The sequence below is a fragment of the Photobacterium angustum genome, assembly GCF_003026365.1.
GTDB classification, from domain to species: Bacteria; Pseudomonadota; Gammaproteobacteria; order Enterobacterales; family Vibrionaceae; genus Photobacterium; species Photobacterium angustum.
Window position 1 is genome coordinate 57,672 of record NZ_PYOM01000013.1, and the last position, 57,671, is coordinate 115,342.

The following is a 57,671-nucleotide window of genomic DNA, read 5'->3' on the forward strand; positions in this document are numbered from 1 at the left end:
ATAAAGCATATAAAAAATCTGCCCGTGTGGTAGGTGATGTTATCGGTAAATATCACCCACATGGTGATAGTGCTGTGTACGATACAATTGTACGTATGGCTCAACCATTCTCGTTGCGTTACATGCTCGTAGATGGTCAGGGTAACTTTGGTTCAATCGACGGCGATTCAGCCGCTGCGATGCGTTATACCGAAGTTCGTATGTCTAAAATCGCACATGAACTACTTGCTGATCTAGATAAAGAAACTGTGGATTATGTACCAAACTACGATGGTACAGAGCAAATTCCTGCAGTATTACCAACAAAGATTCCTAACCTATTGGTGAATGGTTCTTCTGGTATCGCTGTAGGTATGGCAACAAATATTCCGCCGCATAATCTAGGTGAAGTGATCAATGGCTGTTTGGCTTACATCAACGATGAAGACATCACCATTGATCAGCTAATGGAATACATTCCAGGCCCAGATTTCCCGACAGCTGCATTGATCAGTGGTCGTAAAGGGATTGTTGACGCTTACAAAACTGGCCGCGGTAAAGTTTACATGCGCGCTAAAGCGGAGATTGAAGTTGAGAAGAATGGTAAAGAAACCATTGTTGTTCACGAAATCCCATACCAAGTTAACAAAGCTCGCTTAATCGAAAAGATTGCAGAGCTAGTTAAAGATAAGAAAGTTGAAGGCATTAGTGCACTACGCGATGAATCTGATAAAGATGGTATGCGTATTGTTATTGAATGTAAGCGTGATGCTGTAGGTGAAGTTGTTCTTAACAACCTTTATGCACAAACTCAGCTACAAACAACATTCGGCATCAACATGGTTGCACTGGATAACGGTCAGCCAAAAATCTTTAACTTAAAAGAAATGCTGAAGTGCTTCGTGAATCACCGCCGTGAGGTGGTAACACGTCGTACTATTTACGAATTGCGTAAAGCGCGTGATCGTGCACACATCCTTGAAGGCCTTGCTCTTGCTTTGGCTAACATTGATGAAATTATTGAGCTTATCCGTCGTGCTCCAACGCCAGCAGAAGCAAAAGCTGGGTTAATAGCTCGTGGCTGGGATCTTGGTAATGTAGCAGCAATGCTTGAGCGTGCTGGTACAGATGCTGCACGTCCAGAGTGGCTTGAAGAGCAGTTTGGTATACGTGATAACCAGTACTACCTAACAGAGCAACAAGCACAAGCGATTCTTGATCTACGCCTGCACAAGCTAACAGGGCTTGAGCACGAGAAGATTTTAGAAGAGTACAAAGCACTACTGGATGAAATCGCAGAACTAATGCACATCCTTTCAAGCTCTGAGCGCTTGATGGAAGTGATTCGCGAAGAACTAGAGTTAGTGAAAGAGCAGTTCAGCGACGTACGTCGTACTGAGATCACTGCTGCTAGCCACGACATCGATATGGAAGATCTGATCACCCAAGAAGATGTTGTTGTGACACTATCTCACGAAGGTTACGTTAAGTATCAAGTGTTAAGCGACTATGAAGCACAGCGTCGTGGTGGTAAAGGTAAAGCTGCAACGCGTATGAAGGAAGAAGACTTCATTGAGCGTCTGCTAGTTGCTAATACCCACGATACGATTTTATGTTTCTCTAGCCGTGGTCGTATGTACTGGCTGAAGGTATATCAATTACCATTAGCAAGCCGTACTGCACGCGGTAAGCCAATTGTGAACATTCTACCTCTTGAAGAAAATGAGCGTATCACCGCTATTCTTCCAGTACGTGAATACACAGAAGACAAGTTCGTCTTTATGGCAACCGCTGACGGTACAGTGAAGAAAACACCATTAACTGACTTCAGTCGTCCTCGTAGTGCCGGTATTATTGCCGTGAATCTACGTGAAGGTGATTCATTGATCGGTGTTGATGTTACTGACGGCGATTGCGACATCATGCTGTTCTCTGCATTTGGTAAAGTTGTTCGCTTCTACGAAAGCCCTGTAATTGATGCTGAAGGCAACGCGAAAGGCGGTGTTCGAGGTATGGGCCGTACTGCCGCAGGTGTTCGTGGTATCAAGCTTGCTGAAGGCGATAAAGTGATTTCACTTATCGTTCCTCATAACGATGGCGATGTACTAACAGTAACTGAAAACGGTTACGGTAAGCGTACAGAACTGGCAGAATATCCAGCGAAGAGCCGTGCAACGCAAGGTGTTGTATCGATTAAGGTTTCTGAGCGTAATGGTCGCGTTGTTGGTGCTGTTCAAGCAGAAGACGGCGATGAATTCATGATGATCACTAACGCTGGTACGCTTGTTCGTACTCGTGTTTCTGAAGTAAGTCGTGTTGGCCGTAACACCCAAGGTGTAACGCTTATCCGTACAACTGAAGGCGAAAAAGTTGTTGGTCTTCAACGTATTGATGAACCAGAAGAAGAATTAATTGAAGATGCGGAATTAGTCGAAGGTGAAGCTGTAGAAAATACAGATCAACCAGCAACTGATACCAGCTCTGATGATTCAACTGAACAAGAATAAGTTATCTTAACTTGTTGGTGATATGAAATGGCGATTACTCCTAGAGTAGTCGCCATTTTTTTAACTCGGTATTTTGATTTTATTCAGAATGCATCAATATAGTTATTAAAACGCTCAATACGTGAGTTTTTGAATAAATCTACGTTGTCGTATTTGAAATATTTCACGAACATTCAATAATTCCAAATATTCCTCTGTTCGCTATTTTTTTGTGAGTAGACTTTTTGTACTTTGTTTATTCATCAAGCTAGCAATTTATAATAAAAACTTTTAAGTTGCTTAATAAAGGTGTAAAAACAAAGCATTGACATTTGCTGTAGTGGCAATGTTTTCTCTTATGTTGTTTTATAATGCTAAAAACGTTATGTGTTTGGTGTTATTAGCTTTATGAAGCAATAGGTATTTATTTTATTTCCCCAAGCAGGAGCAAAGTCAAAATTATGGATAAGGTTTATAACTTTTGCGCAGGACCCGCAATGATCCCAGCAGATGTTCTCGCCAAAGCTCAACAAGAATTGATTAACTGGAATGGTTTAGGTACTTCTGTGATGGAAGTAAGCCACCGTAGTAAAGAGTTTCTTGCTGTTGCTGCACAATCAGAACAAGATCTACGTGATCTTTTGAATATTCCTGCTAATTACCACGTGCTGTTTTGTCATGGTGGCGCACGTGGCCAGTTTGCTGCTGTACCGTTAAATTTACTGGGTGATGCAGAAACCGCTGACTATATGGATGGTGGCTTCTGGGCGCACAGTGCGATTGAAGAAGCAAAGAAATATTGCCAACCAAATGCGATTGATATTACCTGTGAAAAAGACGGTAAAAAGGCAGTACTACCGGCTTCACAATGGTCACTTTCTGACGATGCGGCTTTTGTGCATTTTTGTCCAAATGAAACGATTGATGGCATTGAAATCCGTGATTTGCCTCAGACGGATAAGCCAATTGTGGCTGATATGTCATCAACAATCTTATCGCGTAAGATTGATGTATCAAAATACGGTGTGATTTACGCCGGTGCACAAAAGAACATTGGCCCTGCTGGTTTAACGATTGTTATTGTACGTGATGATTTGCTTGGTAAAGCTAAATCTATTCTTCCAAGTATTCTTGATTACACGGTTCTGGTAGAAAAAGAATCGATGTTTAATACACCACCAACATTTGCATGGTATTTAGCTGCTGAAGTATTTAAATGGCTAAAAGCTGTTGGTGGGGTAGAAGCGATGGAAGAGCGTAATCTCGCTAAAGCTAAATTACTGTATGACTTTGTTGATCACTCTGACTTTTATATCAACGAAGTACACAGTGATAACCGTTCAATTATGAATGTGCCGTTTCAATTAAAAAATGCTGAGTTGGATAACTTGTTTTTAGAGCAAGCAGACTTGGCTGGCTTAAAAGCATTAAAAGGACATCGTGCAGTAGGTGGTATGCGAGCGTCAATCTACAATGCGATGCCATTAGAAGGTGTTCAAGCATTAGTTGATTTTATGGCTAAGTTCGAAAAAGAAAACGCGTAAAATCGAATAAAAATTAAAGCCATAATAGTCGATATTATGGCTTTTTTTAATTTTTAAACATTATAACAATTGCAGTTTAACGATATAAACAAAGACGCTAATTCTGTTACTTCTGCTAACAGTTTTATTATTGATGAAAAGCTTTTCATATATATAATCGCGAGCTCATACCCTAGCATGGCTTTTATCGTTATATGTGGAAAATGGCGTCAATTAAGTCATATTACAACAACTATATTAAAGATATATCAATTGTCTTTTTATTGTTATTGCCATTAACGATTTGTAACGCAATAACCATTTTTGTTGGTCACTCCTTAAATATCGCAGGCTTAACACAAGCGGCGAGTACGTTTTTCTATTTCTCTGATTTACTAATAGGTATTTATCCTATTACGTTGTGTATTATCACAAGCTATTACATTTCAACGAAACATGGTGTGAATGCCATGGTTGTTGTGCCGTATTCATTGCTTATGTACATTGCGATTTCGGTACCTAATGATCTAGTTGCGGCAAATACAGGACTACCTAATAATCCGCTTATTGCGCTGTTGACGGCAATTATTTCCGCAATGTGTTGTGTGTCGTTTCGTTTATTTCCACTTGATCCGTCTCGTTTAGATTTTGTGAAAACACTTTATAAACAAGTGGCTCATTTTTTTGCTTTTCTATTGATGACACTCGCACTTGCAAAGCTAATGGAAAGTTTCCTTGCTTTTAGTACGGGGGCGAGCAAGTTCATAACATTAAACCCATTAACGTTTTTAGGTGGTCTTGCATACCAATTTATCTTGGGTTTATTGGGCGCTGTAGGTATCAATGGACATAACTTTTTATTCCGCGCGAAACAGCAACTTTTTGAAAATACACAACTAAACATCGCAGCATGGCAAGCTGGAGACGCACCGTTAAATGTCTTAGGGCAAGGTTTTTATGATGCATTTTTATCAATGGGTGGCTCTGGAAATACGATCAGCCTTTTGCTATGTATTTTATTGTTTTCAAAAGATCGTCGTCATATCACGTTAGCAATATCAGCGATACCATTAGTGATCTTTAATATTAATGAGCTATTACTGTTTGGTTTGCCTATTATCTTTAATCCAATATTAATTGTGCCTTTTGTGTGTGTACCGTTAGTTAGTTTTGTTGTGGTTTATAGCGCTATATCATTAGGTTTAGTAAATCATGTTGGGACGATTGTTGATTGGATGACACCGCCATTATTAAGTGGCTATATTGCGACCCAAAATAGCATTGGTGGGGTTGTTCTACAGTTTGTGGTAATAACACTTGGTGTAATGATTTATCGTCCGTTTTATTTGAATTATGTTGGGCGAAGTCGTCAAAATAATATGATGATGAGCCGACAATCAGAATTAGAAAGCTCAACACTGAAAACCTTCTTAGGTGATATAAACCAAATGATGGGTAGTTACGTAAGTAAGCATGATATAAGCCGTCGGGTTAATCATATGCTTAATAACGGTGAGTTTGTAATGCATTATCAGCCACAGGTAAACGTAACTAACTCGGCGCAATTATCCTTTGAGGCATTAGTTCGTTATAAAGATAAAACGGGTAAGCTAACTCCGCCAATCTTTATTAATGATTTTTATCAGCTTGGTGCAATCAAACAATTGGATCAGATGGTTATCGATCTCGTTTTAAATGATATGCAAAATATGCCTTTAGATAATGGCTGTAAAGTGTCGGTGAATATTTCGGCAGAAAGTATTGCTGATCCTGTAATCATTCATCTGATCATGGAACGCTTACGCTTTTATAATATTGACCCAGAAAATTTAGAAGTTGAGATCACAGAAGAAGCTATTATCACTGAAGATAAGCAGATTTCTAAAAATATAGATGCACTACAAGCATTAGGGATCACTGTTGCTATCGATGACTTTGGCTCGGGTTATGCGTCATTTCCGCATTTACTTAAATTTAACTTCGATAAGGTAAAGCTTGATAGATCGTTGTTATTGAATACGCAAAATGAGCGAGAAAAGAACCTTTACCAATTGTTAGCTAAGATCAGTGAAGTAACGGGCTGTGTCTTGGTTGCAGAAGGTATTGAGACGGAACAAGAAAAACAGTTTGTTGAACAGTGTGGTATCGATATTTGCCAAGGCTATTATTTTGCGAAACCTATGCCATTAGATGAGGCACAGGTTTGGGCTAACAATAAGATCCGGATTTAATAAAAAGCCATACATTGGCTGTGGTTTTTTGTTTATTGTTTTGGATATATCAGTTTATCTGTATCGAAACCTGCTTTTTTAGCAATGTTGATATAACGTTCTAATTGCTTTGGACTTATTTGTTTTTGACGAGATAGCAACCAAAAGTAATCGTAGTTGTAACTGCTGATCAGCGCGGTTGAATAGTCAGGCTCTAAATAGAAAATAATATAGCTACCATAAAAAGGGCCAAAGAAAGAGACTTTAAGGTAGCCAACATTATCATTTTCTACAAATTTGGCTTTACCAATGGCTTCTTTCCATTCTTTTGACTGAGTATTAAATCCACGATTAACGACTTTTACGCTGCCATCTTCATTCATACTGTAAGTTGCAGTGACATAGTCTAAATCACGCTCAAAGCTATGATCCATTCTTGCTATTTCATGCCAAGTCCCCAGGTATTTATTAAGCACAAAAGGTGTAACCGCTTCAATATTGTTGGGTTTACCTGTTGTACATCCAAACATGGTTGCTAATAACACGATAAAGCTTAGTGGTTTAATATATTTTGCCATTAATTGTTCCTTAATTATTTGGCGGTAAAAATATGACACTAACGGTAAAGCTAATGTTGTCGTTAGTTATATTATAAGGCCAATTCATCTTTTCACAGATCCGCTGAACAATGACTAAACCACATCCATAGCCTTGATTATAGATCTCATTACCATCATGGCGGTTAGTAATTATTAGCGTATTTTTGCTTAACTTAATAATAATGTCACCAACACTATAACTAAATGCATTTTTTATTAGGTTGTTAATAATAATGGTGATGAAACTGAGTGGTGCGCTGATCGGAGTGTTACATGAAAGCGTCAGCTGATAACTGGTATCCTGTTTAGCAAATAAAGGTTTCATAACCGTGAGCTGCTTACTTAATTCGGCTTCTATATCGCAAATGACAAAGTGTTGCGGCTCTATATGCTGTTTTCCTAATAACAAAAAAGTTTCTGTGAGAATTTTCATATCCTCACTGGCTTGGTGCAAACGGTTTATCGCCTTTTTTGCAATCTTGGGTTGGTTAGGCACCTTATCAAGCAGCTCCGTAGAGCCCTGAATAACCATAATCGGCGTACGTAATTCATGCGATGCAAACCGGCTGAATTCTTGTTCTCGCTGAAAATAGTGTGAGATCGCACGTTTACTATCTAATAGTGCTTGTTCAATTGCTCGTGTTTCATTGTATTGGGTATCAATAGTAAACTCAGTTTGATCTGGCTGCATTTGACCGATCTTCTGCTTAATTTGCTCAAATGGATGCGATAACGAACGAATAAAATAGAAACTATATCCGCCCATTAATAGAGATAACAATACGCCAAAAATAAAGGTGAAGTAATGTAAGCTACTTTCATACTCATCTAAGTAATCATCAGCATCATCTTGATACACAACATACATTAAGCCTTTTCCTGAAGGATGTTTAAATACAATAAAGTGTTTATCTTCAGTGCCGCGAAGGTGTTCATAAAATCCGGGTTTACGGTATGGCTTAAGCCAATCTGGTAACGAATTTTGGCTCCAATAACTTTTAAATTCACTATTATTGGGAAGTGGGGCTTTTTCACCCATTTTCTTATAATCAATTTGGTACTGAGAAGATTCCTTATCTAACCAGTGATGAAGGCTAATTACTTCTAATTGATTTTCTGCAATATAAATGACTATCCAAAAAAGAACGAACATACTGAATGCCATAACACTAACGCTAAGTCCAACTTTTTGGTAAAGACTTGGATATTTATGCAGCTTTGATACGGTAGCCTTGTCCATGAATTGTCTCTAATCGTGAGTCGGAAAAACCTTTGTCAATGGCGTTGCGTAAACCATAAATATGACTTCGTAATGCATCACTGCAGGGCGATTCTTCTCCCCAAATGGTTTCGATTATTTGCTGTCTAGTGACAACATTAGGTGCATGTTGAACCAATAATTTTAATATTTTTAGTTGAGTACGATTTAACTTTATTATGTGGTTTTCTCGACGTACTTCATCTGTTTGGTTGTTTATTTGAATATCTGCATAGCTTAGCAATCCAATATCTTTACGCTGACCACGATTAGCGAGTGCCTTTATTCGAAGAGACAGCTCTTCCATCGCAAATGGCTTTAGAAGGTAATCATCGCCACCGGCTTTAAAGGCTGCGATTTTATCGTCGAGTGTATCTTTCGCCGTAAGGAAAAGAATTGGCGCGCCGCAAAAAAGCTCATTCCGAATTTTAGCAACGGTCGAAATACCATCCAATTTAGGCATCATGATATCCATGATAATCACGTCATAATAATTATCTTTAATTAATTTAAGCGCACTTTCACCGTGGTAAGCACAGTCAACAATATTGCCTTCAAGCTCAAGATAATCAGAGATTGTTTCAACGATTTGGTCATTATCATCAGCAATGAGTATTTTCACGTTTAGCCTTATGTTTTTCACGAATATTTCACGGAGGCAATATTAATATACTTTTCAATAAAACAATATTCATAATTATAAAGGTTAGTTGATGAAAAAATTGCTCTTAGCGGTAGTGGTTGGTGTTGCTCTTTCTGGTTGTGGCGGCGGTGGTAGTGATAGTGATGAGAGTAAACCGACTCCACCTCCTGTTGTTGATATTAAACCTACAGCAGCACAAGGTACTATTAAGAGTGTGAACTATGATAACAACACTATTGATGTGAATGGTCATAGTTACAAGGTAGAGCAAGTTAAGTATGGCTCTCAAGAGTTATCTATCACTAGCCTTAAACCTAATATGATGGTTGAAGTTTCAATGTTAACCAGAAGCGGTGCTGTTGTTTCTGTTGAGCCGACAATGGTGGGTATAGTCACAACAATCAGTGCAGATCGTAAAACGTTTGTGGTGAATGGTGTGACGTTATCTTTTGCACTAGATCGGCACATTGAATTACATGATTGGGTGATGGTGTCTTCACTGCCACAAGCCACTGCTGATGGTCTTGGATATAAAGTATTGTCGGTTATAAAAATCGAACAAGAAGATGTTGCTGGTCAATATGAAATTGAAGGTCGTTTGAGCGGTTTAGATCTAAATAAGAATACTTTCACTTTAGGTGCTAGTACAAAGGTTTTCTTTAACCCTCACGAAATTGAAGATAATGCCGTATTGATGAATGGCCAGTGGGTCGAAGTTAAAGGCCAAATGATTAATGATGAGTTTCATGCAACTGAAGTGGAAGTAGAAACGTATGACGACTTTGATAACGATCATGAAATTGAAGGTATTGTCACTTGGGTAAATAGTGATAAATCTCAATTTGAATTAAATGCGCGTGGGCGCTTTACTGTTAATGCACAAACGCGCTTTGAAGACGGAACTAAAGCGAATTTAGTTGCGGGTGAACTCGTTGAAGTTACAACGTTTAATGGTATTGCGAAAGAGATCGAATTTGAAGGTGACTTTGGCGGTGAAATAGGCGACTGGCGTGAATTTGATCGTGAAGGTTATGTAACCTCAGTAGGAGATGATCACTTTATGATTGCTGGTGAAACATTCTATGTGGATGCTTATACCGAGTTTGAAGACTTGTTAACATTAGATACGTTACATGGGCAATACGTTGATGTTGAAGGTGTCCTCATTAATGGTAAAAAAGTTGCACGTGAAATTGAGCGTGAAGATGATTAATTAGCCATTTTAATAACTAAAGCACCTAAGGGTGCTTTTAGTTTATTCACTGACACAAAATCGATTTTCTAAATAGCAGCGAATAGCTTGTTCGCTAGCATCAAATTGTGGTGATGGGACATGATGAGGATCAACCCATAACCAATGCTCACATTTATCAGGTTCTGTTAACTGCAATTCGCCTGTAAATGATGTCGCTAACAAAGTAACACTAATATAATGCTTTCCACATTCATCATAGGTTTCTAAGTTGTTAGTTACAGCTATAACCTCGGGATTATAAATAGTTAAATTTGTTTCTTCTTTAACTTCACGAATCGCGCATTGACGAAATGTTTCGCCAACCTCCATATGACCGCCTGGAATGGAATAGTAGGGAGCGTGACTGTTTTTTCGTTTTCCTATCAAAATCTGGTTTTGCTCATTCACAATGATGATACCGATCCCGACCATAGGAGTTGTCGTCATTATTGCTGTCCTTAATTCACTGTTGCATCCTATTGATTTTACCAAATAATAAATCAAATATCGTTATTGTTATAGCTAGCAATGAACGGGTACTAGCTAACTGATGCAATATTCGTTAATCTGCTTAAAGGTTAAAGAATTAGGATTGGATGAATAATCAAATGGAAAGTATAACGTTACAGCCGATAGCTAAGATCAATGGTGAAGTAAATTTACCGGGCTCAAAGAGTGTTTCGAATCGCGCCCTATTATTGGCAGCGTTAGCAACAGGTACCACACGCCTCACTAACTTATTAGATAGTGATGATATTCGCCATATGCTTAACGGATTAAAGCAGTTAGGTGTAAATTACCAATTATCTGAAGATAAAACGGTTTGTGAGGTTGAAGGGTTGGGCCGCGCATTTTCACCTAATGAGCCCCTTGAATTATATTTAGGCAATGCGGGGACAGCGATGCGTCCGCTTGCAGCTGCATTGTGTTTAGGCGGGGGTGAATTTGTTCTAACGGGTGAGCCGCGAATGAAAGAGCGTCCTATTGGTCATCTTGTTGACGCGTTGCGTAGTGCTGGCGCGGACATTACTTATCTCGAAAATGAAAACTATCCACCACTAAAGATTATGGGTACTGGTTTAAAAGGTGGTGAGGTTGAAATTGATGGATCTATTTCAAGCCAGTTTTTAACTGCCTTCTTAATGGCTGCACCTTTAGCACAATCAGATACCGTTATTCGCATTAAGGGTGATTTGGTATCAAAACCTTACATCGATATTACGCTACACATTATGGCGCAGTTTGGTGTTGAAGTTGAAAACCGTAATTATCAAGAGTTCGTTGTTCGAGGTAATCAAACCTATGTTTCACCGGGTGAATTACTTGTTGAAGGCGATGCGTCTTCAGCGTCGTATTTCTTAGCCGCTGCTGCGATTAAAGGCGGTGAAGTAAAAGTCACCGGTATTGGTAAAAAGAGTATTCAGGGTGATATTCAATTTGCTGATGCGCTTGCTGCGATGGGGGCGGATATCGAGTGGGGTGATGATTATGTGATTGCTCGTTGTGGAGATCTCAGCGCAGTAGATATGGATTTTAACCATATTCCTGATGCAGCAATGACTATTGCAACAACCGCATTGTTTGCCAAAGGTACAACATCGATTCGTAATGTTTATAACTGGCGTGTAAAAGAAACCGATCGTTTAGCTGCAATGGCTACAGAGCTTCGTAAAGTTGGCGCAGAAGTCGAAGAGGGTGAGGATTATATCACTATCGTACCACCAACCACATTACAGCATGCGGCTATTGATACCTATGATGACCATAGAATGGCGATGTGTTTCTCGCTGGTGGCATTGAGTGATACGCCAGTAACGATTAATGATCCAAAGTGCACATCAAAAACATTCCCTGACTACTTTGATAAATTAAAGGGATTAAGTTGTTAAGACTGTAATAAATTTGTCTGATAACTGAGATTACATTTTTAAAAGCCTGATCTTCTTGCATCAGGCTTTTTTATTGGCGTAAAAAGGAACATAAGGTTAGGACATTACACTATAAATTGTGATTTTTTTTCCGTATAATGTGCCACCGTTTGAAGGTACAGATAAACCTTTGGTTCTGTCTTTCATCTGTTACGGAAACTACATCGGAGAAAACCTATGTCTACTCATGCTCCAGTCATCACTGTTGATGGTCCAAGCGGCGCCGGAAAGGGGACGCTATGTATGCTATTAGCAGAAAAACTGGGCTGGAATTTATTAGATTCTGGTGCAATTTACCGTGTTTTAGCGTTAGCGGCTATTCATCATGGTGTTGATATCGAATCAGAAGACGCTTTAGTTCCTCTTGCTGCGCACTTAGATGTTCAGTTTATTGCAGAAGGTGAGTTGGTTAAGGTTATTCTTGAAGGTGAAGATGTTTCTGGCACGCTTCGCACTGAAGAAGTAGGTAATACAGCATCAAGAGTGGCTGCTTTACCTCGCGTTCGAGAAGCATTACTACGTCGTCAACGCGCCTTTAGTGAGCAACCAGGCCTTGTGGCTGATGGTCGTGATATGGGAACCGTTGTTTTTCAAGGCGCAGAAGTAAAAATCTTCCTTGACGCAAGTGCAGAAGAACGCGCAACTCGACGTATGAATCAGTTGCAAAAAAAAGGCTTAGATGTTAACTTTGGCAGCCTTTTAAGCGAAATCCAGGAGCGAGACTACCGCGATCGCAATCGTGCTGTAGCGCCTTTACGTCCTGCTGATGACGCATTAGTACTGGATTCAACCGAATTATCGATTGAACAAGTACTTGAGAAAGTCTTAGCATATGTTGATGCTAAGCTAAAATAACGAATCCATATTTAGTTGTGTAAACAGCTAAATAACGTCAGTGTCATGGATGATAACTGACTTTATTATCAACCCCATGCGGTAGGATACCCATGGTTGTTTATCATATTGAAGATTAATTAAATGACTGAATCTTTTGCTCAACTCTTTGAAGAGTCGCTAAACCAAGTTGAAACTCGCCCAGGTGCAATCGTTAAAGGTACTGTAGTAGCTATCGAAAACGGTTACGTACTAGTTGACGCTGGTCTAAAATCTGAGTCATCTATTCCTGCTGAAGAATTCAAGAACGCTGCTGGCGAACTAGAAATCGAAGTTGGTGCTCAGGTAGACGTTGCTCTTGACGCGATCGAAGACGGTTTCGGTGAAACTAAACTTTCTCGTGAGAAAGCTAAGCGCCACGAAGCTTGGATCCAGCTTGAAAAAGCTTACGAAGATGCTGAAACAGTTGTTGGTATCATCAACGGTAAAGTTAAGGGCGGCTTCACAGTTGAACTTAACGGCATCCGTGCGTTCCTACCAGGTTCACTAGTAGACGTACGTCCAGTTCGTGACACTGCTCACCTAGAAAACAAAGAACTTGAGTTCAAAGTAATCAAGCTAGACCAGAAGCGTAACAACGTTGTTGTTTCTCGTCGCGCAGTTATCGAATCTGAGAACAGCGTTGAGCGTGATGAACTACTTGCTTCTCTTCAAGAAGGCATGGAAGTTAAAGGTATCGTTAAGAACCTTACTGACTACGGCGCATTCGTTGATCTTGGCGGTGTTGACGGTCTTCTACACATCACTGACATGGCTTGGAAGCGTGTTAAGCACCCTTCTGAAATCGTTAATGTTGGCGATGAAATCAACGTTAAAGTTCTTAAGTTTGACCGTGAGCGTACTCGCGTATCACTAGGTCTTAAGCAACTTGGCGAAGATCCATGGGTTGCAATCGCTAAGCGTTACCCAGAAAGCACTAAGCTTACTGGTCGCGTAACTAACCTAACTGACTACGGCTGCTTCGTTGAAATCGAAGAAGGCGTTGAAGGTCTAGTACACGTTTCTGAAATGGATTGGACTAACAAAAACATCCACCCATCTAAAGTTGTTAACGTGGGCGACGAAGTTGAAGTTATGGTTCTTGATATCGACGAAGAGCGTCGTCGTATCTCTCTAGGTCTTAAGCAGTGTAAAGCTAACCCATGGCAGTCATTTGCAGAAATGCAAGCTAAGGGCGACAAAGTTACTGGTAAGATCAAGTCTATCACTGACTTCGGTATCTTCATCGGTCTTGAAGGCGGCATCGACGGTCTAGTTCACCTATCTGACATTTCTTGGAATGTTTCTGGTGAAGACGCAGTTCGTGACTTCAAGAAAGGCGACGAAATCTCTGCAGTAGTTCTAGCAGTAGACGCTGAGCGTGAGCGTATCTCTCTAGGTGTTAAGCAAATCGAAGAAGACCCATTCAACTCTTTCGTTGCTGATACTAAGAAAGGTGCTCTAGTAACTGGTAAAGTTACTGCGGTTGACGCTAAAGGCGCAACTGTTGAGCTAGGCGAAGGCATCGAAGGTTACCTACGCGCTTCTGAAGCATCTGTAGACCGTGTTGAAGACGCAACTCTAGTTCTTTCTGTTGGCGATTCTGTTGAAGCTAAATTCACAGGCGTTGATCGTAAGAACCGCGTAATCAACCTATCTGTTCGTGCTAAAGACGTTGCTGAAGAGCAAGAAGCAATGGCTACTCTGAACAAGCAAGATGATGCTGCGTTCGGTAATGCTATGGCTGACGCTTTCAAAGCTGCTAAAGGCGAATAATTGAGCATAGAGGGAATAGGCTTAGCTTTTTCCCTCTAAACGGCTATACTATTGAGAAACTTACTAAAACGGAGTGTTTATGACAAAGTCTGAGTTAATTGAAAGACTATGTAGTCAACAAACACATCTTTCTGCTAAACAAGTAGAAGATGCAATCAAGGACATCCTTGAAAATATGGCGAACACGCTTGCTGAAGGCGATCGCATTGAGATCCGTGGCTTTGGTAGCTTCTCATTGCATTACCGTGCTCCTCGCGTAGGCCGTAACCCTAAAACTGGTGATAAAGTTGAGTTGGACGGTAAATACGTTCCTCACTTCAAGCCAGGAAAAGAATTACGTGACCGTGTTAATGCATCAATTGCTGCTTAACCGCGAATAGAACAAAAAAACGGCATACTCTCAGTATGCCGTTTTTTTATGTCTTTTGATCATGGTCTGATGAGTAAAATTACTGCATAATCAATCTATCATATTGTTGATTTAGTGAGAGGATTCACGATGAAAATTTTGGGTATTATTGTTTTAGTTGCTGCATTCTTAATAACACTGGCTCTCGGTGCGCAAAACCAAATTTTAGTAAACTTTGACTATTTAGTTGCTCAAGGCGAATTCCAATTATCAACGCTATTAGGTATTGCATTTGGTTCTGGCTTTATCATTGGCTGGTTAATCTGTGGCACGCTATATCTAAAAGCACGTTTTGCTAAAAACCGTTTAGCGAAGAAAGTGACAAAACAGCAACAAGAACTAGATTCTCTACGCGCACAGCCTGTAAAGGAATAAGTATTAATGCTTGAACTGTTGTTCCTACTATTACCTATTGCGGCAGCTTATGGCTGGTATATGGGTAACAGGAGCGCAAGTAACAATCGACAAGAGCAGTCTCATCGCTTATCTCGTCAATATGTAACAGGTCTTAATTTGCTGTTATCTGATCAATCAGATAAAGCCGTCGATCTGTTTATTGAGCTGCTTCAAGTTGATAGCGAAACTATCGATACTCACCTTGCTTTGGGTAACTTATTCCGAAGCCGAGGGGAGGTCGATCGTGCTATTCGTATTCACCAAAATTTGATTGCTCGTCCTAACTTGACGATAGAGCAACGTAATTTGGCGCTTCAGCAGTTAGCAAAAGACTATATGGTTGCGGGTTTTTTAGATCGTGCCGAACGTATCTTTGAACAATTGCTGGATGAACCAGAATACAAAAAACCTGCGCTACAACAGTTATTGTCTATCTATCAGCAAACACGAGAGTGGGAAAATGCGATAGATATGGCTTCTCAACTTGTTAAATTAGGCAAAACAAAATTAAAGCATGATATTGCACACTATTGGTGTGAACTTGCCATGCTTGAAATGAGTGCACAGAATCAAGATAAAGCGATTCAGTGTTTGAAAAAGGCACTCTCAGCAGATAAGCAGTGTGTCCGCGCTTCGATCACAATGGCTAAGATTCAGATCAAAGGTAAAGAATTCAAGCAGGCAGCCAAAACGCTTGAACGTATTCTAGAGCAAGATGCTGAATTTATTGGTGAGGCTTTACCCTTATTATTAGAATGTTATGAAGCACTACATAATGAATCGGCGTGGCTGAAATATCTTCAGCAATGTGTTGAAGCTAAAGCGGGCGCCTCAGCAGAACTCATGTTAGCTGACGAAATTGCGAAAAATGAAGGGGCAGTGTCTGCTCAAGCATTTATGACTCGTCAGCTACAAAAGAACCCGACCATGAAAGGCTTTTATCAGTTAATGGATTACCACTTAGATGAAGCCGAAGAAGGTCGAGCAAAAGAAAGTTTAACCAGCTTACGACATCTCGTTGGTGAACAATTAAAAATTAAACCGCGTTATCGTTGTCGCCAATGTGGCTTTGCTACGCACTCATTGTATTGGCAATGTCCATCTTGTAAGAACTGGGGACAAGTTAAGCCAATTCGTGGCTTAGATGGCGAATAATGTATTAAAAAATAAAGAAACCAGACATTGTGATCTGGTTTTTTTATGTCTAATAAATCGTGAATTTTGTTCGTAAACGTTTGCGTTTGATGTAGAATCTGCGCGCGGCTGGATTGCTGCAGTAGGAAACAATTAGATATCACAGGAGACTCAATGCTAGACGCTAAAGTAATAGACCCTAAAGTAATCGTAGCCCTTGATTATGATAATCAGAATGAGGCACTCGCTTTCGTCGATCGTATTGAGCCGGGAAGTTGCCGATTAAAAGTTGGTAAAGAGATGTTTACTTTTTTTGGCCCTGATTTCGTGCGTCAACTGCATGATCGGGGTCATTCTGTATTTTTAGACCTTAAATTTCACGATATTCCCAATACCTGTTCAAAGGCGGTAAAAGCTGCGGCAGATCTTGGTGTATGGATGGTTAACGTTCATGCGAGTGGTGGTGAGCGTATGATGACAGCTTCACGTGAAATTTTAGAACCGTATGGTAAAGACCGCCCACTATTGATTGGTGTAACGGTGCTAACCAGCATGGAAGCATCAGACTTAGCGGGTATTGGTATTAACTGTGAGCCACATCAGCAAGTACTTAACCTTGCATCACTGGCAAAAAATAGTGGTTTAGATGGTGTGGTTTGTTCTGCCCATGAAGCTAATACGCTAAAGCAAAGCTTAGGTCAGGGTTTTAAGCTAGTAACACCAGGTATTCGCCCAGCAGGTAGTGATGCAGGCGATCAGCGTCGAATCATGACACCCGTAGAGGCAATTTCTGCTGGTTCTGATTATCTTGTGATAGGTCGCCCAATTACACAAGCTGCAGATCCTGCAAGTGTCTTGGCACAGATAAACAAATCGCTTGTGTAGCATCTGCGATATAAATGAAGAAGCCCGCTCTTATGCGGGCTTTTTCATTTTTATATTTTGCGTTATGTGCTGATTTTGGGTGTTGAGTTATTAATTCGTGTGCTTTTATCTTTCTTTGGCGAGCTAAAGTGACTATCTAATAATTTTTGCGTTAATGGATGTTTTGGATTGTTAAATACATTCGCGGTACGGCCTTTCTCTACCACTTCACCATCTTGCATCACCATCACTTTATCACTGAAGTGTTTTATCACACCCATGTGCTGTGACACATAGATATAGGACAATCCCATTTCTTCTTGCAGTTCTAATAACAGGTTTATCATCTGAGAACGCATGGACATATCAAGCCCGTTTAGTGCTTCATCAGCAACGATAATACAGGGCTGAAGAATGAGAGCGCGAGCTAATGAAACACGCTGTTTTTGACCTGTAGCTAGCATTTGTGGATAGAAATAGGCATGTTCAGGAAGTAAGCCAACTCGTTTTAAAGTATCCATAATACGTTTTTCACGCGCTTGCGGCGTCATATTGGTATTACGTTTTAATGGGCCTTCCAGAATACGACCAATTTGAATACGAGGATTAAGCGACGTATTCGGATCTTGGAAAATCATTCGGATCAGTTTACAGCGCGTTTGGTAATCACCGCTTGATAAGGTGTCACCATTTACGCGAATAATGCCACTGGTTGGTTCGACAACACCAGAAAGCATTTTTGCCAAGGTTGATTTACCTGAACCATTTTCACCCAGTAGCGCAATTGTTTCACCTGCTTCAAGGTGAAAAGAGACAGGTTTTACAGCTTCGATTGTGCGTCTACGGAAAAAACTTGAACGATAATGGTAATCTTTCTTTAGATTTTCTACTTCCAATAGCGAACTCATTTACTGTCTTCCTCCATGTTTAGCGGGAAGTGACAGCTAAACTTATGGTTTTTAATTTTTCTACGTTTAGGCACTTCAACACATTTACGTTGAGCATGAGGACAACGAGGACCTAATCGACAACCAATCGGTAAGTGCTGAAGTGGAGGAATAGATCCCGGTAACGTTTCTAGTTTCGTCTTATGGCTTATATTGTCTAAGCTAAAATCAGGCATAGCACGCATTAACGCTGCGGTATAAGGGTGGTGTGGTGACTCTAACAACTGCTTAGAAGTTCCAGATTCAACCGATTGTCCACAATACATGACCGTAATTCTATCAGCCCACTGGGTAACTGTCGTAAGATCATGGCTGACTAATAAAATAGTGGTGTTGCCTAACTGATTCATCCGGCTTAATAAGCGAAAGATTTGAGCTTGGGTAATTGGGTCTAAGTCGTTTGTGGGCTCATCGGCAATCAATAATCGTGGACGGTTTGCAATCGCCATTGCAATCATGACTTTCTGACATTCGCCATCGGTTAATTCATAAGGGTAGCTACGCATTACACGTTTGTGCTCTTTGATACCGACTTTATGCAAAAGTGCGATAGCTTGTTTTTGGCGCCAGTGAAAGCGTTGCCAAAAATGCCCAGTAAACGATGAAGAGGGAATGGCTTCTTCCAACTGCTCCCCAATTGTCTCAGAGGGATCAAGACAGGTTGATGGCTCTTGGAAGATCATTGCCATTTCACGGCCAACAATTTTTCGGCGCTCACGATGAGATAGAGTGAGTAAGTCAATATCACCTAAGCGCATGCGATCGGCACTGACGCGCCAATTATCTTTACACACCCCCGCAATTGCTTTCGCGACAAGGCTTTTACCTGAACCAGATTCACCTACTAAACCACGAATTTCGCTTTCGTTAATGGTTATGCTCATTCTATCAACCGCTTTTACCATGCCTTGTGGCGTGTCGATTTCGATAGTGAGGTTGCGTATATCGAGTAATGGCATATTAATCAATCCCTGCATTAAGTGCTTGGCGAAGACCATCACCGACTAAATTAATGACTAGAACGCTAAACATAATGGCAAGACCCGGTAATGTGACTGTCCATGGTGCAAGGTAAATTAGCTCAACAGAATCACCTAACATAGCCCCCCATTCTGGTAGTGGTGTTTGCGCGCCTAACCCTAGGAAACCCAGTGCTGCAATATCTAAAATAGCAATCGAGATTGCACGCGTCATCTCAGTAATAATGGTTGATAAAATATTGGGTAGGATTGAGTTCCATAAGAGATAAAAATTATTAGCGCCATCTAATCGTGCAGCAATAACGTAATCTTTAGCGACCTCAGTATGGACGGCTGTGTAAACCGCTCGAATAAAACGAGGGATCAAAGCTAGCCAAATAGCGAGTAAGATATGCGTTTCCCCTGGCCCCATATAGGCGACCACAATGATGGCTAATAAAAGCGAAGGGATAGATAACACGGTATCTAATATATGATTTAAAAAGCTCGCTTTTAAGCCTTTGCTCATTCCTGCAAGAATACCGATCAGTAAACCAATAATGCTGGATGCAAAGGCAACTAACAAGGCATAGCCAAAGGTTAACTGTGAACCTATGATCAAGCGAGATAAAATATCACGACCTAAATCATCAGTACCAAAGAAAAAGTTCACATGACCAGAATTATCCCATGAAGGTTGCATGAGAAGCTCACCAACCTGTTTTATCGGAGAATAGGGTGCTAACCATTGTGCTGTTAGGGTGACAATGAGCAAAAACAGTAAACACCATAGTCCAAACATAGCCAGTGAGTTCGCCCTAAAATTTTGCCAAGCGCGTTCCCATTGGGTTGGGATTGTTTCTTCTTGGTAAACACTATTTGATGGCATACCATTCCTTCCTTACTAATGGGTTCACCATAGCACCAGCCAAATCAGATAAAATGTTAGCTAATAAGATGAAGCTACCTACTGTGATTACACCTGCTTGAATGGCAACATAATTTTGATCTGCAATCGCATTAAGTAACCAACGACCAATACCCGGCCAATTAAAAATAGATTCCGTAAGCATGGCAAAGGTCATCATTGCCGCAAACTGCATCCCTAATTTAGGAATGATTGGTGGAAGGGCATTTTTCATCGCATGGCGGCGAACGATTTCAAAGGTAGATAAGCCTTTCGTTTGGGCGACTTTGATATAGTTTTTTGTCATTACGTCCGAAATTGAGGCTCGGGTTAAACGTATCACTTCTGTTGTAGGCGCCATCGCTAATACAATTGTTGGCAATACTAAATGCTGTAGTGCATTAAGAAATGCTTCCATACGGTATGGTTTATCTGACAGCAAAATATCAATCAGAGCAAAGCCTGTGACATGATCAAATTGATACAACAAACTGTAACGACCAGAAACAGGCAGCCAGCCTAAATTCAGTGAAAACAACAGAATTAATAACATCGCTAACCAAAATAGTGGGATGGAATAGCCCAGTAAGGTTATTGAGGAAATGATGGTATCAAGGGGCTGTCCTCGGTGTACGCCTGCGATAGTACCAAGTGGAATACCAACAATTAACGATAGTATAAAAGCAAAAAAGCATAGTTCTAACGTTGCCGGAAATACGGTTAAGATTTCGCTGCTAATAGGTATGCCATTGGGAGTGATACCGAGATTACCTGAAAGTAAGTTCTCTAAATATAAAATCCAACCACTAAAAAAGCTCTGATGCGCCCATTGTAATTGGGTATCTAAACGCAAAATACTAAAACTAATTAAAGTTAGTATTAATAGAGTAATTACAAACAAATTTAGGCGACGTATCGTATAAATAAACATACTTTACTCAATTCGATAAACACTGGAAAAAGATCGCGAACCAAATGGGTCCATCTGTAACCCTCCCAACGATTTATTGTGGGCTTGGAAATGGACACCATGAGCTAATGGGATCACAGGTATTTGTTGATCCAAAATATTTTGCGCTTGCTGGTAATATGCTTGGCGTTGTTGTTGCTTATTTGTGCGTAGTGCAATTTCAAGTAAGTTATCAAAACCAAGATCACACCAGTTAGCGACATTGAGCCCTGCTTTTTTAGCATTACATGATAATAATGGTCTTAAGAAATTATCAGGGTCACCGTTATCTGCGATCCAGCCAGCAAGAACCATATCGTATTGAGTGGTATCAGTTAAGCCAACACGACCAATCGTTTCTTGATGATGTAAAGACACATTGATACCAACTGCTTTCAAATTAGCTTGGATTAATTCCGCAGTTTTACGAGGACTCGGGTTATACGGTCGAGGCTCAAGCGGTACCCACATTGTCAGGACTTGGTTGTAATCATAGCCAGCGGCATCAAGCAGTTGTTTGGCTAATTTAGGATTATAAGAAAGCGCTTTGCTGTCGTGGTTATAAGCCCAAGACATTGGGGGTAATAAGCTTTTTGCTTCTGTTGCAGTACCGTAATAAACAGAATTGAGCAGTGTTTTACGGTTTATCGCATAATTAATAGCTTCACGGATTTCTAATTTATTTAATGGTGGTCGTTCTGTATTTAATGCCAGAAAAGATACATTCATCCCCGTTTGGGCCAATAGTTTATAGTTATCGTTATTTGAAATAACAGGTAACTGGCTCGCAACCGGAGATGAGAGAACATCACATTCAGAGCTTAGCAACTTAGCAAGATTACCCATGCCACGGGCAGAGATATCAAATACCACTTGCTCCATTGGCGCGGCACCTTGCCAATAATCCTTATTACGTTTTAAGCGAATAAGATCATTGGGTATAAATTGATCAACGTAAAAAGGACCAGTTCCAATAGGTTTGGTATCAATAAGGCCGATACGTCCTGATTTTAATAGTTGTTGGCCATATTGCTCAGAATAAATTACCGCATAGCTAGTTGCTAAGTTAGATAAAAAAGAATTATCAGGGCGATTTAAGGTAAATTGAACCGTAAGAGGATCTTTAGCTTTGATAGTATCAATTAAATTAGCGAACCCAAGGCTTTCAAACCATGGGTAACGACCACCAGAAATATTATGAAAAGGGTGGTGTGGATTAATGATTCGCTCAAAGCTAAAAATAACGTCGTCAGCATTCAGTGGACGTGTTGGAGTAAACCAATCAGTATGTTGGAATTTAACGTTATCTCGCAGCTTAAAGGTATATACCAAGCCATCGTCACTGACAGTCCAGCTTTTTGCTAGATCAGGAAGAGGTTTGTGGCTGATAGGATCGAGTAACAGCAGGCGATCGAAAATTTGAGCCGAAAGTGTTTCTGCTGTTAACCCGCCATCCGTTAGCTGTGGATTTAATGTTGTCGGAGTATCTTGACCGCAATAAACAAAGCCATTGCTTTGCTTAGCGGTATTATGTGACGGCTCTTTACAACCTAAAAGGCCAAGTAAAGTGAAGCCGGCAATCAAAAGACGACTGTAAGCGCTCATATTTAATAGGCGTTAAATGAAATTAAGTCGTTAAATTTAACATTTTTCTTTTAACGTCACCAAGCTATCCTGCTTTATTTATAAGGAATTAGTCTAAAACCGTTACATATCTTTAATTATCGCGCGAATTTGGTTGATTAATCACCGTTAACGCTAATGTCATATTTTCGAATTAATCCCCTTAACTGGTGATAACTTAAGCTTAAAAGTTCGGCGGCTTTTGTTTGATTAAAGCGAGCTTGTTTAAGTGCATTATTAATCAACATGATTTCTTGATCTTTCAAGTATTGGCGAAGATCAACAGGAAGTTGAATGCTTGAGCTTTCTTGTTTGGCGGCAGGGGTATCAACAATGGATAAAGACTGCGGTGGTGTTGATTCACAAGATTGCCAAGCAGTAGCGAAAGGGTCGGTATAAATTTCGGTAATAGCCTCATCTTCATTGCTATGACGAAATACAGACCGCTCGACAACGTTTTTTAACTCTCGAATATTACCTGGCCATTGATAGTCGAGTAGTTGTTGTTTTGCCTGTTGAGTAAAACCTGCAAAATAGCTATATCCTAGTTCTCGACACATACGCACAGCATAGTGTTCTGCTAATGGTAAAATATCGTCTTGTCGTTCACGTAAGGGTGGAAGGTGGATGATTTCAAACGCTAGTCTATCAAGTAAATCAGCTCTAAATTTTCCTTCAGCAACTAATTTGGGTAAATTTTCATTAGTTGCACAAACTAAGCGCACATTCGCTTGGCAAGGCTTATTACCGCCCACGCGTTCGTACTCACCGTATTCAATTACGCGTAATAATTTTTCTTGAACCCCCATCGGGGCGGTCGCTAATTCATCTAAAAAAAGTGTGCCATTTTCTGCACGTTCAAAGCGTCCTTGGTGACGACCTTTCGCCCCAGTAAAGGAACCCGCTTCATGACCAAATAGTTCAGAATCAATGACGCCTTCGCTTAGTGCGGCACAGTTTAGTGTTACTAAAGGTTGATCCCAACGCTTTGATAAGTAGTGAACGCGTTGGGCGATTAACTCTTTACCAGTGCCTCGCTCACCAAGAATAAGAATGGGACGATTGAGCGAAGCGAGGCGTGATGCTTGGTCTAGAACACTTAGAAAAGCATCAGATTCACCGATTAAGTTTTCCTTCTTACGCATTGGTTAATCTCACTATTAATTGGTTAAATTAACTATATCATAGCTTTTTTAAAAGTTAATGGTAATTTAAGCTATTGATATTTAATGGTTTAAAAGTTGGCACAGTACTTGATATATCTAAGTGGTAACACAATAACATTAAGTTAGTATCACTATATAAACCTGTAAGCGTGATTACTGTGAAATGGGTTTAATCAAGGAGTTTAATGATGGGTATTTTTTCTCGTTTTGCTGATATCGTAAATGCTAACGTGAATTCGTTACTGGATAAGGCTGAGGATCCACAAAAACTGATCCGTCTTATCATCCAAGAGATGGAAGATACATTAGTTGAGGTACGTACATCTTCAGCTCGTGCATTAGCTGATAAAAAAGAGTTACACCGTCGTATTCAAGCGATTGAATCACAAATTACAGATTGGCAGGAAAAGGCGAGCCTTGCACTACAAAAAGGTCGTGAAGATTTAGCTCGTGCAGCACTGATCGAAAAGCAAAAATTGGCCGATGTCGCATTAACGCTAAATGAAGAATACAAACTCGTAGAAGAGACAATTGAAAAATTGTCATTAGAAGTCGCTGAGCTTGAGCGTAAATTGCAAGAAACACGCGCTCGTCAACAAGCGTTAGTGACGCGTCATAAAGCAGCAGGCACTCGTCGTGATGTTCGTCGTCAGTTAGATACAAGTAAAGTTGATGAGGCGATGTCGAAGTTTGAGCAATATGAACGTCGCATCGATGAAATGGAAGCAGAAGCAGATAGTTATAGCTTTGGCCGTGGTAAAAGCTTAGAGTCAGAATTTGCTGATTTACAAGCACAAGACGAAATTGAAAAAGAACTTGAGCGCTTAAAAGCGAACATCAAGGATAAAGAGTAAGTACAACTAAGTTATCGTCGTTGTTTCATTGATTCTGCGCGAAAGGAGAACAAATAATGTCAATGGGTTTTATTAGCGTTCCATTAGTGGTGTTCATGATTATTGTCGCACCGCTATGGTTAATCCTTCACTATCGCAGTAAACGTCAAGCCGGTGAAGGGCTGTCAGGTGAAGATCAGAAAAAGTTAGAGACCTTGGTGGCACGCGCAGAAGATATGCAAGAACGTATTGTGACGTTAGAGCGTATTCTTGATGCAGAAGTGCCAAGGTGGAGGCAAAAATAATGAGTAAGACCTTATACCGTGATCCTAAAAAAGGAAAACTGGGTGGTGTGTGTGCTGGCTTAGCTGAATATTTCGGCGTTGAAATTTGGTTAGTACGTATTCTTGCTGTTTCGGCCTTCTTACTTGGTTTAGGTTTTTTTGCCACAATTGCTTATATCGCCGCATGGTTAATTTTAGATAAAATGCCACCACAGCGAAAAGAGCAACAAGATACTTATACCGAGCACAACGTAAAACAGAAACCATGGCAGGCTGGTCGCTCTGCGCATCAAATTTTACAAAAAGTTGAATCAGAATTTGATACCGCAGAAAAGAAGGTACAACAGATGGAAGCGTATGTTACATCTTCTGCATTTAAAGTCGATCGCGAGTTCAATAAGCTTTAATTATCCATAAAGCTTTGCCTAATGAAGCAGGTGCTGAACAATGTCAGACCTGCTTTTTTTCGTTATAAAGGCGTAATATAGTTAAATCACTTTATTGATAATTATTAGAATAAAGTTGTTAAACCTAAAACAAAAATGAAAACAACTAGGGTTAATCATGAATCGAATCAGTAATGAGTTGAATAAGCTCGTTAATCGCAGTTTAGACCGACACGTTCGACTTGCCGTCACAGGATTGTCTCGAGCAGGTAAAACGGCCTTTATTACTTCTCTTATTAATCAATTACTGCATGTAAGCACGAATGCTCGCCTACCTATGTTTAGTGCGATGCGTGACGGCCATTTATTAGGTGCAAAGCGTGTTCCTCAGTTAGATCTGCATGTGCCTAAATTTGGCTATGATGAAGGAATGCAATCAATTATGTCGACGCCTCCTGAATGGCCTGAGCCAACAAGGGATGTGAGTCAAACACGTTTAGCACTTCGCTATAAGCCTCAGAAAGGGGCATTGAAACTATTTCAAGATACCGCCACTTTGTATTTGGATATTATTGATTATCCCGGTGAGTGGTTATTAGATTTACCGTTACTTGATTTAGATTTTACTCAGTGGTCGGCACAACAAAGCCAAGTATTAAAAGGTAAACGCCTTGAGTTAGCACAGAATTGGCTTGCTAAAACCGAGATGTTTGATCCTTTTGCACCCGCAGATGAAAAGCAGATTGAAGAAATATCGAAGGCGTTCACCGAGTATTTGCATCAATGTAAAGCTGAAGGGGGATTACATTGGGTTCAACCCGGACGTTTTGTTCTGCCTGGTGAATTAGCTGGTGCACCTGTTTTACAATTTTTCCCACTATTGTGGAATAAAAAGTACACAGAAAAACAGCTGATGGATGCGGATGAAAGTACCAATGTTGGGATGCTTAGAAATCGCTATAAGTATTATCAACAGCATGTGGTTAAAGCGTTCTATAACGATCACTTCTCTAAGTTTGATCGCCAAATCATATTAGTTGATTGCTTACAGCCTCTTAATGCGGGACCAGAATCGTTTAATGATATGCGCCAAGCATTAGATCAGTTGATGCAAAGTTTTAAATACGGACGTAGCTCGTTACTGCGCCGACTATTTTCACCGCGTATTGATAAAGTACTCTTCGCTGCAACCAAAGCCGATCATATTACGCCCGAGCAGCACCCGAATTTAGTCGGATTATTACAGCAGTTAGTAAATGAAGCATGGCAAACCGCCTCCTTTGAAGGGATTAAAATGGATTGTGTTAGCTTGGCATCGATTCAAGCGACTGAGCCTGGTTTTGTTAATCACAAAGGTCAGCAAGTCCCTGCATTAAGGGGGATCGATTTGTTAGGTAATGCACAAACTCTTTTTCCTGGAGAAGTGCCAAAACGGTTACCAAACGTTGATTTTTGGCAACAGCAGAGCTTTGATTTTATTAATTTCCGTCCGTTGCAACAGCAAAGTGACGAGCCTTTGCCGCATATCCGAATGGATAAAGCGCTTGAGTATTTGTTGGGAGATAAACTGCAATGAGTGAACCGTTAAAAAGTAAAATTGTTTTTGATGATCCAACCGTTAACCAAGAACAACTCAATATTGCTTCTAAATTGGAGTTTGCTCAACAAGCCGACTTTTTACCTGAAGCAATAGAGCAACAAGAAACTGAAATTGAAAAAGATCTCAAGCAAGTATTAGCAGCGAAACCTAAGCGTCGTTATGGCTTTTTGAAAGGATTAGTGGTTGCAGGCGCAGCAATGGTGGGGTGGCAGACGGTCAACCATGTTGTGACAGCTTATCAAACAGCTGATTGGTTATCGCTTGGCTGGAGTGCATTGGTTGCAGGTATTGCCGTGGCTGGTATTAGTGCATTAGGTCGAGAGCTTTTGAAATTACGGCGGTTAAAATCACGTCAAACAGAGCGTGATGAAGCTCAACTCTTACTTGATGGTGATGGCATAGGTAACGGCAAAGCCTTCTGTACAAAACTGGCACTGCATAGTCAGATTAGTAGTGATAACTATGGCTATGATCGCTGGATGAATTCGTTAGATGCTACGCACAATGATCGCGAAGTACTTGAGCTCTATGATCGCTTAGTGGTCAGCCAGCAAGATAAATTAGCCCGAAAACTAGTGGCAAAATACTCGACCGATGCCGCAGTGATGGTTGCATTAAGCCCATTAGCAGTGGCTGATATGTTGCTGGTGGCATGGCGTAATTTACGCTTAATTGAACAAGTTTCACGAGTTTATGGTGTTGAATTAGGTTACTGGTCTCGGATTAAGCTACTTAAGCTGGTATTGGCTAATATGGCATTTGCAGGTGCATCTGAAGTGATCACTGATTTGGGGATGGATATGCTATCAATGGACTTAGCAGGACGTATGTCTACCCGAGTTGCGCAAGGGGTGAGTATTGGTTTATTGACGGGAAGACTTGGCTTAAAAGCGATCAGTTTAGTACGTCCATTACCATGGTTACCAGGAGAGCAACCTAAATTGGCTGAAATACGAAGCGATCTATTTAAACAGCTTGGCACCAAAGAAAAAGATTAAGTAGATGCGCCTTTATTAAGCACAAATTGAAGCGATAAAGTGGTCAGAGAGAATGCTAATCTTTGACCACTTTTTTTATCGTTATTTAACGATCGCGAGATCTTCATCTCCGGGCGCATAGCCAAATTTAATGTCTTTAATACTGCTATTAAGTTGAATATTACGAATTATAACAGGCATTGAAGTGCCGAGTGCGGTAGACACGCCCGCCCATCCGTTTTCTTGTGCTGATAGCACAATATAAAGTGTCTCTTTCTTTTGCTTAAAATAAAGCACTTTAGCTGCATCTTGGTAGGGGAGGGTTGCAAGAGCTGCTTGTTCTGCAATGTCTTTTAAGTCTATTTTACCGTTACGAGGTTTTTTACAAGTATCAGTAAAGGCTGTTTTATCAAAAGGATCTGTACCACCTGCTTGAATAAAATCTGCCATTTTTTGTTTGTACTGATCCATGTCTTTTGGCAGTGATAAAACAAATTCACCTTTACCACATAGACTTTCTGCTGTCGTCTCGACTTGCTTGGCTGAGCTTTGTGCATAGCAACCAAATAGAGTGATGACTAAGGGAAGTAATATGCTCAGTTTTTTCATGATTTACTCTATTGTTAAAAGAATCAGCTTAACCATAAATAAGAGTTGGGGTGTTAGAAGATTGAAAATTAAATACTTATTTTCTTGTTATGTCGTCAAGATAGCATCTTTACAACACTTTACATTCTCTGAAGCTTATTTACGTTAGAGTCGTTATCGTACCCTTGGGTTAATGATAAGGACAACAAGGTGAATTATTATCCAACGGCAGCCATCATCACTGAGCAACGATTTGGCTTTGGCCCCAAACTGAATGATCAGCATGTATTATCGCTGTCAGAGCAGATCTCAACTAAACCATATATTGATACCGCTCTACAGTCTTTACCTTCGACGAATAATATTTTGGTTCAGATTGGTCTATTTAATCAACAGCGTAAAAAATTAAAAAAATCCCCAAATGAAAAGCGTGCAGTTCAAAAGCAGGTTAATCAATTTTTTAATCTGAGTTATGAACAGCAAGTATCTGCACGTAATCTACAAACATTGCATTCCTCCAATAGTTTTCAAGAACGTTTAATTCAATTTTGGAGTAACCATTTTGCAGTCTCTGCGGATACGCGCAAAGTAAAACCGATTATTGCTGGGATTGAGAATGAGGTAATACGTCAATACTGGAATGGTAATTTTGCCGATATGCTTCAAGCAACGATTAAGCACCCAACAATGTTGATGTTTCTCGATAATAATCTATCGGTAGGACCTGATTCTAAGCTGGGTAAAAAACGTCATAAGGGACTCAATGAAAATCTCGCACGTGAGATTATGGAGTTACATACCTTAGGGGTTGATGGCGGTTACAGTCAGCAAGATGTCATCCAATTAGCGCATGCGATAACAGGCTGGATGGTCAGTTTTGATAAGCAAAACCCTGGTTTTAAATTTGCAGCTTGGGCGCATCAACCTGGTGATGTGATGTTATTAGGTCAGCGTTATGCACAAACAGGGATTGGACAGGGAGAAGCGTGCTTAAAAGATCTTGCATTGCATCAACAAACCGCAAGGCATTTGGCTACTAAATTAGCTCAACACTTTATTGGCCAGCCCAAGAAGGAGCTAGTGGATGATTTAGCCGGTGTTTATCTAAAAAATAACGGTGAATTACAGCCTGTTTATAAGAGATTATTGCAAGAGCCTGAAGTGAATACGGCTGCACCTCTTCGCTTTAGAACGCCTCAAGAATGGTTATTTGCGCTTTTACGTAGCGCTGATCTCAACCCATTGGAACACAAAATTACTCAACAATTGAGGTTATTGGGACAACAGCCATTTATGGCAGGTTCCCCAGCGGGTTGGTCTGATCAAGATAGTGATTTCAATAGTTCTTCAGCGTTGATACAACGTTGGCAAGTAGCAAATACATTTGCGGTGCTTGCGGTAAGAGAAGCGAAGAAGCAAAAAGTCAAACCGCTTCAGTTGGTAAAACAAGTGGTCAATAATCTTTATGGAAAAGATCTTGATCAACATACAGAGCTAGCAATGAATAAGGCTAACGGTGCGATAACGAAGTTAGTTTTATTATGGCTAAGCCCACAGTTTATGTATCGATAGCGAGATCGTGATGGATAATAATATATTTGATCGCCGTATGTTCTTAAAATCTTTAGCTGCGGTTGGGGTATGCAGTGCATTACCATCTGTCGCTTTTGCGAAAACACAGTCGGCAAATATTTTTGTATGGATTACATTGCGCGGTGCAATGGATGGGTTAAATGTGGTTGTCCCCTATGGAGATAAAGACTATTTACCGCAAAGACCGTCGATTGGATTACATAAAAATCAGCTTAATAAACTCGATGATTTCTTTGGTTTACATCCAGCGCTAAAGAGTTGTTATCAGTGGTATCAACAAGGCGAGATGGCTTTTATTCATGCTTGTGCATCACCTTATCGTCAGCGCTCACATTTTGATGGGCAGAAAGTATTAGAAAATGGTACTGAGGATCCGTTACATCGTGATGGTTGGCTAAATCGCTTTCTATCTGTTGATAACAAGCAGCATACGATAGCCATAGATTCTGGTTTACCTTTAATTGTTCAAGGTAATGCCCAAGCTGATAGTTGGTATCCACATAAATTGAAGATTAAGCAGCAACAAGCTGAATTGTTGCAGGATATGTATCAAAGCGATCAGACTTTATCTGACAATTTTATTAATGCACTAGACATTGAAAAAATGGCAGGTCATGTAAAAGGCGGCCAACAATTTCATGTTTTAGCTCAACAAGCAGGGAAATTTTTAACGTCGGAAAATGGACCGAATATTGCGGTATTAGAGTTAGGTGGATGGGATACACACGCAGGAGAAGGCGCGGTTAAAGGTCGTTTAGCGAGCCAATTAAAGAAACTTGATGAGGGACTTTCAGCTTTAAAATCACAGTTAGGTGAGGCTTGGTCGCGAACAGTGGTTATTGCCGCGAGTGAGTTTGGCCGAACGGTTGCTGAAAATGGAACCAAAGGAACCGATCACGGTACGGCTAACGCAATGTTGATAGCGGGAGGTGCGGTGAGTGGTAAAAAAGTGATAACAAAATGGCCGGGGTTAGCTAAATCTCAGCAATATAAAGGGAGGGATTTAGCCCCAACGACGGATATTCGTTCTATATGTAAAACAGTATTGCATTCACATTTAGGGGCAACGAATAAGCAGCTTGATATAGTTTTCCCAAGTTCAAGTGAGCTACCTGTGATGAATGATTTAATCCGCAATAGTTAAAATAAAAGTGCTTGAATCGAATAGGTACTAAAAGCATAACGTTATTTTTTAATTATAAATGACTTGATTCTAAGCTGGAGGCTTGACTCAATTTAGTGTTAGTCGCACACTGATAAAGTGTCAGGAATTGTTGACACCTAAGTGTAAACTCATATTAATACATATATTTCTGTTTGCGGTATGAGTTGAAATTGAAGAATTAAGTCATTGCTTTTTGTTGTTGTTATTCTGATAAGCCGAATGTTTCGCACTTAACAATGGAAAGTTTATATTGAGAAGGCGTAAAGAATGAGACTACAGGTATTTTGTGAAGATCGAGTTGGAATGACTCGCGAGCTACTCGATATTCTGACTAGTCAGGAGATTGATCTTCGAGGGATTGAAATTGATCGCATTGGTATCATTTATCTCAATTGTCCTGAAATTGAATTTGAACAGTTTAGTCATCTAATGTCGCAAATAAGACAGTTAGATGGCGTAACAGATGTGAGAAAAATAAATTTCATGCCGAGTGAACGTGAACATACTGAGCTTTCTGCATTACTTCAAACCTTACCTGATCCCTTTTTTTCCATCGATTTAAACGGAAAAATTGATTTTGCGAATCAAGCTGCTGAAAGGTTGTTAGCCCATCATCAGGGCTCACTTCATCACGAAAATGTTCATACGCTATTTGGCTTTAATGTTCAGCGTTGGTTAGAAACAAAACAGGCTGAAAAACATATTGAGATGGTGGTGATTGCAGGTTTAGATTACCAAATGGAAGTCATGCCTGTTTATATTAAAGATGAAACCGATATACCTGTTTTTGCTAGTGCTCTTATTCTTCTAAAATCACTGTCTGAAGCAACCATGCCGATTGTGACTCGCCAGCTAGATGGAGATAGTGGTTTTGAGCATTTAGTCGGGCAATCATCGCGTTTTAAGCATTTATTAGCTCAAGCGAAAAAGTTAGCTTTATTAGATGCACCGTTATTGATCCAAGGTGAAACGGGAACAGGCAAAGAAATGTTAGCCCGTGCATGCCATCAACGTTCCATACGACGAGAGAAACCATTTTTAGTTGTAAACTGCGTATCTATGCCTGATAACGCCGCTGAAACTGAACTCTTTGGTTTTGCTGGTAGTACAACAGAACCAAGTAAAAAAGGTATTTTTGAGCAAGCGGATGGTGGTACTGTTTTCTTGTATGAAATTGGTGAGATGTCAAAACATCTACAAATTAAATTACTACGCTTTTTACAAGATGGCACATTCCGACGTGTGGGTGAAGAAGCTGAGAAAAAGGTTAATCTTCGTGTAATTTGCTCTACACAGAAAAAGTTACCAGACTTAGTAGCATCAGGTGATTTCCGCGAAGATTTATATTACCGCTTAAATGTTCTTGCTTTAGTTGTTCCACCATTACGTGAAAGATCGGCTGATATAGTACCGTTAGCTGAATTATTTTTAACTCAGTTATCACAAGAGTTACATCAACCTAAACCTCAAATATCTGAGGAATTGGCTGAATACTTAAAGCAATACGCATGGCCTGGTAATATTCGCCAATTACGTAATGTGTTATTCCGTGCGATGACACAACTTGAGAATACGGTCATGACATCAGATGATGTTCAGTTACCTGAAAATGAATCAAGTAGTATTATTAGTGATGAAATATTAGACGGCTCTCTTGATGAGATAATGAAACGTTATGAATCCGGTATTTTATCGAATCTTTATCGCAGTTACCCATCTACCCGCAAATTAGCGAAACGGTTAGGCGTATCACATACTGCTGTTGCTAATAAATTACGAGAATATGGTTTAAGTAAGCGCAGTTAATGACTGCGGATATAAAAGAAAAAGAGATAATAAATATTATCTCTTTTTTTATGATTTCGAATATCAACTTAGCATTTGGCGTTATGCTATTTCATGTTGTGGTTCTTTAATAAGAATGGCGTTACCTGACTCTAATGCAAGTAATAGCTCTACCATTTCAGCACCATAACGATAGCCGCAAAGATTTTGATTGCTATTAAGTACACGGTGACAAGGGATAATGATAGGTATAGGGTTTACATTCTTTGCCATGCCTATAGCTTGGCTTGCAGCTGAATTGCCAATATCAAGTGCGATTTGTTCGTAACTGGATGTTTCACCGAAGGGAATATCAGCAATAGCATGCCATATTTGCTGTTGAAATATCGTTCCTTGAGGAGCGAGAGGGAAGGTGAAGCGTTTACGTGAGCCTAAGAGGTATTCTTTTAATTGCCTTATAAAGGGTCTCATAAAAGAGGGGTTATGTTGCCAGGACTCGTCGGGGTAATAGCCAGGACTATTGACAGTTAACCTTCTTAAGCCTTGATGGTCGGCTAGCAACATAATGCTGCCTAGTTCAGTTTCTATACAATCGTAATACATCCATAACTCACTAAATGCGTTAGTAATTAATAACATTGCTAAGCTAAGATTAACAGATAACAGTTTGATAACATATAACAATATGTTTATTAGTTATGCTAATCTTACGGCAATACTCAGCACCTCTTATTAACATCCTTGTGTCGAGGTAATAGTTTGTTCCATTCAATTATAAACCGTTCATCCACAATTGCGCTTGATGATATAAAAATTAGGCTTATTTCTAGTCAGGATGTGGCAAAGATAACAACGTATTATCAAAAAAATCGCGATTTTCTGAAAGCTTGGGAGCCGATGCGTAATGAATTGTTTTTTTCAGAGCTCGGTTGGCAAAAAAGAGTTGAACAAATCGCTACCTTACATCGTCATGAAATGGCATTTTATTTTGTGATTGAAGACCGAAGCACTGACGAAATTATTGGCGTGATTAACTACAGTAATTTAGTGAAATTTCCTTTTCATGCGTGTCATGTTGGCTACTCCCTTGATCAAGATTATCAAGGGCGCGCTATTATGCGTCGGGCATTAAAAGAGACGGTGAACTGGATGTTCGAAGTAAAAGGTTTTCATCGCATTATGGCCGCTTACATGCCACATAACAAAAGAAGTGCCAGCGTATTACATTCAGTGGGTTTCGAAGAAGAAGGGCTAGCAAAAGCGTACCTATTAATTGATGGTAAATGGCAAGATCATGTTCTAACCTCATTGATTAATCAGCAGTGGACTGCGCCAGCTACGTGGTCAGCGACTTAAAAGAAAAGCAATAAAAAAGGCAACGCGAAGGTTGCCTTTTAGTACATTCTTTTACGAGATAAATAGATTACTCGACAGTTAGGATACGCATATTGTTAGTTGAACCAACAGTATCCATCACATCACCTTGAGTGATGATCACAAGATCGCCTACGTTAACAAATCCAGCATCACGAAGTACATCTAACGCATGTTTTGCGGCTTCTAAACCAGCATCACTATCACGATTGAAAAATACAGGTGTTACACCACGGTATAATGAAGCTTGGTTTAGGGTATTTTCGTTACGAGATAGCGCAAAAATAGGTAAACCGGATGAAATGCGAGACATCATCAACGGTGTACGACCTGATTCAGTCATTGCAACCATCGCTTTTACGCCTTCCATGTGGTTTGCAGCATACATGGTTGACATTGCAATCGTTTCTTCAGGCGATGAGAAGAATCGATCTAAACGGTGGTTAGACACGTTAATGCTTGGCTCTTTTTCTGCGCCTAAACAAACACTTGCCATTGCTTTTACGGTTTCTTCAGGAAATTGACCAGCAGCCGTTTCCGCTGAAAGCATGACCGCATCAGTACCATCTAGTACAGCGTTAGCAACATCCATAACCTCTGCACGTGTTGGCATTGGGCTAGTGATCATTGATTCCATCATTTGTGTTGCTGTAATAACCGTACGGTTTAAGCTACGAGCACGACGAATAAGTTTCTTTTGAACACCAACTAGCTCAGGATCACCGATTTCAACACCCAGATCACCACGAGCAACCATAACAACGTCAGATGCAAGGATGATATCGTCCATCGCTTCGGTTGTCGCTACTGCTTCTGCACGTTCAACTTTAGCGACTAATTTTGCATTTAGGCCTGCTTCAGTGGCTAATCGGCGCGCATATTTCATGTCTTCGCCATTACGTGGAAAAGATACAGCAAGATAATCAACACCCATTGCCGCAGCTGTTAAAATGTCGGCTTTATCTTTATCTGTTAATGCTTCTGCTGAAAGACCGCCGCCTTTTTTGTTGATGCCTTTATTATTTGATAATGGGCCAGCCACTGTCACTTCAGTGTGTACTTTGTTACCTTCAACAGACGTTACTTTTAATTGTACGCGGCCATCATCTAATAACAGGACGTCACCCGTTGCTACATCTTTAGGTAATTCTTTGTAGTCGAGACCGACAGCAAACTGATCGCCTTCGCCTTTAGGTAGGTCACTATCAAGAGTGAATTTATCACCAATAGCGAGCAGGATTTTATCTTCTTTAAACGTAGATACACGAATTTTAGGGCCTTGTAAGTCACCTAGAATTGCTACGTTTTTACCTAGTTTAGCTGCAATTTCACGTACTTGCTTAGTGCGTTGAATATGATCTTCAGGGCTGCCGTGAGAGAAATTCATACGTACAACATTGGCACCCGCCGCGATGATTTTTTCAAGGTTATTATCGCGATCAGTTGCAGGACCTAAAGTGGTTACAATTTTTGTACGTCTTAGGCGTTCAGTCATGTGAAACTCCAATTTATAGAAACGAGCTTTATTGAGCGCTTGGTTTGAGAGTGGAGATCACCAAGTCGGCAATAAAACATGAGATAGTTTTGATACCATATCTCGCTAATTGTGCTTAATGATGTATATCAAAAGACAATAAACTGTCACTTTTTTATTCATTTTTGTTGTAACAAAAAGTATATAATGAAAACGTTTCGAATAAAAAAGCGAAGCTAAGGCTTCGCTTTTAAAGTGTTACAGCGTTGAACTGTCTTTAGAAAAGCGGGAGTCTTTCAGCGACTCTTTTACGCGCTTCAAGTTATCTCTAAACCCGGCACCACGACGGAGTGTAAAACCAGTTGCCAGTACATCAATAACTGTCATTTGTACAACACGGCTCGCCATTGGCATGTAAATATCAGTGTCTTCTGGTACGTCTAGGCAAATAGACAAGGAGCACTCACGCTCTAAAGGTGAGTCTTTTGCCGTAATACCAATAACCGTCGCGCCATTAGCACGTGCCATTTGTGCTATTTCAACCAAACTCTTAGTGCGACCAGTGTGAGAAATAACCACGACGACATCACCATCAGAGCAGTTAATCACGCTCATGCGTTGCATCACAATATCATCAAAACAGACAATAGGAATGTTGAAACGGAAAAACTTATTTTGCGCATCGTGAGCGACAGATGCAGAAGCGCCTAAACCAAAGAAGGAGATTTTTTTCGCCTGTGTTAATAGATCGACAGCGCGGTTAATCTGCATTGTATCGAGACTATTTTTTGCGACATCTAAACACGCCATTGTTGATTCGAAAATTTTAGCAGTATAGGCATCTGGCCCATCCGTTTCTTCAACATTACGATTTACATAAGGCGTACCGTTCGCAAGGCTTTGCGCTAAATGCAATTTAAAGTCAGGGAACCCTTTAGTATCTAAGCGACGGCAAAAGCGGTTAACGGTCGGCTCACTAACATCCGCCATTTTGGCAAGTGTTGCGATACTTGAGTGGATAGCTGTTTGTGGAGAGGCAATAATAACTTCGGCGACTTTGCGCTCTGATTTACTGAAGTGTTCTAAGTTATTTTGTATTTTTTCTATGGTGTTCATAGCTAATAATGCACTTCGTTATTGAATTTCATTTGTAGCAAACTTGTCATCAAGATGCTCGTTTAATGAAACTATACTACTTAATTTTGACTATCTCCTAGCTGATCAGCGCTTTTTAAAGGCTAATTTTATTAGTTTTTGACAGGGATCGCCTTTTGGCTTTCAGTTTTGAAACTCTGATTGATGAATAATTACAAAAAAGCAGCAGATATGGTGAGTTTTTGTATATTCCTTTCATATCTAAGGAATTATTTTACAGCGTGAAAAAATAGAGTGATGTAATTTGTCATCATTTTTAAGTTGTAGCTTAAAGCCTCAGGTCATTGGTGTTATTTTTCTTATATAGATTTGATGGAAGTCGAAGGTGAAAAATGAATGTTGCTATATGCGGTTGTGGTTGGCTTGGTTTGCCTTTAGCAAAGGCATTATATAAAGAGGGCCATAACGTTTACGGAACAAAAAGAAATGTGAGAGAAGCGAATGCTTTAAATGCATGTGGCATACACGGGGTGCCAATGGAATTACCATTAACAGAAGTTGAGCAACTATCGCCTTTAGCAGCGATGTTATCAAGTGATGTGATGGTGATTAATATTGCTGCTGGTCGCAATAGTATTGATAAAGAACAGCATTATCAGAATGTGTTATCCCTTTCTAACGCAGCTTATCAATCAGGGTGTCAGCGCATTATATTTATTAGTACAACGTCAGTTTATGATGGACGAAAAGGACGTGTGTCTGAAGACGATGATGTGATGCCATTAACCGATTCTGCTTTGACGCATGTGAAGATTGAAAATAGTTTGCGTGCTCAATGGGGGGATCAACTAACGATAATGCGGTTATCGGGGTTGATTGGCGCAGACCGTCATCCTGTCAAATTTTTAGCGGGCAGAAACGATTTAAAAGGGGGCTGTCATCCCGTTAATCTTATTCACTTAGAAGACTGTGTTGCGGCGATAGTAAGGTTAATTGGTTTTAAAGATAGTATCTCTGTCTTACATTTAGCGTCTGACTTTCATCCTACCCGTCGAGAATATTATACCCAGATGGCGAAGCAATTATCATTGCCATTGCCTGAGTTTTTACCAGATGATGAAAGTAGTAATGCAAAAGTGATTGATGCTACGAAGACATTAATGAATCTAGGCTATGCACTTAAGCATAGAGATTTGATGCTGTCTAAATAGATAAAAAAAACGCTGAACAACAGTTCAGCGTAAAAATGTGCAATTAAAGGATAATTGCAGTGGCAATGAGGAGTATTGGAAGAAGTTCGACGGCCAGTTAAACAATTCTCACCAATATTATGGATTCTACATATTCAGACTCTGAATTTTAGGTTTGGTTCAAAACTTTTTAAAAAAAATAGTACTCAGGTAAAAAAACACGCAGCAACACCATTTTAACTGTTTAAATCATCTGAATAGATAAAAAAAATCCCATTAAAAATATTTTAATGGGATAAAAAGTTCCGTAAATTTACAAAAAGTTCAGCAGTAGTGGACATCAAACACAAATAAAAATCTGTAACATACTGATTCAAAACCAAAGGCATAGTAGGTTTTCTTATGAATCATACTAGTAAGACTAACGAAATTAAGGTTAGTTCAATAAAAGTGAAAAAAGTCATCTTTTTTTTATGGCGCCTGTGAAAGACCTCTTTTACAAAAAAAAGCCCACTAAAAATAGTGGGCAAACTAAAAATTACAATTAGGAGTTAAAGCAGTAGTGGCATTTACATTAATAAAAATTGTTGAAACATGTCTGTTTGGCTAAATCTTTATCAATCTGAATACATTATTTAAGACTCAGGATCTTTCAAAAGGTTCCTAAGTTTTTGAATATTTCTAGTACGAAAATTGCGATGTCACTTAATGCATTGATTTTTAAAAAATATATAAACTGCTTCGTTGATGTTTAGGCTGTAACTTTTGTGTTTAGCATTTCATTTTCTTCTTTTCCGACAGAGCCCTCAGGTTTGACTGCTGGATTCTTTGTTAGCACCGAAAACACAAATGCGATTCCCATTATAATTGCCGAGTAGAAATAAGCGAGGTTGTAATTACCTGTGGTATCAACAGCAACAGCAGCGATAACTGGGCCAATGAAACCACTGACACCCCATGCTGTGTAAACGACACCATAGTTTGTACCGTAGTTTTTCAAACCATAAAAACCTGCAGTCAGTGATGGGAATACTGCTGGTAAGGTTCCATAACATAGGCCCGCTGTCGCCATACCGATGATAAGACCAATATGGCTTGTGTAATGAGGGAACAACATCATATTGGCAATAGATAACATAAATGATAGCGACAATGTTTTAAGACCACCAATTTTGTCGCATAGCATGCCAGCAAACACACGACCTGATGTATTAAATAAAGCTAGAATTACAACAAGGTGAGCGGCATCGGTCATACCAGCTTGTGCTGAAGCGATAGAGGTAATATTACCAATGATCATTAAACCTGTTGATGATGCACAAAGGTACATAACCCAAATACTATAAAACTGAGTCGTTTTGAGCATAGCAGTCCAACACATTTCTTTTTGTGGCACCGCTACTTTCTTATCCGTTTGTTTAGATGAAGCGATAGGTACGTAATGAGAAGGTGGATTAGTAATGGTAAATGCTAATGGTGTTGCAATACATAAAAGAGCAATACCTAAAATAATAAAACTATTGCTAATACCGTAACTTCCAATTAATGATGTAATCAATGGAGCAAGATAAACACCAGCAAGGCCAAAGCCTGCTGCGATAAGGCCATTTACAAGCCCGCGTTTTGATGGATGAAACCATTTCATTGCTGCAGGGCTTAAACAAGCATAACCAAAACCAATACCGCCACCGGCAAGAATACCAAAGGTAAAAATAAGTTGAGTCGGGTTTGTGATGTAACCTGATGCGATTAAACCTAAACCAGAACAAATTGTGCCTGCTATTAATACACGCTTAGGGCCAAATTTATCTTGTAAAATACCAGCTAAAAGAAGAGTTATAGAGAAAGTAATAATAGCGACAGTATAAGGAAGAGATGCCTCTGAGTTTGTCCATCCTAAATCAACAACTAGCGCTTTTTTAAATACACTCCAAGTAAATAGAATACCAATACATAAATTAATACAAAAACCAGCAATAAGAATTTGCTTTGCTCTATCAAACATGAATTTCTCTCAAATGATATTTATATGGTGAAAAGCCAAATAAATAGATCGTAGTAATATATATTTTTAGTAATATTACCCATTAAAACTTTGGGGGAATTCTAGCGATAAAAATAATGATAGCAAGTTAAAATGTAACCAAATATTAAATAAATTAAAGTGTTGATTTAAAACGTTTTTATTGTTTTATTTTTCGCCGGAATAAAAGCGAGTAAACCTCTATTTGTATGATGTATTGCAAGTGTGGTGTTGAATTATTTTAATCGTTAAACAAATTTTATAACCCTTCTTAATTGTAATTAACAGAACTAAAAATAAAGATAATTAGATATCCTGTTATGTTTTAATTTAATTGATTAATTATTTTTAGTGATGGTTATTTATATAAGTAGCTAAAGAAATTGTTATTATTATTCGTATCGTGGAGTTGTATGCAAAAGTGAATCATTTCGTCGCTTTTATAAATAATATGTGTCTAGATATTAATAGGTGAGTTTAAAAAATAAGAGGGCAACTTAGCAAAAGTTAGCAAGGAAATAAAACCTACTCCAATAACAGGAGTAGGCTATGAAGGAAAGTCTTCAACAAAAAAGTAGTGGCATATAATCAGACTCAATCGATGTGTTTAAGTTCCACTCATATATGCTTTTTCTATTTATATTTTATTAGCTATTAACCTTGCTGATATAGAGTGACTTTAACTTGTTGATATTTAATGTCTTATTTTTATTGTTTCAACATTTAAGAACTAATGCTATTTACCTCTCAAAATGAGATAGCTAACTTGTTAAAAGTGTTAACGAGTTGTAGTATTTAAACATGTGTTTAATACGGGTGAATGAAAATGGCAGGAAAAGGTGAAACTAAAAGTCGTATTCTAGATGCCGCTGAGTTGTTATTTGCCGAGCACGGCTTTAATGAAACGTCGCTGCGGACCATCACGAGTAAAGCTGGGGTCAATCTTGCTTCTGTTAATTATCATTACGGTGATAAAAAAACATTAGTACGAGCAGTACTCAGCCGTTACCTTGATATTTTTATGCCAGCGTTGCAAAGCGAATTAGAAAGACTCTTAACCCGAGATGATTTTACGATGGAAGATGTTTTCCACTGTACTAAGTCACCGCTAGTGAGCCTTAATGATTGTCGAACTAATGGCGCGACGGTTTTTATGTCATTACTAGGGCGAGGTTATACTGACGTACAGGGACATTTACGGTGGTTTATTGTTACCCGTTACGACAAAGTCCTTTCTCTTTTTGTCACTGCAGTATGCCGTGCTAATCCATCTTTAGATCCAGAAACTCTTTTCTGGCGCTTACATTTCACATTAGGTGCATCAGTATTTACGATGGCATCAAGTGCCGCTTTATGTGAAATAGCAGAAAACGATTTTTCTAGTCATGTGAAAACTGAAGATTTAATTGATCGTCTTGTCCCTTATCTCGCAGCAGGGGTTGGTGCGCCAATAGAGCCGAATCTTTCTCTGGTTAAGCAAGGCTAAAACTAAATAACGAATGTATACCTACTTAGTCATTATAAAAATAATCGAAGCAAAAGGATCTGAACTATGAGCACTTTATCTGTAATGCGAAAACGTTATCTCAGCGATCCCGCCTTTAAGATGTTTAAAAAAGTGTTGCCACCGTTATCTGAAACAGAACGCGAGGCAATGGAAGCGGGGAGTGTATGGTGGGATGGTGAGTTATTTAGTGGGCAACCTAACTGGAATACCTTATTAACCTACCCTAAGCCAAAACTTTCTGATGAAGAGCAAGTGTTTATCGACACTAAGCTAGAAACGTTATTGGCTATGTTAAACGATTATCAGATTGTACAAGAAGATAAAGATTTATCGCCAGAGGTATGGCAGTACTTACGTGACGAAAAGTTTTTCTCGTTAATTATTGGTAAAGAATTCGGTGGCCTTGATTTTTCAGCGCATGCGAATTCAACCATAGTTGCCAAAATTGCGACGCGTAGTTTAAGTGCTGCGGTATGTGTCATGGTGCCTAATTCCCTAGGGCCTGGTGAATTATTGACTCATTACGGGACAGAAGAGCAGAAGAATTATTGGCTACCACGTTTAGCTAACGGTAAAGATATTCCATGTTTTGCATTAACTGGGCCAGAAGCAGGTTCAGATGCCGGTAGTATTCCTGATGAAGGTATTGTTTGTTATGGCGAACATGAAGGTGAGCAAGTATTAGGTTTACGCCTAACATGGAACAAACGCTATATCACCTTAGCACCCGTTGCAACAGTATTAGGTCTGGCTTTCAAAATGAAAGATCCTGATGGCCTGCTTGGTGATAAAAAAGAATTAGGTATTACATGTGCATTAATTCCCGCCGATCATCCTGGTGTTGAAATTGGTGAACGCCATGACCCATTGAATATGGCATTTATGAATGGACCTACACGCGGTAATGATGTGTTCATTCCAATGGATTGGCTCATAGGTGGTCAAGAATATGCTGGTAAAGGTTGGCGAATGCTGGTGGAGTGTTTATCAGCAGGGCGTGGTATTTCACTTCCAGCATTGGGTACTGCCATTGGGCACTTAACAGCGAAAACGACAGGCGCATATTCAGTTGTTCGTAAGCAATTTGGTACTTCAATTGGTAATTTTGAAGGTGTTGCACAAGCTTTAGGGCGAATTGGTGGTTATACCTATATGCTAGAAGCTGCCCGAACGTTAACCACGACTTCGTTGGATATGGGACAAACCCCAGGTATTGTTACAGCCATTGCCAAATACCATATGACTGAAATGGCACGAACAATCCTTAATGATTCAATGGATGTGCACGCTGGTCGTGCTATTCAGCTCGGTCCAATGAACTATTTAGGCCATCACTACTTTGGTATGCCAGTTGCTATCACAGTAGAAGGCGCGAATATTCTAACCCGAAACTTGATGATTTTTGGTCAAGGTGCCACACGTTGCCACCCTTATGTACTCAGTGAAATGGAAGCGGCTGCCAATCCAGATGAACAACAAGGTGAGAAAGATTTTGATAAGTTGTTATCAAAACATATTGGTTTTGCTATTGGTAATGTTAGTAAGTCTTTACTGAATGCCTTTTCAGGCTCTCGTTTTAATCGTTCACCCGTTAGTGGTGACACTGCCCCTTATTATCGCCAGTTAGCAAGAATGGCTAAGGCATTGGCGGTGAGTGCGGATTTTGCGATGTTAAGCCTTGGTGGTGAGTTAAAACGCCGTGAATTAGTCTCTGCGCGTTTAGGCGATGTTTTGAGTCATCTTTATTTAGCATCGGCAGTATTAAAACGCTATGAAGATGAAGGGCGTCAACAACAAGATTTATCAATGGTGAAATACGGTGTAGAGCATTGTTTGCATCAATGTGGTGTGGCTTTTAATGATGTGTTTAATAATTTTCCTCGTAAAGGGATTGGACGTCTACTACGGACGATTAATTTCCCGTTAGGCATTCATTACCATGCACCATCAGATGTGATTGCTATCGACATCGCAGAAGCATTAATGACTCCTGGTGTACATCGTGAACGACTAACGCACCTTTGTTATGTTGGTAATAAAGAGGATGATCCTGTTGCGATTATGGAGCGCGCCTTTTTAGCTATGCACGAGATCAAACCTTTAGAGCGCAAACTGATGAAAGCAACACGTAGAGGTGAGATCCCACGCAAAGCTTCGTTAACAAATAAGTTACAAGTTGCATTAGATGTGGGAGTAATCACAGAAGCAGAGAAGAAAAAAATAGAAAATGCTGAGCAGCTAAGACAAAAAGCGGTTCAAGTTGATCATTTTTGTGCAGACCATTTTAAAAAAGCTCGCATACTACCAGGAAAAGCGGCTTAGGTAGCTTAGTTAGTGATATATAAACCTGGAATCTCCCATGTGCCACGCTAAGCGTGGCACTTTTTTTGACCAGAAAAATCTGTAACACCTCCAACCACTACGGTTTTTATCATTTTCTGTCATAAATTTAATGCGCATTTGACGCTAACCTTTTATCCTATCAGCAACTATGTAAGGGAAGTTGAAGATGATCATCAAACCTAAAACTCGTGGATTTATTTGTACAACAACGCACCCAGTGGGTTGTGAAGAGAACGTAAAAGAGCAAATTGCTTATACAAAAGCACAAGGCCCAATTGCTAACTCACCTAAGCGTGTGCTAGTTGTTGGTTCATCAAGTGGTTATGGTTTATCGTCTCGTATTGCTGCGGCATTCGGTGGCGGTGCTGCAACTATTGGTGTGTTCTTTGAAAAACCAGGTACAGAGAAAAAACCAGGTACTGCAGGTTGGTATAACTCAGCAGCATTTGACAAGTTTGCGAAAGAAGAAGGTCTTTATTCAAAAAGCTTGAATGGTGATGCTTTCTCTAACGAAGCAAAACAAAAGACAATTGATTTGATCAAAGAAGATCTTGGTCAAGTTGATATGGTGATTTACTCACTGGCATCACCTGTACGTAAATTACCTGAAACAGGTGAAGTTATTCGCTCATGCCTAAAACCAATGGGTGAGACGTACACAGCAACAGCAGTAGATACCAATAAAGATGTATTAATCGAAGCAAGCATTGAGCCAGCTACAGAGCAAGAAGTTGCTGATACTGTAACGGTAATGGGCGGTCAAGACTGGGAACTTTGGATTGATGCTCTATCTGATGCTGGCGTTTTAGCTGACGGTTGTAAGACTGTGGCTTACAGCTACATTGGTACTGAAATCACATGGCCGATCTACTGGCACGGTGCGCTAGGTCAAGCGAAGATGGATCTTGATCGTGCAGCGAAAGAACTAAACGAGAAGCTAGCAAAAACTGGCGGCTCAGCAAATGTTGCTGTACTTAAGAGTGTGGTAACACAAGCAAGTGCGGCAATTCCTGTAATGCCACTTTATATTGCGATGGTATTTAAGAAGATGCGTGAAGAAGGTGTACACGAAGGTTGTATGCAGCAAATTCTACGTATGTTCAATGAACGTCTATTTAAAGCTGACGGTACAGCAGCAGAAGTTGATGGTGAAAACCGTCTACGCCTAGATGACTGGGAACTTCGCGAAGATATCCAGAAACATTGTCGTGATTTATGGCCAAACGTAACCAATGAAAACTTATTTGATGTCGCTGACTATCAGCAATATAAAGATGAGTTTTTAAAGCTATTTGGCTTTGGTATTGACGCTGTTGATTATGATGCAGATGTGAATCCGGTTGTTGAGTTTGATGTGAAAGACATTTAATTAACAACAAAATAAAAAACCGCCGAAAGGCGGTTTTTTTATTGTTTCGATTTATCAATATAATCTATTTATTATTTTTTTTCTTTATGTATCCAACCACATTGGTTGCAGAGATAAATTCTTCTAATGTAAAACTTGTGCCATAGTTTTCGCTTTATTCTTCCTACATCGAAACTAGCACATTTTTCGCACTGCATTTATTAACTCTCCTAGCTATTAATAAATTACTAGTGATAGTTTTAAATATTATAAATTTAATGTCTACGAATGGCTGTCAATTTTTTGGCGTTTCAGCCTCGTACATTCAATTATTCGGCCTGCCATAAATTTTAACATTTCTTAATCATTAAGTTTTGGCAGTGTAATAATAAATGCAGCCCCTTCTAATGGCGAATCTTCAACATAGATAGTTCCTTGATAGCTATCGATAATTTCATTACATACCGATAAACCAATACCTTGACCTGGGTTTAGCTGATCTGAACGTACCCCTCGTTGAAATATTGCTTCTCTCATATCAAGTTTTACACCTGGACCATCATCTTCGATCTTAATGGTAAAATGTGAGTTAGTTTCTGTCACAGTAATATGCACTTGGCTGATACAAAAACGGAATGAATTTTCGAGCATATTGCCAAATAATTCCATTAAATCATCTTTATTTAGCGGCAACATAACATCTTCATTGAAGTGATAATGTAGTTGAGCTTGTTTATCCGCATAAATTTTACCAAGCATTAAGCTAAGGCTATTAACAACTGGCATTAATTGAGAATTACTTTTTTGTAGTCCTTGCTGACCCACCATTGCACGTTTGAGCTGATATTGGACAAGATCATCCATTTGGCTGATTTGCTCCATAATGCGTTGATTTAGCTCGTGACGCTCTAACGTTTTATCATCCAATAATGCATTTGTTGCCGCTAAACGGGTTTTTAAACTATGGGCAAGATCATCCATCGCATGGCGGTAACGTCCTTTTTGATCACTGCTGATACGATTTAATCGGTTAACTGCTTTAGTCACTTCTTGCAGTTCCATTGGATAATCATTATCGAGCTTTTCTCGTTTCGCTTCTGCCATTTGATCGAGCTGAGAGGCTAACTTGCGTAACGGCTGAAATCCCCAGTGAAAGGCAGCAATAAGAAATGCAACAGCAATAAGTACAAACAGACCGAGATAAAATGCTGTACGTTGGTGGAGTTTTTCTAATGATTTTTCATAATCATTTGCTGAACGCAATACCACGAGTTGATAAATGTTGCCATTTTCTTTATCTCGACTGAGGTTATAAGCGATATAGCCTTTGTCATCACCCATTTTTATTAGGGTAGGAGTCGGTATTTCTTCTGGAAGGTAACGACAAACATCTTTTAAATTTGCTTTATTGGCTTCATGAGATAACCATGTGGTGTTATCTGCTTGATCGCACACCACGGCAATATAATCGGTGTCTGATGGATCAAGAGAGTCAATCCACTTATCAACATCTTTGATCAAGCCTGCGCGGTTAAGTTGAGCAACAACCATTGGCATTTGAGCGACAAGCTCTGAAGAGTATGAAGCCATATAGCTTTGAGAATAAAGCTTATTAATCACACCGGCTAAGGCCGATGTGACTAAAGCAATAATAGCTACAGAGGTGATTAAAACTCGACGTCTTAAACGCGGCTGTATAAGTTTATTCATTGGGCATTAAGTTCAAAAATATACCCTTGACCACGAATGGTTGATATTGGGTTATCTTGGCCTGTTTTAGTGAATTTTTTACGTAGACGACTAATCATAACTTCGATTGTATTTGGATCGCCTTCTTGATCTTCATATAACACATCGAGAAGGCGTTGTTTGGATACAACCTGACGGCTATGGCGCATGAGATATTCAAGTAAGTCATATTCAAAAGCGGTTAATTCTAATAATGTTTCATGAACATAAACTTGCTTCGCGAGGAGATCAACACGGATATCACCTGCGGTCATTTCTGGCTTTACAAAACCAGCGCTTCGGCGAACGAGTGCGCTTAAGCGAGCAACCATTTCTTCTTTTTGAAATGGCTTAACGAGATAGTCATCAGCACCAGCTTCAAGGCCTGTAACTTTGTCTTGCCAATTTGAACGCGCAGTAAGAATAAGAATGGGAAGGCGAAGCCCCTTTTTACGCATGTCTTTAATTAAACTAATCCCATCACGGTCGGGTAAACCAATATCAACAATCGCAATATCATTGGGGTAGTTTTCAGCAAAGAATAAACCTTCTTCTGCCGTATTTGCACACTGAACTTGGTTGCCTAATTCACTGAGTTGAGATTTTAAGTGATGGCTAAGGATTGCATCGTCTTCGACAATAAGAATTCGCATAAATTAAAGCACCCAAGGTTGCTGATTATAGTTGTAAATATCTATGGTACGAAATATTGCAATTATCCGCATTATTTATCATTACCATAAACTTAAAATTTGAGCGTTATAGCAGAATGGGTATTTATAAGTCACATTGCTATGTGTGCTATTAACTAAAAGGTTTGATTAATAACAAATTAACGCTACAGGTCTTAGTGTAGGTATATTGACTGAATAGGGGCTGACTCATGAGATAACTCATTAGCCAGCCCCTATTAGAAAGAGCAGTATTAAAGCCAATAATTATTTCAGAATAATAATTAACGTACCTGCAATAGTGAGTAATACGTTAGCGATAGCATAAGTACCAGCATAACCTAAAGCAGGAATAGTACTACGCGCATGAGCGTTGATCATATCCATTGCTGGGGCACAGGTACGCGCACCTATGATGGCACCAAAAAGTAGTGCACGGTTCATTTTCAGTACATAAGCACCGAATAGATAGGCTAATACCACAGGGATCACACTCACCATTAAACTGGTGACAAAAACAGTTAAACCGATATGGCCAATGGATTCAAAAAGGTTAGAACCTGCACTTAAGCCGATACCAACCATAAAGACCATTAAGCCTAAATCTTTCGCCATATTTAATGCCCCTTGAGGGACATAACCGAAAGTGGGGTGGTTTGCTCGTAAAAATCCAAGTGTAATACCTGCAATTAAAAGACCTGCAGCACTACCTAAACCAAACGCAATATGACCAAACTTCATGGTAATTAAACCAAGCAGTAAACCTATGATAAAGAAACAACAAAAAGCTAATAAATCTGCAATCTGGCTGTGGATTGAAATAAAGCCAATGCGTTCTGCTAAACCATGAACACGGCTTTTCTCGCCACTAACTTGCAGAATATCACCTTTATTTAACAGAATGTTGTGATCCATCGGCATTTCGATTTGAGCACGAACAACACGGTTTAAGAAACAGCCGTACTCTGACAGGTTCAATTCAGATAAACGTTTACCGGCGATACCATCGTTCTTTACCACGATTTCTTCTTCAATGATGCGAAGATCTAATAAATCACGATCAAAAACTTCTTTACCATTACGGAAACTAGGATCAAGACGAGCGTGGCTGTCGGGGTAACCCACTAGCGCAATTTCATCACCTTCTTGCAAAATTGCATCACCATCAGGGTTAGCTAAAATACCGTTACGACGAACGCGTTCGATATAGCATCCTGTTTGGCGGTAGATACCTAACTCACGAAGGTTACGGCCATCAATCCAATTAATCAGTTCAGGCCCAACACGGTATGCGCGAATAATGGGTAAATACACTTTTCGTTGAGCGACTTCACCAATACCACGTTCACGTGCGATCTGTTGTGAAGATTCAGCTAGATTTTGTTTTTGTAGTGTAGGCATGAGCTTCGCGAGAAATATTAAGCTCACTAGACCTACTAAATAGGACATCGCATAACCAACACTTAAACTCTCTGTAAGCTGTTTAATCATTGTTGGATCGGTAATACCTGAAAGCCCGGTATTCAATGCGTCTTTAGCACCCACTAATACTGGCGTAGCAGTTAATGAACCCGCCATTAAACCTGTCGCAAGGCCAATATCCATATGTAGATAATGCGCCATTGTCATGGTTATCGCGATGGAGGAAAGCAAAACGACGAGCGCAAGTAAAAGGTAGTGCTTACCGTCTCGAAAAAAGATGCCGAAAAAGTTTGGACCCGCTTCTATACCCACACAAAAAATAAACAGCATAAAGCCAATATTTAAAGCATCAGTATCAAAAGTAAAACCAGCATTACCAAACAGCAGTGCTGTGACTAAAACGCCAATAGAATTACCTAAGCTCATCTTACCAAAGCGTATTTTGCCAATACTTAAACCTACGGCAAGGACAACAAAAAGTAATAGAATATCATTATGGTGTAGAAGTGCTGCTACATCAATGTTCACAACAGAATTTCCGACAATAGTGGAGAAGTAAAAGTAGTCAAATTCTAGCTGATTTTTGCAGACTGTTATAGCGTATATTCTAAAAAAATGTTGAAAGTTAGTATTAATAACTTCTGATTGTGTATTCTTTATCAGAAGGGATAAAAGCGGAAATATAACGGATTACTGTACGTTAAAAATACTGTTCATTTACGTTGTCAGTAAGTAATAAAATAAAGAACAAAAAAAGGTCGAACAATGTCGACCTTTTATAAATTGAATTCTTTTCTTATTGGAACAGTAGATTATGTTCTTTAGAGTAAGCTTCAAATTCAGTACAGCCACCAATGTGCTCTTGATCAACAAAGATCTGTGGCACTGTTTCAACTGGTTTACCTACCGTTTTTTCTAGATCAGCTTTACTGATGCCTTCCGCATGAATATCAACGTAACGGAAGTTAAAGTCGTCGCGTTCTAATTTAATTTTTTCTGCTAATTCCTTAGCACGTACACAGAATGGGCAACCTGGGCGACCAAAAATAACTACGAACATAAAATCTCTCCTGCAAAATTATGTTGTTACTATAACGTGTGTTTATTGATAGAGAAAGGGGGATTTGCCTGTTAGAGCAATAGAGAAAATCGATGGTGAAATATATATCAAGATAGGACGACGCCAAAGAATAAAGCCAAGCACGAGGCTTGGCTTGTATTACCATTTAGGACAGTACTTAGAAGTCGTAACGAATACCCATTTGTAATTCGTCATCTTCACCATCAATTTGGTTAAATAGGTAACCTGCATAAGTACGTAGGTTCTTATTGAACTTATAGATACCTTCTAGTACGAAATAATCAACCTTATCAGTCTTTACGCCGCCGTCTTCAGATTGCTTAAAGTTGTATGCTGCTTGAGCGATAAATTGATTCATTTTAAAAGCTGTTGCTAGCTCATAGCCAGTTAGATCAGTATTACCGTCTTCACCACTAGCGTAAGTAGCTGCCGCGTAGAAATTATTAAATTCGTAGCTTGCTGCTAAGTTGTATTGGTTAGCATCAACGTCAACACCGTCTTGACCACTTACATAACCAGCACCTAAAGATAAGCCGAATGGGAAGGCATATTGTGCTGCAATACCATAGCTGTCTGAATCTTTTACTGCATCATTGTTTTCAGCAATGTAGTTAGCTGAAACTGTGAAATTATTGAATTCACCAGCGTATAAAAAGTTATTCTCGCGCTTATCTTTGTTACCATCAACAAGATCAACACCGTCACCACCGAAAGTAGCAAGGATATCTGTGTAATCTGTCAGCATAACCTGTGCTGAGTCTTGCTTACCGTAAGAGAAAGCACCTGCCTGAGTATCAAACCCTGCAAATACGTAACGACTTTTTACAGTTGAATCACTACTATCAGAGATTTCAGCTTCATATTTACCAAAAGCAGTCACTTGATCATTAATCTTTGCTTTACCTTTTAGATTAATACGTGCACGGCTTTTATCTTTAAAAGCATTACCAGTGCCGTCATCACCTTTATTTGCATCTGAAAGGTTAAAACGCGCTTCAGCACGACCACCAATACTTAGTGATTTATCATCATCTTGATAAACAGTTGCAGCGTTTACTGTTCCTGCTGCTAATGACGCTAAAATTGCCGATGCCAATGCTACTTTTTTCATTTTCTAATCCCCTAGAAAGAATGTTATTTGGGCTTCAGTGCCTCTTGAATGAGAGCAGATTAGTGCATGAATGTTAAAGTTATGTGTAAGTAAAAAGTTACTTTTATTACATATATCAATGAGCTAAGTAGGTGTTTTATATGAACTGCTACGTATTTTGTTATAAGTGATATTTGGAAAAAGAGAGGAGGAGATTAATCGCTATTAAATAAGTTAACAATATGATTATCATGATGTTGAATATAAGCTTTATTTAATAATGTGGTTTTATCGCCTTAAAGAATAAAAGGTGACGAAAGTACTATTTTTCTAGCTATTTATAGTTAAATATCATCATTCATATGACAAATAGATGATATCTGCCATTAAAAAAAGCTATAGACCTTCTTTTTTAAAATTTAACGGAATGAATTTTTATGTTTGTATGGTTTTTTATTTTAATAAAATCAGTAGGTTAAAATCATTAAAATTGTTGTTATTCTAATGCTGTATATATTTATGCATGAATTCATATTCATTAACAAAATTCAACAGATGTTATTATTAAAAATCTTTACAAAATCGGATGAATTCTCATTTTTTCTCACTTTATTGCCTTTTTCGGTAGTTAACCATTGATCTGGATCGCACCATCAATTAGAATTCGCGGCGCATTTAGCATGCATCTATATTTTAAGATTTATCACTTTTGTTGAATTACTCCTGCAGGGGAAATACATGTCTACGAAATTAGCGAACCCAGCGCCATTAGGCTTAATGGGTTTTGGTATGACTACCGTTCTTTTAAACATTCATAACGCTGGATTTTTTCCATTGGATTCAATGATCTTAGCGATGGGTATTTTTTATGGTGGTCTAGGTCAAGTTCTTGTAGGCATGATGTGCTTTAAGCGTGGTGATACGTTTGGAACAACGGCGTTTACTTCTTATGGCTTATTTTGGTTAACACTAGTAGGCCTTATTGCATTACCTAAAATGGGTTTTGCTGCAAGCCCAGCACCGTTCATGGCTTGGTACCTAACACTTTGGGGCCTATTTACAGCATTTATGTTTATCGGTTCTCTACGTTACCCTCGTGCTAAGCAAGTAGTATTTGGTTCTCTAACTATTTTATTCTTCTTGTTAGCGGCTCGTGACTTTACGGGTAATACAACAATTGGTTTCATCGCGGGTATTGAAGGTATCTTCTGTGGTCTAAGTGCAATTTACTTTGCAATGGCTCAAGTATTAAATGCTGAATACGGTCGAACAATCCTACCTGTTGGTGAGTTGAAGACTGAGCAAGTAAGCCTAAAAGCTGCAGCTTAATTTTCACTAGGTATTGATACAAAAAACCTCGTTAATTAACGAGGTTTTTTTGTATCTGAAATCTATAAAAATAACCTTATCACATGGGATAAAAGCAATATTTAGAAGCAAGATTCAGTAATTTGAATGTTAGGTTTATAGGTAAAGTGACCTTCAGGGTTAACATCATTTTCTTGACGTGATGTTGTTCTAAACTGAGAAGGCGTAATACCATATTTACGTTTAAATGCATCGCAGAAATATGCTGCACTACCAAAACCAGAACGATTACCTATTTGTGAAATAGAATAATTTGAAAAAGTAAGGTAGTTCAACGCTAAGCCCATTCTAACATCAAGTAATAACTGGCTAAATGAAACACCTTCTTTTGCTAAATGTCGACGTAATGTAGATTGCGTTGTAAAAAGCGCTTTCGCCATATCATCGACGCTCCATTTGCGTTGAGGATCTTGGGTGATTAAACGCGCAATAGTTCGCTCTTTAGGTTCATCATAGTTGAAGCGGTAAACGTTGAAGACATCAATGCCTGCTTCATTTAATGCCATTAAAATAAATACTAAACACTGGCTTAACAGCGTTTTTTCCATGGAAGAGCCACATATCGAAGGCAGTAATTTATTAAACAGAACGAAGTTTTGATCCACAATTGCAGGTGTTGGAATCGTGTAGACAGGAGAACAACTTGCCGTCGGGAAAGTAGGTTGTTTTAACGCACTGATATATTTGAACGCTTCAGTGATAGATTCTTCATCAATCATCAACAATTGTAATTCAATATTTTCTTGGCTATTAAGCTGATTAATAGAGCAAGAGATATGACTGAATTTAGGAACGACAAAAGTACTATTATTTTTTAATTCAATAGCATGACCGTTGATGTGAACATCACCTTGAACATTTGATAATTTTACAATCAAGTGGTGGTCGACATAAAACTCTTTTAGAACTACGTGGCTCTGAGAGAGGATACGCTTATATTTCATACCAGTACTGCTTCTCTAAAAGTGGAAATAAATCCTTCATTACACACCATAATTAGGCGACCGTTCTATATGTACCGGTATTCTATGTTGGAATATGCTGATACCAAGGTACATGCGCATGAGTATAGGACTAAAAGAAACGGTTGAATAGATGAAATCAACTCAACTTTTGTTATTGATCATATTGAGTATGTTTATCTATATAAAATGGATACATATTGATATGTGATTGTGAGTAATTTAGGTCTTATGCTCTATATACGGGATATTATGCTATTTATTATGCAGTCGTTATAAATGAAAGGTATAAAAAAAGCTGCTTTAAAAGCAGCTTTTCTAATCAGTTTACGCTTAAAGATTAGCAAATAACCTTAATCGCTAGACCACCTTGAGATGTCTCACGGTATTTAGCGTTCATGTCTTTACCTGTTTCAAGCATTGTCTCTATGACTTTATCAAGTGAAACACGTGGATCAGATGAGCGGCGAAGTGCCATACGTGTAGCATTAATTGCTTTAACTGCCGCAATGCCGTTACGCTCTATACATGGAACCTGAACTTGACCAGCAACTGGATCACACGTTAAGCCAAGGTTGTGTTCCATTGCAATTTCTGCAGCCATACAAACTTGTTCAGGGCTACCACCCATAAGTTCTGCAAGACCAGCAGCTGCCATAGAACATGCCACGCCAACTTCGCCCTGACAGCCTACTTCAGCGCCAGAGATAGAAGCATTACGCTTGTAAAGACCACCAACAGCACCAGAGGCTGCAAAATAGCGAGTGTATTCTTTAGGGCCAACGGATTGAACAAACTTATCGTAGTAAGCAAGTACAGCTGGAATAATGCCACATGCGCCGTTTGTCGGTGCTGTTACAACACGACCACCTGCTGCATTTTCTTCGTTCACAGCAAAAGCAAACATGTTAACCCAGTCAACAACCGTCATTGGATCGTTGCTTAGCTTTTCAGATGTCATTAGCTGTTGACGAAGTGCTGCTGCACGACGAGGAACACGTAGAGGACCCGGTAGGATACCTTCTTCGTTCATACCACGTTCCATACAATCACGCATTGTTTTCCAGATGTTAGCAAAGTAATTACTAATTTCATCTTCAGCGTTCATTGCACGTTCGTTAGCCATAACTAAAGAGCTGATTGATAAACCATGCTCTTTACATTGATCAACCAGCTCAGAGGCATATTTGAATGGGTAAGGCGCAACAACACTTGATTCTTGCGTTTTACCAAAGTTTTCCTCATCAACAATAAAACCACCACCGATAGAGTAGTAAGTTTTAGAGAAGACGTTCTCATCACCAATCCAAGCATGAATAGACATGCCGTTTTCGTGCAGTGAAAGGTTCGTCGTATGGAAATTCATACCACCATCACGTGGGAAGTCTACCGTGTGGCAATGCATACCAACAGGAAGACGTTCGGTTTCTTCAACACGGGCAATAAAGCCTGGAATACTATCGATATCAACATGTTCAGGGCTGTTACCAGCAAGACCCATAATGATAGCAATATCAGTATGGTGTCCTTTACCTGTAAGAGAAAGAGAGCCGTATACGTCAACAGTAATTTTAGTTATGTCACGTAATTTACCCATGGCACGTAAATCATCGATGAACTCTTTACCTGCTTTCATTGGGCCAACAGTATGTGAGCTGGAAGGGCCCACACCGATTTTGTAAATATCAAAAACACTGATCATGTTTATTACCTCAGTCGGGGGAAGCGATTCTTGCCTCCGGCCAAGACTGTATGCGTTTTATGACTCGCCCCTTCCTTGGCGAGCGTACTTAAAAAAGCAAGAGCAGGGCGTTTAGCATCCTGCTCTTAATTATCGTATAGATTGCGTTTATTGTACCAGAACGCTATACCTTTTCTTACACTTTATGCTTCAAAAAAGAAGTATTTTTGTGTTTGTATCGCGTCTGGTTACGGTGCTATTAAAAAGCGCCGTAAATTACTGAAGTAATCGCTGCCACACCACACACAGCAGTGAAAACACGTGCTACAACAGAGGTTTTGTATTTCGCCATTGCTGGCACTTTCTGCATCGCAACAACTGGCATTAGGAACAGAATTGCCGCAATCATTGGTGCGCCCATTGTTTCAATCATACCTAGGATGCTTGGGTTGATGATTGCTACAATCCATGTAGTTACAACGATGAATGCTAGAGATAGTTTTTCAATTTTACCAACAGGCATTTTGCTACGAGATTTCGCTAGACCAACAAGACCTTCATGTGCACCTAGGAAGTGGCCGAAGTAGCTTGAAGTGATAGCAGCAAATGCAACCAGTGGGCCTAAGTAAGAAATTGCTGGTGATTCTTTAATGTTTGCTAAGTATGAAAGAACAGAGATGTTTTGCTCTTTAGCCATGTTTAGTTGCTCTGGTGACATAGACAGTACAACAGAGAATACGAAGAACATTACAAAGCCCATTAGCATCATTGCTGCGCCGCCAGTGATCATGTCAGTTTTCTTTGCTGCATTTTCACCGTATACATGACGTTGCTCTTTTGCAAACTGGCTGATAATTGGGCTGTGGTTGAAAGAGAACACGATGATTGGAATTGCTAGCCAAATAACAGTAGGCATTGATGACCAATCAGGTGCAACAGACACCATTGACATGTTCCAGTCAGGAATTAGGTAAATAGAAAGTGCAAGCAAAATGATAACTAGAGGGTAAACCATTGCTGATGTTGCCTTAAGCATTAGCTCTTTACCAAATACAACACCTGCTGTCATTAATGAAATAAGGACACCCGATAGTAGCCAGCGAGGAACAGAATCCATACCTAACTGGTTAACCATGAATGAATCAACAGTGTTTGTAATACCTACGCCATAGATAAGAACGATAGGGTAGATAGCAAAGAAGTAAGCGAATGTAATAAGGTTTGCACCTGTTTTACCGTAGTGCTCTTCAACGGTATCAGTAATGTCAGCATTTGGGTTTTTAGCTGAAAGAACAAAACGTGCTAAGCCTTTGTGTGCAAGCCAAGTCATTGGTGCTGCAATCAGTGCTAAAATAACTAACGGCCAAAAACCGCCCGCACCTGCTTTAATTGGAAGGAATAGAACACCTGCACCTACAGCTGTGCCGAATAGTGATAATGCCCATGTGAAATCTTTGTATGTCCAACGAGTTTTTTCTACACCAGTTTTAACTGCGGTCGATGTATTTTGCATTTTTTGTAATCCAAAAAAAGGGAACGGAACGGAACGTTGTTTTAGGAACACGTGCATTCTCGCTATTTACGGCTGGAATACAATGATAAAGATCCCGTTATGTAAGTCGTCTTTATTTGTTGTACAAATAAAGACGACTTGGCTCACAATTTTAAATTTGGTAGAAGCTAAAAAACCAGCTAAGAGGCTATAAATCATCATGCCAAATTTGATCTGAAAGTAGCTTTATCATTTGAGCGGTAGCACCCCATATAGAATAATCCTCAAAGGGGATGTTATATACACTGTGATTATTGCCATTAAGTAAGAATTTATATTGGCGAATATTGTTTGGGTTAAGTAAATGGTTCAGCGGTGCCTCAAAAATGCAATCGACTTCATTGGGATCTGCGATAGGGGTGTAATCTGAATCTATTGTGGCGATAAAAGGCGTGACCATATAACCACTTATGGTCGGCAAGGTCGAAAGGCAGCCATGCACATCATTGCGATAACAAGTAATATTCGTTTCTTCAAATGTTTCACGAATAGCGGTTGCGATTAAATCTTCGTCTGTTGGTTCAAATCGCCCGCCAGGAAAAGCAATTTGCCCTGGGTGGTGTTTAAGGTGTTTTGCTCTACGTGTTAATACGACATTAAATCCATTTTCGCGATGAACGAGAGGGATCAAAACAGCAGCTTGCTTAAATCGGTATGAGTCTTCCCAGTGGTGCCGAATTCGATCTTG

Annotated in this window: 49 protein-coding genes (2 of these 49 cut by a window edge); 25 read left to right on the top strand and 24 right to left on the bottom strand. The window is 39.5% G+C overall.

Annotated elements, in window-relative coordinates; translation table 11 throughout:
- From gyrA to CTN01_RS14305, 3 genes are all read left to right on the top strand, one after another.
- A protein-coding gene (gyrA, locus tag CTN01_RS14295; RefSeq protein WP_045149591.1) for a DNA topoisomerase (ATP-hydrolyzing) subunit A crosses the window boundary here: on the top strand, positions 1 to 2,486 show its 3' portion. Its footprint begins 178 nt before the window's first position; 2,486 of the gene's 2,664 nt are visible here — the last part of the coding sequence; its start codon lies beyond the left edge, outside the window; the stop codon is at positions 2,484 to 2,486.
- Between the two features lie 440 nt (positions 2,487 to 2,926).
- On the top strand, positions 2,927 to 4,009 hold the full coding sequence (gene serC / locus CTN01_RS14300; protein WP_045131831.1) for a 3-phosphoserine/phosphohydroxythreonine transaminase: 1,083 nt from the start codon (positions 2,927 to 2,929) through the stop codon (positions 4,007 to 4,009).
- 203 nt (positions 4,010 to 4,212) lie between these two features.
- On the top strand, positions 4,213 to 6,219 hold the full coding sequence (locus CTN01_RS14305) for an EAL domain-containing protein (protein ID WP_425259042.1): 2,007 nt from the start codon (positions 4,213 to 4,215) through the stop codon (positions 6,217 to 6,219).
- Between the two features lie 32 nt (positions 6,220 to 6,251).
- On the opposite strand, the gene CTN01_RS14310 is transcribed toward CTN01_RS14305, so the two are convergent.
- The 3 genes from CTN01_RS14310 to CTN01_RS14320 are packed head-to-tail and all read right to left on the bottom strand — an operon-like array spanning position 6,252 to position 8,677.
- Positions 6,252 to 6,776: a lipocalin family protein gene (locus CTN01_RS14310; protein ID WP_045082610.1), complete on the bottom strand. Its 525-nt coding sequence runs from the start codon at positions 6,774 to 6,776 to the stop codon at positions 6,252 to 6,254.
- 10 nt (positions 6,777 to 6,786) lie between these two features.
- On the bottom strand, positions 6,787 to 8,037 hold the full coding sequence (locus CTN01_RS14315) for a sensor histidine kinase (protein ID WP_045082609.1): 1,251 nt from the start codon (positions 8,035 to 8,037) through the stop codon (positions 6,787 to 6,789).
- On the bottom strand, positions 8,006 to 8,677 hold the full coding sequence (locus CTN01_RS14320; protein ID WP_045127184.1) for a response regulator transcription factor: 672 nt from the start codon (positions 8,675 to 8,677) through the stop codon (positions 8,006 to 8,008). Before CTN01_RS14320 ends, CTN01_RS14315 begins: the two co-directional genes overlap by 32 nt.
- A gap of 91 nt (positions 8,678 to 8,768) precedes the next feature.
- Between CTN01_RS14320 and CTN01_RS14325 the strand changes: the two genes are divergently transcribed.
- Positions 8,769 to 9,911, top strand: coding sequence for a DUF5666 domain-containing protein (locus tag CTN01_RS14325; RefSeq protein ID WP_045082607.1), 1,143 nt, complete (start codon positions 8,769 to 8,771; stop codon positions 9,909 to 9,911).
- 42 nt (positions 9,912 to 9,953) lie between these two features.
- Here the strand turns inward: CTN01_RS14325 and CTN01_RS14330 are convergent, their stop codons facing one another.
- Positions 9,954 to 10,379: a nucleotide triphosphate diphosphatase NUDT15 gene (locus tag CTN01_RS14330; RefSeq protein ID WP_005370860.1), complete on the bottom strand. Its 426-nt coding sequence runs from the start codon at positions 10,377 to 10,379 to the stop codon at positions 9,954 to 9,956.
- A 161-nt stretch (positions 10,380 to 10,540) separates the two neighbouring features.
- Here CTN01_RS14330 and aroA point away from each other — a divergent pair, with 161 nt between their 5' ends.
- From aroA to pyrF, 7 genes are all read left to right on the top strand, one after another.
- Positions 10,541 to 11,821 carry a 3-phosphoshikimate 1-carboxyvinyltransferase gene (gene aroA, locus CTN01_RS14335; protein ID WP_045082840.1) on the top strand — a complete coding sequence of 427 codons (1,281 nt, stop codon included), beginning with the start codon at positions 10,541 to 10,543 and terminating at the stop codon, positions 11,819 to 11,821.
- A 216-nt stretch (positions 11,822 to 12,037) separates the two neighbouring features.
- Complete coding sequence (gene cmk, locus CTN01_RS14340) at positions 12,038 to 12,715, top strand: (d)CMP kinase (protein WP_045149593.1); 678 nt, start codon at positions 12,038 to 12,040, stop codon at positions 12,713 to 12,715.
- A 123-nt stretch (positions 12,716 to 12,838) separates the two neighbouring features.
- Positions 12,839 to 14,509, top strand: a complete 1,671-nt coding sequence (gene rpsA, locus CTN01_RS14345) for a 30S ribosomal protein S1 (RefSeq protein WP_005370867.1) — start codon at positions 12,839 to 12,841, stop codon at positions 14,507 to 14,509.
- A gap of 79 nt (positions 14,510 to 14,588) precedes the next feature.
- A complete protein-coding gene (ihfB, locus tag CTN01_RS14350) occupies positions 14,589 to 14,879 on the top strand; it encodes an integration host factor subunit beta (RefSeq protein ID WP_008986714.1) in 291 nt (96 codons plus the stop codon).
- 129 nt (positions 14,880 to 15,008) lie between these two features.
- Positions 15,009 to 15,293: a LapA family protein gene (locus tag CTN01_RS14355; RefSeq protein ID WP_005366997.1), complete on the top strand. Its 285-nt coding sequence runs from the start codon at positions 15,009 to 15,011 to the stop codon at positions 15,291 to 15,293.
- Positions 15,294 to 15,299: 6 nt separating this feature from the next.
- Entirely contained in the window at positions 15,300 to 16,469 is a 1,170-nt protein-coding gene (lapB, locus tag CTN01_RS14360; RefSeq protein ID WP_005366999.1) for a lipopolysaccharide assembly protein LapB, read from the top strand.
- A gap of 153 nt (positions 16,470 to 16,622) precedes the next feature.
- On the top strand, positions 16,623 to 17,333 hold the full coding sequence (gene pyrF, locus CTN01_RS14365; protein ID WP_045149594.1) for an orotidine-5'-phosphate decarboxylase: 711 nt from the start codon (positions 16,623 to 16,625) through the stop codon (positions 17,331 to 17,333).
- Between the two features lie 62 nt (positions 17,334 to 17,395).
- Here pyrF and CTN01_RS14370 read toward each other — a convergent pair whose 3' ends face one another.
- The 6 genes from CTN01_RS14370 to pspF form a co-directional block, all read right to left on the bottom strand.
- Positions 17,396 to 18,220 carry a peptide ABC transporter ATP-binding protein gene (locus tag CTN01_RS14370; RefSeq protein ID WP_005367003.1) on the bottom strand — a complete coding sequence of 275 codons (825 nt, stop codon included), beginning with the start codon at positions 18,218 to 18,220 and terminating at the stop codon, positions 17,396 to 17,398.
- Entirely contained in the window at positions 18,217 to 19,218 is a 1,002-nt protein-coding gene (locus CTN01_RS14375) for a peptide ABC transporter ATP-binding protein (RefSeq protein WP_005367005.1), read from the bottom strand. The genes CTN01_RS14370 and CTN01_RS14375 overlap by 4 nt, the downstream gene beginning before the upstream one ends.
- 1 nt (position 19,219) lies before the next feature.
- The gene (gene sapC / locus CTN01_RS14380; RefSeq protein ID WP_045127180.1) at positions 19,220 to 20,107 is read right to left on the bottom strand and encodes a putrescine export ABC transporter permease SapC; all 888 of its coding nucleotides are present in this window, start codon (positions 20,105 to 20,107) and stop codon (positions 19,220 to 19,222) included.
- Positions 20,094 to 21,056: an ABC transporter permease gene (locus CTN01_RS14385; protein ID WP_045127179.1), complete on the bottom strand. Its 963-nt coding sequence runs from the start codon at positions 21,054 to 21,056 to the stop codon at positions 20,094 to 20,096. The genes sapC and CTN01_RS14385 overlap by 14 nt, the downstream gene beginning before the upstream one ends.
- 3 nt (positions 21,057 to 21,059) lie before the next feature.
- On the bottom strand, positions 21,060 to 22,679 hold the full coding sequence (sapA, locus tag CTN01_RS14390; protein ID WP_005367010.1) for an ABC transporter substrate-binding protein SapA: 1,620 nt from the start codon (positions 22,677 to 22,679) through the stop codon (positions 21,060 to 21,062).
- A 137-nt stretch (positions 22,680 to 22,816) separates the two neighbouring features.
- Positions 22,817 to 23,842: a phage shock protein operon transcriptional activator gene (gene pspF, locus CTN01_RS14395; protein ID WP_045127178.1), complete on the bottom strand. Its 1,026-nt coding sequence runs from the start codon at positions 23,840 to 23,842 to the stop codon at positions 22,817 to 22,819.
- Positions 23,843 to 24,051: 209 nt separating this feature from the next.
- Here pspF and pspA point away from each other — a divergent pair, with 209 nt between their 5' ends.
- The 5 genes from pspA (at position 24,052) to CTN01_RS14420 (ending at position 27,964) form a co-directional block, all read left to right on the top strand.
- Complete coding sequence (gene pspA / locus CTN01_RS14400; protein WP_005367014.1) at positions 24,052 to 24,717, top strand: phage shock protein PspA; 666 nt, start codon at positions 24,052 to 24,054, stop codon at positions 24,715 to 24,717.
- Positions 24,718 to 24,773: 56 nt separating this feature from the next.
- Positions 24,774 to 25,001, top strand: coding sequence for an envelope stress response membrane protein PspB (gene pspB / locus CTN01_RS14405; protein ID WP_006646015.1), 228 nt, complete (start codon positions 24,774 to 24,776; stop codon positions 24,999 to 25,001).
- Positions 25,001 to 25,387 carry an envelope stress response membrane protein PspC gene (gene pspC / locus CTN01_RS14410; RefSeq protein ID WP_005367018.1) on the top strand — a complete coding sequence of 129 codons (387 nt, stop codon included), beginning with the start codon at positions 25,001 to 25,003 and terminating at the stop codon, positions 25,385 to 25,387. The genes pspB and pspC overlap by 1 nt, the downstream gene beginning before the upstream one ends.
- A gap of 157 nt (positions 25,388 to 25,544) precedes the next feature.
- Positions 25,545 to 26,942, top strand: coding sequence for a YcjX family GTP-binding protein (locus CTN01_RS14415; protein WP_045149595.1), 1,398 nt, complete (start codon positions 25,545 to 25,547; stop codon positions 26,940 to 26,942).
- Complete coding sequence (locus tag CTN01_RS14420) at positions 26,939 to 27,964, top strand: YcjF family protein (RefSeq protein ID WP_107342182.1); 1,026 nt, start codon at positions 26,939 to 26,941, stop codon at positions 27,962 to 27,964. Before CTN01_RS14415 ends, CTN01_RS14420 begins: the two co-directional genes overlap by 4 nt.
- An 81-nt stretch (positions 27,965 to 28,045) precedes the next feature.
- Here CTN01_RS14420 and CTN01_RS14425 read toward each other — a convergent pair whose 3' ends face one another.
- Positions 28,046 to 28,552 (bottom strand): hypothetical protein, encoded by a 507-nt coding sequence (locus tag CTN01_RS14425; RefSeq protein WP_045149597.1) that lies wholly within the window; start codon positions 28,550 to 28,552, stop codon positions 28,046 to 28,048.
- Positions 28,553 to 28,741: 189 nt separating this feature from the next.
- Here CTN01_RS14425 and CTN01_RS14430 point away from each other — a divergent pair, with 189 nt between their 5' ends.
- From CTN01_RS14430 to tyrR, 3 genes are all read left to right on the top strand, one after another.
- Positions 28,742 to 30,103, top strand: coding sequence for a DUF1800 domain-containing protein (locus CTN01_RS14430; protein WP_045149598.1), 1,362 nt, complete (start codon positions 28,742 to 28,744; stop codon positions 30,101 to 30,103).
- A 10-nt stretch (positions 30,104 to 30,113) separates the two neighbouring features.
- Positions 30,114 to 31,268: a DUF1501 domain-containing protein gene (locus CTN01_RS14435; RefSeq protein ID WP_045149599.1), complete on the top strand. Its 1,155-nt coding sequence runs from the start codon at positions 30,114 to 30,116 to the stop codon at positions 31,266 to 31,268.
- A 288-nt stretch (positions 31,269 to 31,556) separates the two neighbouring features.
- Positions 31,557 to 33,095 (top strand): transcriptional regulator TyrR, encoded by a 1,539-nt coding sequence (tyrR, locus tag CTN01_RS14440; protein ID WP_045149601.1) that lies wholly within the window; start codon positions 31,557 to 31,559, stop codon positions 33,093 to 33,095.
- Between the two features lie 81 nt (positions 33,096 to 33,176).
- On the opposite strand, the gene CTN01_RS14445 is transcribed toward tyrR, so the two are convergent.
- Positions 33,177 to 33,758, bottom strand: a complete 582-nt coding sequence (locus CTN01_RS14445) for a methylated-DNA--[protein]-cysteine S-methyltransferase (protein WP_208598945.1) — start codon at positions 33,756 to 33,758, stop codon at positions 33,177 to 33,179.
- A 75-nt stretch (positions 33,759 to 33,833) separates the two neighbouring features.
- On the opposite strand from CTN01_RS14445, the gene rimJ reads away from it, so the two are divergent.
- On the top strand, positions 33,834 to 34,430 hold the full coding sequence (gene rimJ / locus CTN01_RS14450; RefSeq protein WP_045082594.1) for a ribosomal protein S5-alanine N-acetyltransferase: 597 nt from the start codon (positions 33,834 to 33,836) through the stop codon (positions 34,428 to 34,430).
- A 67-nt stretch (positions 34,431 to 34,497) separates the two neighbouring features.
- Here rimJ and pyk read toward each other — a convergent pair whose 3' ends face one another.
- Complete coding sequence (pyk, locus tag CTN01_RS14455) at positions 34,498 to 35,943, bottom strand: pyruvate kinase (RefSeq protein WP_045127171.1); 1,446 nt, start codon at positions 35,941 to 35,943, stop codon at positions 34,498 to 34,500.
- A gap of 237 nt (positions 35,944 to 36,180) precedes the next feature.
- Entirely contained in the window at positions 36,181 to 37,038 is an 858-nt protein-coding gene (locus CTN01_RS14460) for a MurR/RpiR family transcriptional regulator (protein ID WP_005367039.1), read from the bottom strand.
- Between the two features lie 371 nt (positions 37,039 to 37,409).
- Between CTN01_RS14460 and CTN01_RS14465 the strand changes: the two genes are divergently transcribed.
- Entirely contained in the window at positions 37,410 to 38,228 is an 819-nt protein-coding gene (locus tag CTN01_RS14465) for a sugar nucleotide-binding protein (RefSeq protein ID WP_045149603.1), read from the top strand.
- Between the two features lie 730 nt (positions 38,229 to 38,958).
- Here the strand turns inward: CTN01_RS14465 and CTN01_RS14470 are convergent.
- Complete coding sequence (locus CTN01_RS14470; RefSeq protein ID WP_045127169.1) at positions 38,959 to 40,212, bottom strand: L-lactate MFS transporter; 1,254 nt, start codon at positions 40,210 to 40,212, stop codon at positions 38,959 to 38,961.
- Between the two features lie 844 nt (positions 40,213 to 41,056).
- Here CTN01_RS14470 and psrA point away from each other — a divergent pair.
- The 3 genes from psrA (at position 41,057) to fabV (ending at position 45,449) form a co-directional block, all read left to right on the top strand.
- Positions 41,057 to 41,716 (top strand): TetR family transcriptional repressor PsrA, encoded by a 660-nt coding sequence (gene psrA, locus CTN01_RS14475; RefSeq protein ID WP_045083038.1) that lies wholly within the window; start codon positions 41,057 to 41,059, stop codon positions 41,714 to 41,716.
- Between the two features lie 66 nt (positions 41,717 to 41,782).
- A complete protein-coding gene (locus tag CTN01_RS14480) occupies positions 41,783 to 44,059 on the top strand; it encodes an acyl-CoA dehydrogenase (RefSeq protein ID WP_045149605.1) in 2,277 nt (758 codons plus the stop codon).
- Positions 44,060 to 44,246: 187 nt separating this feature from the next.
- On the top strand, positions 44,247 to 45,449 hold the full coding sequence (gene fabV, locus CTN01_RS14485; protein ID WP_045127167.1) for an enoyl-ACP reductase FabV: 1,203 nt from the start codon (positions 44,247 to 44,249) through the stop codon (positions 45,447 to 45,449).
- A gap of 339 nt (positions 45,450 to 45,788) precedes the next feature.
- Here the strand turns inward: fabV and CTN01_RS14490 are convergent, their stop codons facing one another.
- From CTN01_RS14490 to CTN01_RS14510, 5 genes are all read right to left on the bottom strand, one after another.
- Positions 45,789 to 47,138, bottom strand: a complete 1,350-nt coding sequence (locus CTN01_RS14490; RefSeq protein WP_045149608.1) for an ATP-binding protein — start codon at positions 47,136 to 47,138, stop codon at positions 45,789 to 45,791.
- A complete protein-coding gene (locus CTN01_RS14495) occupies positions 47,135 to 47,809 on the bottom strand; it encodes a response regulator (protein ID WP_005367047.1) in 675 nt (224 codons plus the stop codon). The genes CTN01_RS14490 and CTN01_RS14495 overlap by 4 nt, the downstream gene beginning before the upstream one ends.
- A gap of 285 nt (positions 47,810 to 48,094) precedes the next feature.
- Positions 48,095 to 49,777, bottom strand: a complete 1,683-nt coding sequence (locus CTN01_RS14500) for an aspartate:alanine antiporter (RefSeq protein ID WP_005367049.1) — start codon at positions 49,775 to 49,777, stop codon at positions 48,095 to 48,097.
- 268 nt (positions 49,778 to 50,045) lie between these two features.
- Positions 50,046 to 50,309, bottom strand: a complete 264-nt coding sequence (locus CTN01_RS14505) for a GrxA family glutaredoxin (RefSeq protein ID WP_005367051.1) — start codon at positions 50,307 to 50,309, stop codon at positions 50,046 to 50,048.
- 178 nt (positions 50,310 to 50,487) lie between these two features.
- Complete coding sequence (locus CTN01_RS14510) at positions 50,488 to 51,441, bottom strand: porin (protein WP_005367052.1); 954 nt, start codon at positions 51,439 to 51,441, stop codon at positions 50,488 to 50,490.
- 717 nt (positions 51,442 to 52,158) lie between these two features.
- On the opposite strand from CTN01_RS14510, the gene CTN01_RS14515 reads away from it, so the two are divergent.
- A complete protein-coding gene (locus tag CTN01_RS14515) occupies positions 52,159 to 52,749 on the top strand; it encodes an acetate uptake transporter (RefSeq protein ID WP_005367053.1) in 591 nt (196 codons plus the stop codon).
- 101 nt (positions 52,750 to 52,850) lie between these two features.
- On the opposite strand, the gene CTN01_RS14520 is transcribed toward CTN01_RS14515, so the two are convergent.
- The 4 genes from CTN01_RS14520 to CTN01_RS14535 all read right to left on the bottom strand — a co-directional run.
- A complete protein-coding gene (locus tag CTN01_RS14520) occupies positions 52,851 to 53,732 on the bottom strand; it encodes an AraC family transcriptional regulator (RefSeq protein ID WP_045127163.1) in 882 nt (293 codons plus the stop codon).
- 358 nt (positions 53,733 to 54,090) lie between these two features.
- Complete coding sequence (locus CTN01_RS14525) at positions 54,091 to 55,452, bottom strand: L-serine ammonia-lyase (protein WP_045149610.1); 1,362 nt, start codon at positions 55,450 to 55,452, stop codon at positions 54,091 to 54,093.
- Between the two features lie 238 nt (positions 55,453 to 55,690).
- On the bottom strand, positions 55,691 to 56,944 hold the full coding sequence (locus CTN01_RS14530) for an SLC5/6 family protein (protein ID WP_045083032.1): 1,254 nt from the start codon (positions 56,942 to 56,944) through the stop codon (positions 55,691 to 55,693).
- Positions 56,945 to 57,131: 187 nt separating this feature from the next.
- Positions 57,132 to 57,671: the 3' portion of a CoA pyrophosphatase gene (locus CTN01_RS14535; protein WP_045149612.1), read on the bottom strand. 69 nt of this gene lie beyond the right edge of the window; the window shows 540 of its 609 coding nt (coding positions 70–609); the start codon falls outside the window, past its right edge — the gene reads right to left on this strand; the stop codon is at positions 57,132 to 57,134.

Excerpts from the sequence above, each read along its gene's own strand:
- serC (WP_045131831.1), top strand. The coding sequence starts at position 2,927 with ATGGATAAGGTTTATAACTTTTGCGCAGGACCCGCAATGATCCCAGCA.
- CTN01_RS14305 (WP_425259042.1), top strand. The coding sequence starts at position 4,213 with ATGGCGTCAATTAAGTCATATTACAACAACTATATTAAAGATATATCA.
- CTN01_RS14310 (WP_045082610.1), bottom strand. The coding sequence starts at position 6,776 with ATGGCAAAATATATTAAACCACTAAGCTTTATCGTGTTATTAGCAACC.
- CTN01_RS14315 (WP_045082609.1), bottom strand. The coding sequence starts at position 8,037 with ATGGACAAGGCTACCGTATCAAAGCTGCATAAATATCCAAGTCTTTAC.
- CTN01_RS14325 (WP_045082607.1), top strand. The coding sequence starts at position 8,769 with ATGAAAAAATTGCTCTTAGCGGTAGTGGTTGGTGTTGCTCTTTCTGGT.
- CTN01_RS14330 (WP_005370860.1), bottom strand. The coding sequence starts at position 10,379 with ATGACGACAACTCCTATGGTCGGGATCGGTATCATCATTGTGAATGAG.
- aroA (WP_045082840.1), top strand. The coding sequence starts at position 10,541 with ATGGAAAGTATAACGTTACAGCCGATAGCTAAGATCAATGGTGAAGTA.
- cmk (WP_045149593.1), top strand. The coding sequence starts at position 12,038 with ATGTCTACTCATGCTCCAGTCATCACTGTTGATGGTCCAAGCGGCGCC.
- rpsA (WP_005370867.1), top strand. The coding sequence starts at position 12,839 with ATGACTGAATCTTTTGCTCAACTCTTTGAAGAGTCGCTAAACCAAGTT.
- ihfB (WP_008986714.1), top strand. The coding sequence starts at position 14,589 with ATGACAAAGTCTGAGTTAATTGAAAGACTATGTAGTCAACAAACACAT.
- CTN01_RS14355 (WP_005366997.1), top strand. The coding sequence starts at position 15,009 with ATGAAAATTTTGGGTATTATTGTTTTAGTTGCTGCATTCTTAATAACA.
- lapB (WP_005366999.1), top strand. The coding sequence starts at position 15,300 with ATGCTTGAACTGTTGTTCCTACTATTACCTATTGCGGCAGCTTATGGC.
- pyrF (WP_045149594.1), top strand. The coding sequence starts at position 16,623 with ATGCTAGACGCTAAAGTAATAGACCCTAAAGTAATCGTAGCCCTTGAT.
- CTN01_RS14370 (WP_005367003.1), bottom strand. The coding sequence starts at position 18,220 with ATGAGTTCGCTATTGGAAGTAGAAAATCTAAAGAAAGATTACCATTAT.
- CTN01_RS14375 (WP_005367005.1), bottom strand. The coding sequence starts at position 19,218 with ATGCCATTACTCGATATACGCAACCTCACTATCGAAATCGACACGCCA.
- sapC (WP_045127180.1), bottom strand. The coding sequence starts at position 20,107 with ATGCCATCAAATAGTGTTTACCAAGAAGAAACAATCCCAACCCAATGG.
- CTN01_RS14385 (WP_045127179.1), bottom strand. The coding sequence starts at position 21,056 with ATGTTTATTTATACGATACGTCGCCTAAATTTGTTTGTAATTACTCTA.
- sapA (WP_005367010.1), bottom strand. The coding sequence starts at position 22,679 with ATGAGCGCTTACAGTCGTCTTTTGATTGCCGGCTTCACTTTACTTGGC.
- pspF (WP_045127178.1), bottom strand. The coding sequence starts at position 23,842 with ATGCGTAAGAAGGAAAACTTAATCGGTGAATCTGATGCTTTTCTAAGT.
- pspA (WP_005367014.1), top strand. The coding sequence starts at position 24,052 with ATGGGTATTTTTTCTCGTTTTGCTGATATCGTAAATGCTAACGTGAAT.
- pspB (WP_006646015.1), top strand. The coding sequence starts at position 24,774 with ATGTCAATGGGTTTTATTAGCGTTCCATTAGTGGTGTTCATGATTATT.
- pspC (WP_005367018.1), top strand. The coding sequence starts at position 25,001 with ATGAGTAAGACCTTATACCGTGATCCTAAAAAAGGAAAACTGGGTGGT.
- CTN01_RS14415 (WP_045149595.1), top strand. The coding sequence starts at position 25,545 with ATGAATCGAATCAGTAATGAGTTGAATAAGCTCGTTAATCGCAGTTTA.
- CTN01_RS14420 (WP_107342182.1), top strand. The coding sequence starts at position 26,939 with ATGAGTGAACCGTTAAAAAGTAAAATTGTTTTTGATGATCCAACCGTT.
- CTN01_RS14425 (WP_045149597.1), bottom strand. The coding sequence starts at position 28,552 with ATGAAAAAACTGAGCATATTACTTCCCTTAGTCATCACTCTATTTGGT.
- CTN01_RS14435 (WP_045149599.1), top strand. The coding sequence starts at position 30,114 with ATGGATAATAATATATTTGATCGCCGTATGTTCTTAAAATCTTTAGCT.
- tyrR (WP_045149601.1), top strand. The coding sequence starts at position 31,557 with ATGAGACTACAGGTATTTTGTGAAGATCGAGTTGGAATGACTCGCGAG.
- pyk (WP_045127171.1), bottom strand. The coding sequence starts at position 35,943 with ATGACTGAACGCCTAAGACGTACAAAAATTGTAACCACTTTAGGTCCT.
- CTN01_RS14460 (WP_005367039.1), bottom strand. The coding sequence starts at position 37,038 with ATGAACACCATAGAAAAAATACAAAATAACTTAGAACACTTCAGTAAA.
- CTN01_RS14465 (WP_045149603.1), top strand. The coding sequence starts at position 37,410 with ATGAATGTTGCTATATGCGGTTGTGGTTGGCTTGGTTTGCCTTTAGCA.
- CTN01_RS14470 (WP_045127169.1), bottom strand. The coding sequence starts at position 40,212 with ATGTTTGATAGAGCAAAGCAAATTCTTATTGCTGGTTTTTGTATTAAT.
- psrA (WP_045083038.1), top strand. The coding sequence starts at position 41,057 with ATGGCAGGAAAAGGTGAAACTAAAAGTCGTATTCTAGATGCCGCTGAG.
- CTN01_RS14480 (WP_045149605.1), top strand. The coding sequence starts at position 41,783 with ATGAGCACTTTATCTGTAATGCGAAAACGTTATCTCAGCGATCCCGCC.
- fabV (WP_045127167.1), top strand. The coding sequence starts at position 44,247 with ATGATCATCAAACCTAAAACTCGTGGATTTATTTGTACAACAACGCAC.
- CTN01_RS14490 (WP_045149608.1), bottom strand. The coding sequence starts at position 47,138 with ATGAATAAACTTATACAGCCGCGTTTAAGACGTCGAGTTTTAATCACC.
- CTN01_RS14495 (WP_005367047.1), bottom strand. The coding sequence starts at position 47,809 with ATGCGAATTCTTATTGTCGAAGACGATGCAATCCTTAGCCATCACTTA.
- CTN01_RS14505 (WP_005367051.1), bottom strand. The coding sequence starts at position 50,309 with ATGTTCGTAGTTATTTTTGGTCGCCCAGGTTGCCCATTCTGTGTACGT.
- CTN01_RS14510 (WP_005367052.1), bottom strand. The coding sequence starts at position 51,441 with ATGAAAAAAGTAGCATTGGCATCGGCAATTTTAGCGTCATTAGCAGCA.
- CTN01_RS14515 (WP_005367053.1), top strand. The coding sequence starts at position 52,159 with ATGTCTACGAAATTAGCGAACCCAGCGCCATTAGGCTTAATGGGTTTT.
- CTN01_RS14520 (WP_045127163.1), bottom strand. The coding sequence starts at position 53,732 with ATGAAATATAAGCGTATCCTCTCTCAGAGCCACGTAGTTCTAAAAGAG.
- CTN01_RS14525 (WP_045149610.1), bottom strand. The coding sequence starts at position 55,452 with ATGATCAGTGTTTTTGATATTTACAAAATCGGTGTGGGCCCTTCCAGC.
- CTN01_RS14530 (WP_045083032.1), bottom strand. The coding sequence starts at position 56,944 with ATGCAAAATACATCGACCGCAGTTAAAACTGGTGTAGAAAAAACTCGT.